General features: G+C 68.6%; 52 protein-coding genes and 1 tRNA gene. 26 read left to right on the top strand and 27 right to left on the bottom strand.

Going from position 1 to position 44,902, the window contains the following annotated elements; translation table 11 throughout:
• A partial coding sequence (locus BLW84_RS28990) for an acyl-CoA carboxylase subunit beta (RefSeq protein WP_425441768.1) occupies nucleotides 1-1,464 on the top strand: 1,464 nt, incomplete at its 5' end.
• 63 nt (nucleotides 1,465-1,527) lie between these two features.
• Here BLW84_RS28990 and BLW84_RS28985 read toward each other — a convergent pair.
• Nucleotides 1,528-2,358: a Rossmann-fold NAD(P)-binding domain-containing protein gene (locus BLW84_RS28985; RefSeq protein WP_093271560.1), complete on the bottom strand. Its 831-nt coding sequence runs from the start codon at nucleotides 2,356-2,358 to the stop codon at nucleotides 1,528-1,530.
• A gap of 80 nt (nucleotides 2,359-2,438) precedes the next feature.
• Here BLW84_RS28985 and BLW84_RS28980 point away from each other — a divergent pair, with 80 nt between their 5' ends.
• Nucleotides 2,439-3,380, top strand: coding sequence for an AraC family transcriptional regulator (locus BLW84_RS28980; protein ID WP_093271557.1), 942 nt, complete (start codon nucleotides 2,439-2,441; stop codon nucleotides 3,378-3,380).
• Nucleotides 3,381-3,396: 16 nt separating this feature from the next.
• Here BLW84_RS28980 and BLW84_RS28975 read toward each other — a convergent pair whose 3' ends face one another.
• On the bottom strand, nucleotides 3,397-3,969 hold the full coding sequence (locus BLW84_RS28975) for a hypothetical protein (protein ID WP_093271555.1): 573 nt from the start codon (nucleotides 3,967-3,969) through the stop codon (nucleotides 3,397-3,399).
• Between the two features lie 63 nt (nucleotides 3,970-4,032).
• Nucleotides 4,033-4,509 (bottom strand): DUF3145 domain-containing protein, encoded by a 477-nt coding sequence (locus BLW84_RS28970; RefSeq protein ID WP_165968583.1) that lies wholly within the window; start codon nucleotides 4,507-4,509, stop codon nucleotides 4,033-4,035.
• Nucleotides 4,510-4,920: 411 nt separating this feature from the next.
• Here BLW84_RS28970 and BLW84_RS28965 point away from each other — a divergent pair, with 411 nt between their 5' ends.
• On the top strand, nucleotides 4,921-6,174 hold the full coding sequence (locus BLW84_RS28965) for a hypothetical protein (protein ID WP_093271549.1): 1,254 nt from the start codon (nucleotides 4,921-4,923) through the stop codon (nucleotides 6,172-6,174).
• 131 nt (nucleotides 6,175-6,305) lie between these two features.
• Here BLW84_RS28965 and BLW84_RS28960 read toward each other — a convergent pair whose 3' ends face one another.
• The 3 genes from BLW84_RS28960 to BLW84_RS28950 all read right to left on the bottom strand — a co-directional run bounded on the left by BLW84_RS28960 (nucleotide 6,306) and on the right by BLW84_RS28950 (nucleotide 8,666).
• Nucleotides 6,306-6,983: a hypothetical protein gene (locus BLW84_RS28960; protein WP_245761451.1), complete on the bottom strand. Its 678-nt coding sequence runs from the start codon at nucleotides 6,981-6,983 to the stop codon at nucleotides 6,306-6,308.
• Nucleotides 6,984-7,098: 115 nt separating this feature from the next.
• Nucleotides 7,099-8,127, bottom strand: coding sequence for a hypothetical protein (locus BLW84_RS28955; RefSeq protein ID WP_093271543.1), 1,029 nt, complete (start codon nucleotides 8,125-8,127; stop codon nucleotides 7,099-7,101).
• Nucleotides 8,124-8,666, bottom strand: a complete 543-nt coding sequence (locus BLW84_RS28950) for a SigE family RNA polymerase sigma factor (protein ID WP_245761450.1) — start codon at nucleotides 8,664-8,666, stop codon at nucleotides 8,124-8,126. Before BLW84_RS28950 ends, BLW84_RS28955 begins: the two co-directional genes overlap by 4 nt.
• Before the next feature lie 321 nt (nucleotides 8,667-8,987).
• Here BLW84_RS28950 and BLW84_RS28945 point away from each other — a divergent pair, with 321 nt between their 5' ends.
• The 3 genes from BLW84_RS28945 (at nucleotide 8,988) to BLW84_RS28935 (ending at nucleotide 12,408) form a co-directional block, all read left to right on the top strand.
• Nucleotides 8,988-9,812 (top strand): LLM class F420-dependent oxidoreductase, encoded by an 825-nt coding sequence (locus tag BLW84_RS28945; protein WP_093271535.1) that lies wholly within the window; start codon nucleotides 8,988-8,990, stop codon nucleotides 9,810-9,812.
• Between the two features lie 233 nt (nucleotides 9,813-10,045).
• Nucleotides 10,046-12,205, top strand: coding sequence for a carbon starvation CstA family protein (locus tag BLW84_RS28940; RefSeq protein ID WP_093271532.1), 2,160 nt, complete (start codon nucleotides 10,046-10,048; stop codon nucleotides 12,203-12,205).
• A complete protein-coding gene (locus BLW84_RS28935) occupies nucleotides 12,202-12,408 on the top strand; it encodes a YbdD/YjiX family protein (protein WP_093271529.1) in 207 nt (68 codons plus the stop codon). Before BLW84_RS28940 ends, BLW84_RS28935 begins: the two co-directional genes overlap by 4 nt.
• 72 nt (nucleotides 12,409-12,480) lie before the next feature.
• Here the strand turns inward: BLW84_RS28935 and BLW84_RS28930 are convergent, their stop codons facing one another.
• From BLW84_RS28930 to BLW84_RS28920, 3 genes are all read right to left on the bottom strand, one after another.
• Complete coding sequence (locus BLW84_RS28930) at nucleotides 12,481-13,110, bottom strand: LysE family translocator (protein ID WP_093271526.1); 630 nt, start codon at nucleotides 13,108-13,110, stop codon at nucleotides 12,481-12,483.
• A gap of 93 nt (nucleotides 13,111-13,203) precedes the next feature.
• On the bottom strand, nucleotides 13,204-13,536 hold the full coding sequence (locus BLW84_RS28925) for an acyl-CoA dehydrogenase family protein (protein WP_281247461.1): 333 nt from the start codon (nucleotides 13,534-13,536) through the stop codon (nucleotides 13,204-13,206).
• Between the two features lie 37 nt (nucleotides 13,537-13,573).
• The gene (locus BLW84_RS28920; protein ID WP_093271521.1) at nucleotides 13,574-14,179 is read right to left on the bottom strand and encodes a TetR/AcrR family transcriptional regulator; all 606 of its coding nucleotides are present in this window, start codon (nucleotides 14,177-14,179) and stop codon (nucleotides 13,574-13,576) included.
• 129 nt (nucleotides 14,180-14,308) lie between these two features.
• Here BLW84_RS28920 and pobA point away from each other — a divergent pair, with 129 nt between their 5' ends.
• Nucleotides 14,309-15,481 carry a 4-hydroxybenzoate 3-monooxygenase gene (gene pobA / locus BLW84_RS28915; protein ID WP_093271518.1) on the top strand — a complete coding sequence of 391 codons (1,173 nt, stop codon included), beginning with the start codon at nucleotides 14,309-14,311 and terminating at the stop codon, nucleotides 15,479-15,481.
• A 4-nt stretch (nucleotides 15,482-15,485) separates the two neighbouring features.
• On the opposite strand, the gene BLW84_RS28910 is transcribed toward pobA, so the two are convergent.
• Genes BLW84_RS28910 through BLW84_RS28900 form a run of 3 tightly spaced genes read right to left on the bottom strand, consistent with a single transcriptional unit; the run spans nucleotide 15,486 to nucleotide 18,484 of the window.
• The gene (locus BLW84_RS28910; RefSeq protein ID WP_143061137.1) at nucleotides 15,486-15,800 is read right to left on the bottom strand and encodes a hypothetical protein; all 315 of its coding nucleotides are present in this window, start codon (nucleotides 15,798-15,800) and stop codon (nucleotides 15,486-15,488) included.
• Nucleotides 15,801-15,856: 56 nt separating this feature from the next.
• A complete protein-coding gene (locus BLW84_RS28905; protein ID WP_093271513.1) occupies nucleotides 15,857-16,873 on the bottom strand; it encodes a toll/interleukin-1 receptor domain-containing protein in 1,017 nt (338 codons plus the stop codon).
• Nucleotides 16,874-16,900: 27 nt separating this feature from the next.
• Nucleotides 16,901-18,484, bottom strand: coding sequence for a type 1 periplasmic-binding domain-containing protein (locus BLW84_RS28900; protein ID WP_093271511.1), 1,584 nt, complete (start codon nucleotides 18,482-18,484; stop codon nucleotides 16,901-16,903).
• Between the two features lie 175 nt (nucleotides 18,485-18,659).
• Between BLW84_RS28900 and BLW84_RS28895 the strand changes: the two genes are divergently transcribed.
• The 3 genes from BLW84_RS28895 (at nucleotide 18,660) to BLW84_RS28885 (ending at nucleotide 21,112) form a co-directional block, all read left to right on the top strand.
• Nucleotides 18,660-19,358, top strand: coding sequence for a class I SAM-dependent DNA methyltransferase (locus BLW84_RS28895; RefSeq protein ID WP_093271508.1), 699 nt, complete (start codon nucleotides 18,660-18,662; stop codon nucleotides 19,356-19,358).
• Nucleotides 19,359-19,412: 54 nt separating this feature from the next.
• Nucleotides 19,413-20,234: an LLM class F420-dependent oxidoreductase gene (locus BLW84_RS28890; RefSeq protein ID WP_093271576.1), complete on the top strand. Its 822-nt coding sequence runs from the start codon at nucleotides 19,413-19,415 to the stop codon at nucleotides 20,232-20,234.
• 89 nt (nucleotides 20,235-20,323) lie between these two features.
• Nucleotides 20,324-21,112 carry a CPBP family intramembrane glutamic endopeptidase gene (locus BLW84_RS28885; protein WP_093271505.1) on the top strand — a complete coding sequence of 263 codons (789 nt, stop codon included), beginning with the start codon at nucleotides 20,324-20,326 and terminating at the stop codon, nucleotides 21,110-21,112.
• Nucleotides 21,113-21,379: 267 nt separating this feature from the next.
• On the opposite strand, the gene BLW84_RS28880 is transcribed toward BLW84_RS28885, so the two are convergent.
• Nucleotides 21,380-22,168 carry a TetR/AcrR family transcriptional regulator gene (locus BLW84_RS28880; protein ID WP_093271503.1) on the bottom strand — a complete coding sequence of 263 codons (789 nt, stop codon included), beginning with the start codon at nucleotides 22,166-22,168 and terminating at the stop codon, nucleotides 21,380-21,382.
• 118 nt (nucleotides 22,169-22,286) lie between these two features.
• Between BLW84_RS28880 and BLW84_RS28875 the strand changes: the two genes are divergently transcribed.
• Nucleotides 22,287-22,889, top strand: a complete 603-nt coding sequence (locus BLW84_RS28875) for a GNAT family N-acetyltransferase (protein ID WP_093271500.1) — start codon at nucleotides 22,287-22,289, stop codon at nucleotides 22,887-22,889.
• 191 nt (nucleotides 22,890-23,080) lie between these two features.
• Here BLW84_RS28875 and BLW84_RS28870 read toward each other — a convergent pair whose 3' ends face one another.
• Both BLW84_RS28870 and BLW84_RS28865 read right to left on the bottom strand, forming a co-directional pair.
• Complete coding sequence (locus BLW84_RS28870) at nucleotides 23,081-23,488, bottom strand: RidA family protein (protein ID WP_093271498.1); 408 nt, start codon at nucleotides 23,486-23,488, stop codon at nucleotides 23,081-23,083.
• A 150-nt stretch (nucleotides 23,489-23,638) separates the two neighbouring features.
• A complete protein-coding gene (locus tag BLW84_RS28865; protein ID WP_093271495.1) occupies nucleotides 23,639-24,532 on the bottom strand; it encodes a LysR family transcriptional regulator in 894 nt (297 codons plus the stop codon).
• A gap of 166 nt (nucleotides 24,533-24,698) precedes the next feature.
• Here BLW84_RS28865 and BLW84_RS28860 point away from each other — a divergent pair, with 166 nt between their 5' ends.
• Complete coding sequence (locus tag BLW84_RS28860) at nucleotides 24,699-25,544, top strand: EamA family transporter (protein WP_245761453.1); 846 nt, start codon at nucleotides 24,699-24,701, stop codon at nucleotides 25,542-25,544.
• Complete coding sequence (locus BLW84_RS28855; protein ID WP_093271490.1) at nucleotides 25,541-26,173, top strand: NAD(P)-dependent oxidoreductase; 633 nt, start codon at nucleotides 25,541-25,543, stop codon at nucleotides 26,171-26,173. Before BLW84_RS28860 ends, BLW84_RS28855 begins: the two co-directional genes overlap by 4 nt.
• 94 nt (nucleotides 26,174-26,267) lie before the next feature.
• Here the strand turns inward: BLW84_RS28855 and BLW84_RS28850 are convergent, their stop codons facing one another.
• The 9 genes from BLW84_RS28850 to BLW84_RS28820 all read right to left on the bottom strand — a co-directional run bounded on the left by BLW84_RS28850 (nucleotide 26,268) and on the right by BLW84_RS28820 (nucleotide 34,426).
• The gene (locus BLW84_RS28850) at nucleotides 26,268-27,563 is read right to left on the bottom strand and encodes a toll/interleukin-1 receptor domain-containing protein (RefSeq protein WP_093271487.1); all 1,296 of its coding nucleotides are present in this window, start codon (nucleotides 27,561-27,563) and stop codon (nucleotides 26,268-26,270) included.
• A gap of 76 nt (nucleotides 27,564-27,639) precedes the next feature.
• A complete protein-coding gene (locus BLW84_RS28845) occupies nucleotides 27,640-28,431 on the bottom strand; it encodes a hypothetical protein (protein WP_093271485.1) in 792 nt (263 codons plus the stop codon).
• Nucleotides 28,432-28,513: 82 nt separating this feature from the next.
• Nucleotides 28,514-29,182, bottom strand: a complete 669-nt coding sequence (locus BLW84_RS28840) for a YdcF family protein (protein ID WP_093271482.1) — start codon at nucleotides 29,180-29,182, stop codon at nucleotides 28,514-28,516.
• A gap of 473 nt (nucleotides 29,183-29,655) precedes the next feature.
• Nucleotides 29,656-30,213: a HEPN domain-containing protein gene (locus BLW84_RS46555; protein WP_143061136.1), complete on the bottom strand. Its 558-nt coding sequence runs from the start codon at nucleotides 30,211-30,213 to the stop codon at nucleotides 29,656-29,658.
• Nucleotides 30,206-31,402 carry a DUF262 domain-containing protein gene (locus tag BLW84_RS28835; protein WP_093271479.1) on the bottom strand — a complete coding sequence of 399 codons (1,197 nt, stop codon included), beginning with the start codon at nucleotides 31,400-31,402 and terminating at the stop codon, nucleotides 30,206-30,208. Before BLW84_RS28835 ends, BLW84_RS46555 begins: the two co-directional genes overlap by 8 nt.
• A gap of 729 nt (nucleotides 31,403-32,131) precedes the next feature.
• The gene (locus tag BLW84_RS47785) at nucleotides 32,132-32,281 is read right to left on the bottom strand and encodes a hypothetical protein (RefSeq protein WP_177226747.1); all 150 of its coding nucleotides are present in this window, start codon (nucleotides 32,279-32,281) and stop codon (nucleotides 32,132-32,134) included.
• Between the two features lie 25 nt (nucleotides 32,282-32,306).
• Nucleotides 32,307-32,570, bottom strand: a complete 264-nt coding sequence (locus tag BLW84_RS28830) for a GntR family transcriptional regulator (protein ID WP_093271476.1) — start codon at nucleotides 32,568-32,570, stop codon at nucleotides 32,307-32,309.
• A 363-nt stretch (nucleotides 32,571-32,933) separates the two neighbouring features.
• Nucleotides 32,934-33,584, bottom strand: a complete 651-nt coding sequence (locus BLW84_RS28825) for an HAD family hydrolase (RefSeq protein WP_093271473.1) — start codon at nucleotides 33,582-33,584, stop codon at nucleotides 32,934-32,936.
• The gene (locus BLW84_RS28820) at nucleotides 33,581-34,426 is read right to left on the bottom strand and encodes a GntR family transcriptional regulator (RefSeq protein WP_093271470.1); all 846 of its coding nucleotides are present in this window, start codon (nucleotides 34,424-34,426) and stop codon (nucleotides 33,581-33,583) included. Before BLW84_RS28820 ends, BLW84_RS28825 begins: the two co-directional genes overlap by 4 nt.
• Nucleotides 34,427-34,567: 141 nt before the next feature.
• On the opposite strand from BLW84_RS28820, the gene BLW84_RS28815 reads away from it, so the two are divergent.
• From BLW84_RS28815 to BLW84_RS28750, 13 genes are all read left to right on the top strand, one after another.
• A complete protein-coding gene (locus tag BLW84_RS28815; RefSeq protein ID WP_093271467.1) occupies nucleotides 34,568-34,924 on the top strand; it encodes a hypothetical protein in 357 nt (118 codons plus the stop codon).
• A gap of 607 nt (nucleotides 34,925-35,531) precedes the next feature.
• Nucleotides 35,532-35,915: a hypothetical protein gene (locus tag BLW84_RS28805; RefSeq protein WP_093271462.1), complete on the top strand. Its 384-nt coding sequence runs from the start codon at nucleotides 35,532-35,534 to the stop codon at nucleotides 35,913-35,915.
• Between the two features lie 260 nt (nucleotides 35,916-36,175).
• Entirely contained in the window at nucleotides 36,176-36,352 is a 177-nt protein-coding gene (locus BLW84_RS47780) for a hypothetical protein (RefSeq protein ID WP_177226746.1), read from the top strand.
• Between the two features lie 47 nt (nucleotides 36,353-36,399).
• Nucleotides 36,400-36,549: a hypothetical protein gene (locus BLW84_RS47775; protein WP_177226745.1), complete on the top strand. Its 150-nt coding sequence runs from the start codon at nucleotides 36,400-36,402 to the stop codon at nucleotides 36,547-36,549.
• Between the two features lie 13 nt (nucleotides 36,550-36,562).
• Nucleotides 36,563-36,829, top strand: coding sequence for a hypothetical protein (locus BLW84_RS28790; RefSeq protein ID WP_093271455.1), 267 nt, complete (start codon nucleotides 36,563-36,565; stop codon nucleotides 36,827-36,829).
• 2 nt (nucleotides 36,830-36,831) lie between these two features.
• Entirely contained in the window at nucleotides 36,832-37,020 is a 189-nt protein-coding gene (locus tag BLW84_RS28785) for a hypothetical protein (RefSeq protein WP_093271452.1), read from the top strand.
• Between the two features lie 97 nt (nucleotides 37,021-37,117).
• A complete protein-coding gene (locus tag BLW84_RS28780) occupies nucleotides 37,118-38,521 on the top strand; it encodes a cell division protein FtsK (protein WP_177226744.1) in 1,404 nt (467 codons plus the stop codon).
• A gap of 46 nt (nucleotides 38,522-38,567) precedes the next feature.
• Nucleotides 38,568-38,759 carry a hypothetical protein gene (locus BLW84_RS28775; RefSeq protein WP_093271450.1) on the top strand — a complete coding sequence of 64 codons (192 nt, stop codon included), beginning with the start codon at nucleotides 38,568-38,570 and terminating at the stop codon, nucleotides 38,757-38,759.
• Between the two features lie 9 nt (nucleotides 38,760-38,768).
• Nucleotides 38,769-39,677 (top strand): hypothetical protein, encoded by a 909-nt coding sequence (locus tag BLW84_RS28770; RefSeq protein WP_093271447.1) that lies wholly within the window; start codon nucleotides 38,769-38,771, stop codon nucleotides 39,675-39,677.
• A gap of 111 nt (nucleotides 39,678-39,788) precedes the next feature.
• On the top strand, nucleotides 39,789-40,466 hold the full coding sequence (locus BLW84_RS28765) for a DNA cytosine methyltransferase (protein ID WP_093271445.1): 678 nt from the start codon (nucleotides 39,789-39,791) through the stop codon (nucleotides 40,464-40,466).
• Between the two features lie 113 nt (nucleotides 40,467-40,579).
• Nucleotides 40,580-42,118, top strand: coding sequence for a replication initiator (locus BLW84_RS28760; protein WP_093271442.1), 1,539 nt, complete (start codon nucleotides 40,580-40,582; stop codon nucleotides 42,116-42,118).
• A gap of 2 nt (nucleotides 42,119-42,120) precedes the next feature.
• Entirely contained in the window at nucleotides 42,121-42,297 is a 177-nt protein-coding gene (locus BLW84_RS28755; RefSeq protein WP_093271439.1) for a helix-turn-helix domain-containing protein, read from the top strand.
• 19 nt (nucleotides 42,298-42,316) lie between these two features.
• Nucleotides 42,317-43,477 carry a site-specific integrase gene (locus BLW84_RS28750; protein WP_245761449.1) on the top strand — a complete coding sequence of 387 codons (1,161 nt, stop codon included), beginning with the start codon at nucleotides 42,317-42,319 and terminating at the stop codon, nucleotides 43,475-43,477.
• 66 nt (nucleotides 43,478-43,543) lie between these two features.
• Here the strand turns inward: BLW84_RS28750 and BLW84_RS28745 are convergent.
• The 3 genes from BLW84_RS28745 to BLW84_RS28735 form a co-directional block, all read right to left on the bottom strand.
• A tRNA-Ile gene (locus BLW84_RS28745) sits at nucleotides 43,544-43,618 on the bottom strand.
• A 211-nt stretch (nucleotides 43,619-43,829) separates the two neighbouring features.
• Complete coding sequence (locus tag BLW84_RS28740) at nucleotides 43,830-44,036, bottom strand: hypothetical protein (RefSeq protein WP_093271437.1); 207 nt, start codon at nucleotides 44,034-44,036, stop codon at nucleotides 43,830-43,832.
• A gap of 455 nt (nucleotides 44,037-44,491) precedes the next feature.
• Nucleotides 44,492-44,785, bottom strand: a complete 294-nt coding sequence (locus BLW84_RS28735) for a hypothetical protein (RefSeq protein WP_093271434.1) — start codon at nucleotides 44,783-44,785, stop codon at nucleotides 44,492-44,494.
• Nucleotides 44,786-44,902: the final 117 nt, after the last annotated feature.

Genomic DNA, 44,902 nt, shown 5'->3' with positions numbered 1-44,902 from the left:
CTTCCGGAGGATCCGATGACCGCAGTGGCCACCCGGCCGGAAACCGAGCAGGCGCAACGGGATCCGCGCGATCCCGACGTGCGGCTGGAGCAGCTGCTCGACCCGGAGTCGATCGAACCACTGCACCCCCGCGACAACAGCGGGATGTACGCGGTGCGCGGCCGCATCGACGGCACGAAGGTGATCGTCTACTGCAGCGACGCCACCAAGATGGGCGGTGCGCTCGGCTCCGAGGGCTGCGGGCACATCGTGGACGCCATCGACATGGCGGTGCGCGAGCGCTGCCCGGTGGTCGGCGTGTGGCACTCCGGCGGCGCCCGCATCCCGGAAGGCGTGGAATCCCTGGACGGCATGGGCCAGATGTTCGCGGCGATGATCCGCGCGTCCGGCCGCGTCCCGCAGATCTCCGTCGTCGTCGGCCCGGCGGCCGGCGGCGCCGCCTACGGCCCGGCGCTGACCGACGTGGTCATCATGTCCCCCGCCGGGCGCGTGTTCGTCACCGGCCCGGACGTGGTCCGCAGCGTCACCGGCGAGCAGATCGACCAGGAGGGGCTCGGCGGGATCTCCGCGCACGGCGCCAAGTCCGGCGTGGTGCACGTGACCGCCGCGGACGAGGCCGACGCGTTCGTGCGAGCGCGCCGGCTGACCGGGCTGTTCGCCAAGCCGGGCCTGTTCGACCTGCACTCCGTGCAGGACGACGAGGACCTGCGCGCGTTGCTGCCGGACCGCCCGCAGCGTGCCTACGACGTCAAGCCGGTGATCCGCGGCATCCTGGACAAAAAGGACGACGGGGCCGGCAATATTTCTGCGGACTTCGAGGAACTGCAGGCCAAGTGGGCCCCGAACGTCGTGGTCGGCCTGGGCCGCCTCGGCGGCCGCAGCATCGGCGTGATCGCTAACAACCCGCTGCGCAAGGGCGGCTGCCTGGACTCGCTGTCGGCGGAGAAGGCCGCCCGGTTCGTGCGGATGTGCGACTCCTTCGGCGTGCCGTTGCTGGTGCTCGTCGACGTGCCGGGCTACCTGCCCGGCGTCGGCCAGGAGTGGGGCGGCGTGGTGCGCCGCGGCGCGAAGCTGCTGCACGCCTTCGGCGAGGCCGTGGTGCCGCGGGTGACGCTGGTGACCCGCAAGTCCTACGGCGGCGCGTACATCGCGATGAACTCCCGCGCGCTGGGCGCGACCACCGTGTTCGCCTGGCCGGAGGCCGAGGTCGCGGTGATGGGCGCCAAGGCCGCGGTCGGCGTCCTGCACCGCAAGGCGCTCGCCGCCGCGCCCGAGGAGGAGCGCGAGGCCCTGCAGGACAAGCTCATCGAGGAGCACGAGCGCGTGGCCGGCGGCGTCGGCCGGGCGATGTCGATCGGCGTGGTCGACGAGGTCATCGACCCCAAGACCACCCGCCGCCGCATCGCCGAGGCGCTCGCCGCAGCCCCGGCCGGCCGCGGCGCGCACGGCAACATCCCACTGTGACCTGCTGAATTCGACGAAAGCGGGCCACCTCTGCGAGGTGGCCCGCTTTCGTCCGCTGTGGGCTTACGACCACACCCCGGTGGGAGCGGTCCGCTTCGCGTAGTCCCGGAAGTCGCGGGGCTCGCGCCCCAGCGCCCGCCGGACGCCGTCGGCGAGGTGGGCGTTGCGACCGTCGAGCACCTCGGTGAACAGGTGGCCCAGCATCGCCACGACCTCGGCGGGGACGCCCTGCTCGGCCATCCCCGCGGAGAACTGCTCGACCGTCACCGGCAGGTACTCGACGTCCCGGCCGGTCGCCGCGGCGATCTCGCCGACCGCTTCGGCGAAGGTGAGCAGCCGCGGGCCGGTCACCTCGTACACCTCACCGGCGTGGCCGTCCTCGGTCAGCGCCGCGACCGCGACCTCCGCGATGTCCTCGGCGTCGACGAACGGTTCGGCCACCTCGTCGACCGGCAGGACTACCTCGCCGGCCCGCACAGACTCCACCAGGAAGTCCTCGCTGAAGTTCTGGTGGAACCAGCTCGCGCGCACCACCGTCCACTCCGCACCGGATGCCTGCACCGCTTGCTCGGCGCGCTGCGAGCCGATTTCCCCGCGGCCGGACAGCAGCACCAAGCGCCGAACGCCGTTGCGTACCGCCAGCTCGGCGAACGAGCCGACCGCCTCGGCGGCCTCTGGAATCGCCAGGTCCGGCTGGTAGCTCACGTAGGCCGATCCGACGTCGCGCAGCACCGGTTCCCAGGTACCGCGGTCCTCCCAGTCGAACCGCGGCGTCGCCGAACGCGACCCGATGCGCACCGGGATGCCCTTGGCCGCGAGCCCCGCGGCTACGCGGCGGCCGGTCCGGCCGGTGCCGCCGAGGACGAGTGCTGTTTTCTGCGTGTTGTTCGTCATGGCTCTAGCCAAGTCGCAAAATCCGAGACTTCCCATAGTTCATTGGCTCGATTCCATAATCGAGCGTCTAAGATCATCTCGTGGACGCGCTCGTGAACCTGCTGGACGGCCCGAGAGCTCGCGGGGCTTTCCTGCTCCGGGCGGTCCTGGATCCGCCGTGGTCGCTGCGAATCCAGGACCGGGCACCGCTGACCCTGATGGCCCTGGTTCGCGGATCGGCCTGGGCAGTGCCGGATGCCGGCGATCCGGTGCGGCTCGAACCCGGCGACATCGTGATCGCCAGGGGCCCGGACGCCTACACCGTCGCCGACGACCCGGGCACCCCGTGGCAGGTGGTCGTGCACCCCGGGCAGGGCTGCAGCGCACCGTCCGGCGAGCCGCTGCGAGAACTCACCGACGTCGGCGTGCGCACCTGGGGCACGGACCTGGACGCGTCGATGAACATGCTGATCGGCACCTACCAGGTCACCGGAGAGATCAGCAGCCGCCTGCTCGCCGCGCTGCCCGCGCTGGTCGTGACCCGGCGGGACTCGCTGGATTCTCCGCTCGTGGAGCTGCTGGCCGCGGAGATCGGCAAGGATTCGCCGGGCCAGGAAGCGGTGCTGGACCGACTGCTCGACCTGCTGCTCATCGCGAGCCTGCGGGCGTGGTTCGCGAGCCCCGACGCACGAGCCCCGGCCTGGTACCAGGCGCACCGCGACCCGGTCGTCGGCCGCGCCCTGCAACTGCTGCACCACGACCCGGCGTTCCCGTGGACGGTGGAATCGCTGGCCACGCGGTCCGGCGTGTCGCGGGCGGGGTTGGCCCGCCGGTTCACCGAGCTGGTCGGCGAGCCGCCGATGAAGTACCTGACCGGCTGGCGGCTCGCGATGGCGGCCGACCTGCTGCGGGAGTCCGACGCGACGATCGCCTCGGTCGCCCACCAGGTCGGCTACGGCAGCGCTTTCGCGCTCAGCAACGCTTTCAAGCGGCAGTTCGACGTCAGCCCGCAGGAACACCGCCGCGTCGAATCCGGGGTGTGATCGCGGGACGAGGTCATCATTCGCAGGGCTTGAACAGCGCGCTGTTCGGCAGCTTGCTGGTGTCGAGCCGCAGTCCCTGGCCCGTTTCGTCCAGCACCAGCGGGTAGACCACGTTCCAGGTCACGCACGTCGACTTGGCCTGCGCCGGCGCGTCCTCTATCGCCTGGTTGCTCCGGAAGGTCAGCATCACCAGCAGCGCACCGTCCGGCCCCGGATCGATCCGGTGCACCGTCAGTTCGAAGTCGCGGGCGGTGTCGTAGCTGGTCGTCCACTTGTCCTTCGGCAGCTCCAGCCACTTCGAACGGACCACTGTGGACTTCCACAGGTCGTAGTTCTTCTCGTTGATGGAGCGGAAGTGGTTGTCCAACAGGGCCTGCACGGCCGCCAGGTCGGGATGTGCCGCGGCGCCGGCGGTGTAGACGATGCCCCACGGCGACCTGCCCCCGCCGCCCGGCTCCGGCGTGACGTCGGCGCGCTGGGCTAAAGCCGTATCGCGATAGACGTACTGCGACAGCAGCACTCCACCGCCGGCCGCGCCCAACAGCACGACGATCGCCAGCGGAATACCCCATTTCAGCCAGGAACGCACGCCCCAAGCCTTTCACACCACCATCGAGGCGATCAGAGGTTCCCGGAGAAAGACCCGAGAGAGTCAGCCCACCCGGTGCAGCCAGGTCACCGGGGCACCGTCGCCGGCTCGGCGGAACGGTTCGAGAGCGTCGTCCCAGGCAGCGCCGAGCAGCTGGTCCACGCGGTGACCGAAGGCCTCCGGGCCCTTGGCGTTGGCCGCGAGCGTCCGCAGCTGGTCCTCGCTGACCATGATGTCGCCGTTGGCGCTGGTGCAGGCGCGCCACAGGCCCAGGCCGGGCGCATGGCAGAACCGCTGCCCGTCCACCCCGGGACTGGGGTCTTCGGTGACTTCGAAGCGCAGCATCGGCCACGCACGCAGCGCTGTGACCAAGCGTGCGCCGGTGCCCGGCTCGCCCGACCAGTTGCACTCCGCGCGGAGTTGCCCTGGTGCTGCCGGTTGTGCCGTCCAGCGGAGTTCTGTCCGAATGCCGAGTGCGCCAGAGATCGCCCACTCGACGTGCGGGCAGACCGCAGACGGCGACGAGTGAACGTAGACCACACCAATGGTGTGGCCACGGTCGCTGCCACGGGTGCTCACTGCTGACCTCCGCTGTTCGACGAGGGACGTCTTCCCCTACGACCTCGCGTACTTGGCGATCACCAGCTGCGGCGCCATTCTGCATTGCGGGCGGAGCGGTTCGCCACCAGAACGACCGCATCCGCCGCGGGCGCGCGGGCGCACGGCGAAGCCGGACCGGCCCGGCGGCGACTGCCCCGAATAGCGGAAATCGCAGATCCGGGGCGTTGTCCCGGGTTCCGGTGCTAGCTCGAATGCACCAACGCGATGGCGGCGGACGAGTGGCGGACACCACTCGATCGGACGAAAGTCGAAACCCTAGGACAATACTCGGACGCCCCGACTAACGTCTCAGTTCGAATGTGCGGTCCCCACCGGATCTTGGAGGTCGTCATGCGACTGGTGCGGCTCGGTGCGGAACCGGCCCAGGTCGGCGCCGACATCCGGGCGGCCATTTCCGCGTGGGGCGCCGGATGCTCGGTGCTCGGCGGGGTCGCCGTGTTCGGCTGCCGCCCGCCCGGCAGCCCCCGGCCGCTGGACGCGGTGATCGTGCTGCCGCGCGGGGTGGTCGTGGTGCTCGGGGTCGACCTCCCCGAACCCGCGCTGAAGGTCGACGCACCGTTGCAGACCCCGTGGACGATCGACGGCTGGCCGCTGGTGCGCACCGAAGGCGCGGTCAACCCCGGGCTCGAAGGGCTCGAATCGGCCGCCGCGCTGGCCCGCAGCCTGCAATCGCGCGGGCTGGAACCGCTGCCGGTGGCCGCGATCGTGGTGGTCGGCCCGTATGCCGGGCAGGTCACGCAGCCCACCACCGACCTGCACCGCGGGGTGCGGGTGGTGTCGCCGAACACGACCTCGATACTCGCCGCCGCCCGCGAGCTGGCCACCTACGAACTGCCTTGCCCGGTCGAACCCGCCCAGCGGTTGTTGCGGGTGCTCGACGAGAGCTGCGAGATCGGCCCGGCCGAGCTGATCGACGAGGGCTTCCCGGAGTCCGGGGCCACCGATCTGGCCACTGCGGACACCATGCTGATCCCGAAGTACACCGACCGGCCCGCGGCCGGCGGGACGGCGCGGCGATTCACGCCGCGCGGCAAGCTGATCGCGGCGGCCGCGGCGCTGGTGCTGGTCTTCGGCGTCCTCGGGACGTGGTTGACGCTCGGCCGGCCCGCCGCCAGCCCGCCGCCGCGGACGCCGCCGGTACAGCGGGCCGACGGAGTCGAGTTCACCCAGCGGGTGGCCGCTCGCGACACCTCCTGCGACCGGCACTCGTTCGGCGACGTGCAGCGCTGGTTCGAGCAGCGGCCGTGCCGGGGCCTGACCCGCGCGGTGTTCGACACCCAGGTGTCGGGGCGGCCTGCCGCGGTCTCGGTGGCCATCGTCGAACTCGCCGACGAGCAGTCTGCGCGCCAGCTGCGGGAAGTCGCCGACACAGCGGGCACCGGCGGCGTCACGGACCTGATCGCCGACGGTTCGGGCTGGCCCGGCGGACCCGACGGGTTCGACAACTCCGCGCAGGCCGTGCAGCAGAACGGCAACCAGGTGCGGATCGTGCAAACCGTGTGGCGGGGCCGGACTTCCACGCCGGACGACACGGGCCTTCGAGCCTTGGCCGAACGCGGCCTCCGCCTCACGCCCCAACCCTGACCCACCGGTTGCTCCGCAATTTCCATTGAGGTCTTTTCATCCTCGTGCTGCGTGGCGGTGCGGGTGCCCAACTTGATGTATGTCCGGTTCAATGGAAATCGAAGGTCCAATTTGCGGTGGACGCGGCGCGGTCACGACTGCTCCGGTTCGCGGACTTCGGCCGGTTTGGCCTGTTCCGGGATCCTGGACCAGCCGCCGCGGGCCGGGGCCCGGTCCGCGGAGAGGATCTTCGGGGTCTTGGTCAGGTACGGGTTTCCCAGGCGGGCCAGGAACAGCGCCGGCGCGTACAGCGGGACGACGGCCGACAGCGCCGCTGCGGTGACGCCCGCGCGCAGCACGTCGCGCGGCAGCAGCGTGGTCCGCCGGTCGACGAACCGGTCGCTGGTCAGCGCCGCCAGCCACAGCACGAGCACGAAGCCCACCATGGTCCCCACCGCCAGCAGGACCGCCGGCTGGTAGCCGAGCCGTTCCGCGCCGAGCATCACCGCGATCCAGCCGAGCAGCGCCGGCAGCTGGCCGCGTTCGGTCGTCGCCGCCCACAGCAGGCCGCCCAGCAGCGCGAACCCGCCGCCGCTGCGCTGCCAGGTTTCGGTGATGCGCTCGGCCCACTCGCCGCCGGTGAGGCCGAGCCGCGCCGCGAGCCTGCCCAGCACGTCCAGCGCGGTCGGGCCCTCCTCCGGCGTGACGAACTGGCCGATGATCCAGGCCAGCGTCCACAGCGACACCGCGAACGCGAGCACCTGCTGCCACCTCGGCCGGTCCAGCGCGGCCCGGTACAGCCGCAGCAGTTCCCGTGGTTGCGCCTGCACGTGCACCCCTGTCCTCGGCGTCGGAAAGCCGCTGCCGATCGTCCGACCGTTGCGATGATCAAGCCTGGCATTGATCAGATCAGGGGCGTGTCCGCACTGCGGAGCGTGATCGGATTCAGAACGTGCCGGGGTCCGGCGCGCACTCCCCGGCGCCGGAGCAGGCGGGCGGGATCGGGCGGATCACCGAACCGTCCACCAGCCACTGCCCCTGCTTCCCGGTGGACACCAGGAAGCGGCCCAGCGGATCCGCGGACAGCCGCGCCTCGCCCGCGGTCAGCCGCGGCGTCCGGAACGGCACCCCGGCGCCGATCTTCCGCCCGGTGTCCGCCGCGAAGGTGGCCACCCGGGCCTGCCCGCCGTCGCAGTCCACCGGTTCCAGCGCCGCGACGTCGGGCCCGGACCAGGCGATCGCCACCGGCCCGCACGGCGCGTCCGTCACCGCCTCGACGTGCCCGGCCAGCGAGTTCGCGTCCGGCGCGAACAGCAGCACCGCGGCCCGGCTGCTGTCCTGTTCCCCGGCCAGGACGGCGAGCCGACCGTCATCGGCCAGCGCCAGGTCGTGCACCCGCAGTCCGGGCGGGATCGCGATGGCCTGCCGGTTCTCGCCGCGCACAACCACCACGGCGTTCCCGTCCAGGTAGGCGACGCGCCCGCCGCCAGCAGCCAGCAGCCGGCCGTCGCCGGCCTCTCCGGGCAGCACCCGCTGCCCGCCCTGCGGGTTCACCTCGACGACCCGACGTCCATCCACTGTGGACGCCATGGTGTAGATCCGGTCGTTGTCGGCGGCGAGGACGCCGGGCTCGGCGCCGTTGACGTGGGCGACCTCCCGGTCCTCCCGGCCCGACAGCACGTCGAAGGCGGCGATCACGCCGGGCTCCGGCGACGCGAGGTAGCTGTCCGGCCGCACGCTGACCGGTTCCGGGGCGTGCTGGCCCGGAAGCGCGAACATGGCCACGACGAACGCGGTCGCCGCGACCGCCGCCGCGCCGACCAGCACGATCAGCGGGCGGCGCGGCGATCTCCGGCGGCGCACGCCGGCCAGCAGCCGCGGCAGCGCGTCGGGTCTGGGCTCGACGTCTTCGACCAGCTGGTGCAGCTGCATCCGCAGCAGGTCCACTTCCCGTGTGCTGTTCCCGTCCTTCACACCCGCTCCCCCAGCAGATCCGACAGTCGTGAGACGCCACGCGAGCAGTACGACTTCACCGCGCCCTGGCTGCAGCCCATGACCTCCGCGGTGCGAGCCTCGCTGAGATCGGCGTAGTAGCGCAGCACCACGGCCTCCCGCTGCCGGCGCGGCAGCTTGGCCAGCGCCGCAGCCAGCACCGCGCGATCGACCCCGCGGCCCGTGTCGTCGGGCTGGCTGTCCTCGACGGCGAGCTTCGGCTGGTACTTCTTGGCGATCAGCCGTCGCCGCAGCATCGAGCGGGCCCGGTTGAGCACCGCCTGCCGGAGGAACGCCAGCGCCTTGTCCGGATCGCGCAGCCTGGAGCGGGAGTCGAAGACCCGCACGTAGGCGTCCTGCACGATGTCCTCCGCGGTGGCGCGGTCGTCCACCAGCAGCATCGCGATGCGTAGCAGTTGCCGATAATGCTCCTGGTAGAGGTCGGTCAGCTTGCTCGTCAGTTCATCCATTGCCGCCAGCCCGTCGCCCGGCCAGGCGGTCACGGGCAATGCGATCGACACCGTCACATATCTGCACGACGCCCAAGCCCCCCTCCATGGTTGCGGCCGGGTTCCACTCGTTATCAATCGGCTGCACCCAACGGCGGCGAAGTTTACCGGCGGGTCCGCCGATGATGATCTCGTGGCGGCTTCCGCCAGCCCTGCCGCCAGATGGATCATGCCCGGTCAGCCCACTGCACTACTGCCCGGCGCGACCGGGGTAAGCACCGTTCAGGCGTTGGACAGCTCTTGCCGGTCGCCGACCGGCGCGGTAGGCCTGTGGTGCCGCGCCGAAGCCGGTCGGCCGGGCGACCCTGCCGGACCCAGCTCTAGGAGGCGCTGATGAAGTTCGGGATCACCACGTTCATCACCGATGAGGGTATCGGCCCGGCGGAGCTGGGCAGGGCCGTCGAGGAGCGCGGGTTCGACTCGCTGTTCGCACCCGAGCACACGCACATCCCGGCGAGCCGGGAGTCGCCCTATCCGGGCGGCGGCGACCTGCCCCGCGTGTACTACCGCACGCTGGATCCGTTCGTCTCGCTCACCGCGATCGCGGCGGTCACCGAGCGCCTGCTGGTGGCCACCGGGATCTCGCTGATCATCGAGCGCGATCCGATCACCACCGCCAAGGAGGTCGCCAGCCTCGACCTGGTGTCCGGCGGACGCTTCATCTTCGGCATCGGGGCGGGCTGGAACCTGGAGGAGATGCGCAACCACGGCACCGATCCGGCGACCCGCGGCGCGCTGATGGACGAGCGGATCCGGGCGATGCGGGAGATCTGGACGAAGGAGGCGGCCGAGTTCCACGGCGAGCACGTCGACTTCGACCCGATCTACGCGTGGCCGAAGCCGGTGCAGCAGCCGCATCCGCCGATCTACGTCGGCGGGGAGGGCGAGCGGGCCATGGCGCGGGTCGCCGAGTACGGCGGCGGCTGGTTGCCGCGCGGCGGCACCGAGAACCTCGGCGACCTGGTGCCGAAGGTGCGCGACCGGGCGGGTTGGCGGGTGCCGGTCTCGGTCTTCGCGGCACCGCGCGATCCGGCGGTCCTGGAGTCCTACGCGGCGGCCGACGTGGACCGCGCGTTGTTCCTGCTGCCGACCCGCCAGCGCGACGAATCGCTGCGCCGGCTCGACGCATTGGCCGAAATCGCCGAACGCCACGGCTGATCGGCGATTCCGCCGGGCCGTCCAGGAATGTTCACGGCTCCCCGTCTCGCGATTACCAGGCGTGGCTTACATCCTGGTTACTTCCATGCATCGGGCTGGACATTCGGGACATGCGCGCAGATCCTCGTGTCTGCTGTGCCCAGTCGTGTTGCACAGCGCAAACGCGGGAATGGAGTCCGGGGACGGTGGCTACGAAAATGGCGCCGAGCGGTGGGGCGGCTCGGAAACGCAGGATGAGTCCCAAGGAAATAGCCACCTGGACGTTGGTGGCTGTCGTCGGCGCGATTTCGTGGGGCGTCATCGCGCTCGTCCGCGGCGAGGAGATCTCCGCGGCCTGGTTGGTGTTCGCGGCGCTCGCCTCGTACGCCATCGGTTACCGCTTCTACGCCCGGTTCATCGCCTACCGGGTGCTGAAGGTCGATGACACCCGCGCGACGCCCGCGGAACGGCTGAACGACGGCACCGACTTCCAGCCGACCGACCGGCGCGTGCTCTTCGGCCACCACTTCGCGGCGATCGCCGGGGCCGGCCCGCTGGTCGGCCCAGTGCTGGCCGCGCAGATGGGTTATCTGCCGGGCACCATCTGGATCATCGTCGGCGTCATCTTCGCGGGCGCGGTGCAGGACATCGTGGTGCTGTTCTTCTCCACCCGCCGCAACGGACGCAGCCTCGGGCAGATGGCCCGCGAGGAGATCGGTCCGGTCGGCGGCGTCGCGGCGCTGATCGCGGTGCTGGCCATCATGATCATCCTGCTGGCCGTGCTGGCGCTGGTCGTGGTCGGCGCGCTGAAGGGTTCCCCGTGGGGCACCTTCTCGATCGGCATGACGATCCCGATCGCCCTGTTCATGGGCTTCTACCTGCGCTACCTGCGCCCGGGCAAGATCCTCGAGGTCTCGGTGATCGGCGTGGCGCTGCTGCTGCTGAGCATCGTGGCCGGCAGCTGGGTCGCCGATTCGGCGCTGGCCGGGATGTTCACGCTCACCGGCAACCAGCTGACCTTCGCGCTGATCGCGTACGGGTTCATCGCCTCGGTGTTGCCGGTGTGGATGCTGCTGGCGCCGCGCGACTACCTGAGCACCTTCATGAAGGTCGGCGTCATCGTGCTGCTCGCGGTGTCGATCCTGATCGCGATGCCGATGATGAAGACCGAAGCGATCACCGACTTCGCGCTCAACGGGCAGGGCCCGGTGTTCTCCGGCTCGCTGTTCCCGTTCGTGTTCATCACGATCGCCTGCGGTGCGCTGTCCGGCTTCCACGCGCTGGTGGCCTCGGGCACCACGCCGAAGCTGCTGGAGAAGGAGTCGCAGGTCCGGATCATCGGCTACGGCGGGATGCTCACCGAGTCGTTCGTGGCGATCATGGCGCTGGCCGCGGCCTGCGTCATCGAGCCGGGTCTGTACTTCGCGATGAACATGCCGTCCGCGGCGCTCGGTGACACGCTGCAGTCGGCTTCGCAGGCGGTCGCCGGGATCGGCTTCCAGATCTCCCCGGAGGAGCTGGCGGCGGCCGCGGCGGCGGTGGACGAGAGCACGCTGGTCGGCCGCAGCGGCGGCGCACCGACCTTGGCCGTCGGCCTTTCCGAGGTGTTCTCGCAGGTCATCGGCGGCGACGCGATGAAGGCGTTCTGGTACCACTTCGCGGTGATGTTCGAGGCGCTGTTCATCCTGACCACTGTGGACGCCGGAACCCGGGTGGGCCGGTTCATGCTGCAGGACACCGTGGGCAACGTCTGGAAGCGCTTCGGCGACGTCGGCTGGAAGCCGGGCAACTGGATCGCCAGCGCCGTGATCGTCGGCTCCTGGGGCTACTTCCTGTGGGCCGGGGTGAACGACCCGCTGGGCGGCATCAACCAGCTGTTCCCGCTGTTCGGCATCGCGAACCAGCTGCTGGCGGCGGTGGCGCTGGCGGTGGCCACCACGATCCTGATCAAGTCGGGCCGGGCGAAGTACGCGTGGGTGACGGCGATCCCGCTGGCGTGGGACGCGGCGGTCACGCTGGTCGCCAGCTGGCAGAAGATCTTCTCCGCCGATCCCAAGATCGGCTTCTTCGCGCAGCGCGCGGCGTACCAGGCGGCACTGGACGCGGGCCAGACCAGCAAGGGCTCGGCGCACACGGTCGAGCAGATGCAGAAGGTCGTGGTCAACTCCACTGTGGACGGAGTGCTGAGCATCCTGTTCGCCCTGCTGATCGTGATCGTGCTGCTGGACGCGATCCGGGTGTGGATCAAGGCGCTGCGCGCGAGCGCGCCGCTGCCGAGCACCGAAGCCCCGCACGTGGAGTCGGAGCTGTTCGCCCCGTCCGGGCTGATCCCGACGGCCGAGGAACGCCGGATCCAGAAGGAGCTGGAGATGGCGGGGACGCCGGGGGCCGAGAAGGCCGGGGCGGGCACATGACCGGCACGATCGTGGCCAGGCTGCGCGAATCCGCTCGCACGGCCTGGCAGATCGTGCGCGGCGTGGTCGGCGAGAACGCCTACGAGCGCTACCTGGAGCACCACCGCCGGAACCACCCGGAAGAACAACCGCTGCCGGAACGGGAGTTCTGGCGACGCCACGTCGACCGCCAGGACGCAACTCCCGGCTCCCGCTGCTGCTGACGGAAACAGTGAAGGGCGCCTCCGCCGAACAACCGGCGAAGGCGCCCTTCACTCATTCACCAGCCCAGCGCGTCAGGACCTCAGGTCTTCGGTCGTCAGGCGCAGGGCCAGGGCTCCGAAGACCACTGCCGCCGTTCGGTCCAGCCAGCGTTGGATCGCGCGGCGGCGGAGCAGGACGTTCGACAGCCAGCCCGAGGTGAGGCCCACCGAGGCGTCCACGCTGATGCCCACGACGACCAGCAAGCCGCCCAGGGCCAGGAGTTGCACCGGGATCGGCCAGGCGGCCTGCGTGCTGACGAACTGCGGGACGAACGCCAGGTAGAACAGGATCACCTTGGGATTCGACACGTTCGTCAGCACCGCCAGCGCGTAGATGCGCCGCAGCGACCTCGCCGGTGCCGCCTGCACTTCCGGCATCGCCGACGCCCGCCACGACTGGACCGCCAGGTACAGCAGGAAGACGACACCGGCGATCCGCACGACCTCCAGCGCCACGGGTACCGCCTGGAAGATCGCCGTCAGCCCGAGCGCGGCCACGACCGTGTGCACGACGATGCCGCTGGACATGCCCAGGGCCGCGACGACGCCGCCGCGCGGCCCCGAGGAAATGCCGTTGGCCAGGATGAACATCATGTCCGGGCCGGGCACCAGCGAGATCACCGCCGCGGCGCCGATGAACGCCAGCACGATTCCGAGATCCATCTCAGCCCCCGATCCGAGTGCTGCGCGACCGGGGCCGGGGAAGTGGAATTCGAGTCAGTTGGGAAGTCCTCTCGCGCATGATCGCGACCGCGATCAGCCTGATTTGGGAATCTCCCGGAAGGGTACGTCCTTGAACCCGTCCGGTTCCTCGGGCAGGCGGAGGATCCGTTCGCCGATGATGTTGCGCTGGATCTGGTTCGTGCCGCCGCCGATCGAGGTGAAGTAGGCGTTCATCGCGGCGAAGTTCGCGTCGTCGCCGTCGGGGTGGTCGGCGCCCTCCAGCATCGACTCCGCGCCGACGATCGCCGTCTGCACCCGGCCGGTCTCGTGCAGCAGCCGCGACATCAGCAGCTTCCCCAGCGATGCCAGCGACGACGAGTGCCCAGTCCGCTGGTTTCGCGCTGAGTCCGACGCACCCGAACATATTTCCGACGGCTATCGTCCGCAATAGCCCTTCGGGGGCTCAGGACCGGGCGTGCACCCCGGCCAGGACGGTGTCGACCAGCTCGGCCAGGTAGCCCGCGGACTCCGCCCAGACCTGCCCGCGCAGGTGCAGCGGCGTGGCGCTGACGTGGTTGGACACCGCGCCGGCGATCAGGTCGGCGATCAGCGCCACCGACGCGCCGGGCGGTAGTTCGCCGCGCTCGATGCCCCGCCGCACGATCGCGCGGGTCGCCCGGATGTGCTCGGGGTACGGGTCGTCGGCCAGCGACTCGGCGAGCTCCGGCGAGAACTGCGCGTCCACGCCCAGCCGGGAGGTCAGCGCGCCCTCGTCGGCGCCCAGGTACTCCATCCAGCCGCGGGCGAACTCGACCAGGTCGGCGCGCAGCTCGCCGGTGTCGATCTCGGCGATGAACCGGGTGCGCTCCCGCACCGCGGCGACCAGCAGAGCGGCCTTGTTCGGCCAGCGCAGGTAGAGCGAGCCCTTCCCGATCCCGGAGCGCCGGGCGACCTCGTCGAGCGAAAAGCCGCTCCAGCCGCGCTCGGCGTACACCGCCCGCGCCGCTTCCAGGGCTCGCGTCTCCACCGCTGGATCCCGGGGCCGTCCGACGCGCTGTGCCTTCGCCACCACGCCATCCTGGCACCCGAGCCGCGAGCGCAACGCTTCCAGGCTTGTTTTGCGCGGCGCGGCCCGCACGGCTTGCGGACTCCGGGAACCGGCAGTGGAGTGGTGCCAGCCCCGACGGGAGGAGCCGCTATGCGCACCCAGGTCGCGATCGTCGGCGGCGGCCCCGCCGGGCTGCTGCTGTCCCACCTGCTGCACCTGCACGGCATCGACTCCGTCGTGCTGGAGCGGCGCAGCCAGGAATACGTCCAGCACCGCGTGCGCGCCGGCGTGCTCGAACAGGGCACCGCTGACCTGCTGCGCGAGGCCGGGGTCGGCGACCGGATGCAGCGCGAGGGCGACGTGCACGACGGCGTGCACCTGCAGTTCGACGAGGAACGCCTGCGCATCCCGTTCCGGGAGCTCACCGGCCGCGGGATCACCGTGTACGGCCAGCAGGAGGTGGTGCGCGACCTCGCCGAGCGCCGCCGGCGCGACGGCGGGCAGGTGCTGTTCGAGGTCGCCGACGTCGGCGTGCACGACGTGACGACCGACCGGCCGTTCGTCCGCTTCACCCACGAGGGCGTCGAGCGCGAACTGCACGCCGACTTCGTCGCAGGTTGCGACGGCTTCCACGGCATCTGCCGGGACACCATCCCGGCCGGGACGCGGACCGTCTACGAGCGCGTTTACCCGTTCGGCTGGCTGGGCGTCCTGGCCTCCGTCGCGCCGTCCTGCGGCGAGCTGATCTACGCCAACCACGCCAACGGATTCGCGCTGCACAGCATGCGGTCGGCCGAGGTGAGCCGCTTCTACCTGCAATGCGCCCCGGACGAGTCGCTCGACGAGTGGCCGGACGAGCGCATCTGGGCGGAGCTGCAGACCCGGCTGGGCACGCCGGGCTGGACGCTGCACGAGGGCCCGATCATCGACAAGACCGTCACCGCGATGCGCAGCTTCGTGGCCGAACCGCTGCGCCACGGCCGCCTCTTCCTGGCCGGCGATTCCGCCCACATCGTCCCGCCGACCGGCGCGAAGGGCCTCAACCTCGCGGTGTCCGATGTGGACAGGCTCGCCGACGCGGTGGCCACCTACCACCGGACCGGCAGCACCACCGGCCTGGACGGCTATTCCGCGGCCTGCCTGCAACGGGTCTGGCGGGTGCAGAACTTCTCGTGGTGGATGACCTCGCTGACGCACCACTTCGGCGGACCGGACGCGGCCTTCGAACGCCGCCTGCAACGCGCCCAGTTCGACTACCTGCGCACCTCCACCGCGGCGGCCACCACGCTGGCGGAGAACTACGTCGGCCTGCCCCTGCGCTGACGCTTCACAGATCGACCGGCAGCCACTCGGAGCCCCGGTTCTCCTGCCACTCCGCCAGGGTCGGCAGGTCGACGGCCTCCGGGGCGTCCAGCGGCGGCTGCCACTGCCGACCCGCCGCGACGACCACGAGCGGATCGGGCGGGAGCCCTCGCCGGAGGTCGAGCAGCAGGTCCAGGAACCGCTCGCCGAGCGGCGCATCCGCGTTGTCCAGCAGCGCGACGCAGTTCATCGCGTGCCCCGCCCGCCGGCCCACGTAGGCCTGGCGCAGGTCGGCGAGGAAGGCCGCCATGAGCACCTCGTCGAACTCGCGCGAACCCACCGCATTCGGCTCCGCCCACGGATCCGGTGCCACACCGGCGGAATCCCGGAACCCGGTCAACGTCCGCAGCCGCCTGCGCCACTGCGCCCGCTCGCCGCGCTGAGCAGCGCGTCCGCGAGGACGCCGGACCAGTTCAGCAGGGCTCCCGACGCCTGCAACGCGCCGACCACGGCGTCGAACGTCACCCGGGAGAAGTCCGGCTGCTCCGCGCCGAGCACCGCGTTGCGTAGCTTGGACAACGCCGTCCCGGCGCCGAAGCCCGAACTAGCTGCCACGATGCACAACATCAGATGGCGGAACTGCGGCGAGCCCCGGCCGCCGAACCGCACGGCCAGCTCGACCACCGCCCGGCGCAACGACGTCAGGCCCTCCGCGTCGAAGTCGAGCCGGGTGTGCGGCACGGACGTCCCGCAGTCCTCGGCCAGGTACGCCAGCATCTCGGTGCCGCTGCCGAGCAGCCGGATCACCGGCAGCTCGCGGCGCCGGCCGTCCGGCGGCGTGATGCACTCCTGCACGAGGTCGTGGAGCAGGTCGTACCGGCTCCGGGGCTCCGGTTCCGGTTCGGGCTCGGGATCCGGCGGCGCGCTCGGGCTCGCCAGGAGCTTGTCGAGGGCGACGAGGAGTCTGCCGAGTTCGGAGTCGGAGGTGCCGGGGTTGAGCACCACGCCGTTGTGCTGCGTCAGCGCCCGCAGGCCGGTCGGCAGATCTGCCGACTTCGGCATCGCCGCGTCGTCGATCAGCACCGGGATCACCCGCACGCCGTTGTGCAGCGCCGTCGAGATCTCCCGCACCACGACGTCGTTCGGGTTCTCCAGGCGCGGGTGCCCGAGCTCGTCGGCGATGGCCATCCATTGCGGACCGATCACCGCGAGCAGCACCGCGCAGGACTCCAGCTCGCGCTCGATCTCCTGGACGTAGTTGACGCCCGGGTCCATTCCCGTGTCGAAGAAAACCCGCTCGGCGCCGAACCGCTCGCGCAGCACGACGTTCAGCCAACGCGCCGCGTAGGCGTTGTCGCCGTGGCGGTAGCTGATGAAGATGCGTTCGCGCGCGGGCGCTTCGAACGGCTGCATCGACCACTCCCCATCGTCGACCGGTCGCTACGGCAGGTACGGGATCCCCGTCTCCGAGATCACGACCGGCACCGACGAGACGGGCCGGCCGATCTCCTTGGTCACCCGGAACACCAGCAGGGCCTTGCTGTCCGGGCGCCCGGTCTCGGTGTCGAAGGAGAGCCAGCCGCTGGCGCCGTCCACGGCCCCCGTGTCGCTCATCCGGTCGAACTCCGCGGCGACCCCGTCCGCGCTGGGCAGCTTCTCGCCGAACTTGTTGTTGTGCACGGCGCGGCGGGCCGCGGTGATGGCCACGCCCAGCGCGTCGAAGGTGACGATGGCCAGGCCGTCGTCGATCGACTCGCCGGGGAATTCCTGCTGGAAGACGGCGGTCGCGGTGGAACCGGGGGTGAAGTACTCGGTCGATCGCCGCGAGAAGTACTGCGGCGCGGCGCGCCACGCCTCCGGCGCCGCCAGTTGCGAGTACTCCAGCGTGATCCCGGATTCCAGGCTGCGCTGGATTTCCGGGTCGCCGCCGACGTCGACGACGCTGTCGGTGATCAGCACGCGCATCTTCAGCTCCGTGCAGGAGCGGGAGGACAGCGCGTTGAGGAACGGCTTCAGCTCGCGCAGCCGGCCCGCGAACAGGATCACGTCCGGCCGCTTCAGGCAGATGTTCGGCACCATCGCCGGGAAGGTGTTGGCGGTGGCGAGCTGCGCGGAGTCGAACGGTTCGCCGCGCACCAGCTTCCCGCCGCGCTGCTGGTACGCCGCCTCGTACGCGTTCGCCAGGTCCCGGGCGAAGACCTCGTCCTCGTTCCGGTCCCAGACGACCAGCGCGAGCTGAGTTTCCTCCAGGCGCTTGACCAGCGCGCCGGCCTGCGCCGAGTTCGGCGGCGCCACCCGCAGCAGCCCCTTCGCCTCGGCCGCCGCCGGATCGGTCGCGAACTTGTCGGCGGTGATGATCGCACCGACCATCGGAATCCCGTGCTGGGACAGGCGGTTTATCGCGTCCCGGGTGCCCGCGAGGCTCTGCCCGAGCCCGGTCACCGCCACCAGGCGGCCGTTCTCCTCGGGCTCCGCGAGCTGCCGCAGCTGCTCGACCACCGGCTCCCACTGCGCGCTCCGGCTGCCGGGGTTGGCCAGCAGCACCTGGATCAGCGGCAGGTTGCCGCCCCATTCCTCCCGGCCGTCGGCGTTCGCGCGCAGCTGTGAGACGTAGGTGCCCTCCAGGCCGCGCCGGACCGCCTCGATCGTGGTGGTGTCGGGCTTGGCGACGGTGAACGGGCTGAAGTAGGCGATGCTGACGTAGGGCTTGTTCTGCTCGCGGCTGATCCGCCGCACCCGGGCGTTCTCCGCCGCGATCTTGTCCTGCACGACCCGCAGGCTGCTGTCGAAGCCGCCCTGCCCGTCGCTGAGCCCGAACTCGCCCGGCCCGTCGGTGACCCCGACGCACTCGTCCAGCGGCCCCGCCCGGTGCAGCCCGGAAGCGCAGCCGTTCGTCGTCGTGACGACGAAGTAGGCGGCGACCACCAGCACCGCCGCGCAGGCCGCGGCGATGCCCAGCTGCGGCCAGCGCCGCCTGACCACCGGAACGCGGAACGGTCGCCGCTCCCTGCCGTCCTCCCCCATGCCGACCTCCCCGTCCGCACAAACAGGCAGTCCGCAACCATGTCGTCGCGGAACGTGAGCAGTCAAGCCGTTCCGCGAATCCGGGGCGGACCTGTGATCCCGCACGGAGCAACACTGGGCCGGGCGGTCGAAAAATCGTTTCGCGGCAGGAGCACCGGGCTGAATAATCGGCCCAATGGAGTTCAGCGATTTCGACGCGCGGGGATATCGCACCGTGGACGTCCGCACCGGGTACGGCGAGTGGGTCGCGCACTACGAGCAGACCGTCGAGGACGCGATGGACATCGCGCTGCTCGACCGGCTCCAGGAGCCGTCCTGGGCGGCCGTCGCCCGGGCCGCCGACCTCGGCTGCGGCACCGGCCGGACCGGGCAGTGGTTGCGGGACAGGGGAATCCCGTCGATCGACGGGGTGGACCTGACGCCGGAGATGCTCGCCGTCGCGCAGCGCCGCGGCGCCCACGACCGGCTCGTGGAGGCCGACGTCGCGGCCACCGGTCTCCCCGATGCGGCCTACGACCTGGTGATCTCGTCGCTGATCGACGAGCACCTGGACGACCTGAACCCGCTGTACCGGGAGGCGTGGCGGCTGGCCGCGCCGAAGGCGGCGTTCGTGCTGGTGACGTTCCACCCGCACTTCATCATGACTTCGGGCATGCCGACGCACTACACCAACGACGCGGGCGAATCGGTGGCCATCACCACCAACGTGCACCTCATCAGCGACCACGCTGCGGCGGCGCTCGCGGCGGGCTGGCGGCTGGCGGAGCTGCGCGAGGGCGTGATCGACGACGAGTGGCTCGCGCTGAAGCCGAAGTGGGCGCGCTTCCGCAACCACCCGATCTCCGCCGCCTACGTCTGGCGCAAGGACGGCTGACACGGTCGGGCGATGCCGGGAATGCCGCGTGCGCTCGTCGTGTTGGCCATGGCCATGACCGCAGAACTCGGCAAACTCGGCATCTGGCGGCTGTCCACCGGGCTCGACCCCGAACTGGCGATCGAGGTGGAGAGGCTCGGCTACGGCACGATCTGGATCGGCGGCTCGCCGCCGGCGGACCTGACGCTGGCGGAGCGGCTGCTGGACGCCACCGACGGGATCACCGTCGCCACCGGGATCGTGAACATCTGGAACTCCGATGCCCGCACCGTGGCCGAGTCCTACCACCGGATCGCCGCGAAGCACCCGGACCGGTTCGTCCTCGGCATCGGCGCCGGGCACCGCGAGATGACCGACACCTACACCAAGCCGTACCAGGCGCTGGTCGACTACCTCGACCGGCTGGACGCCGCCGGGGTTCCCGCGTCCGGCCGCGTGCTCGCCGCGCTCGGCCCGAAGGTGCTCCAGCTGGCCGGCGACCGGGCCGCGGGAGCCCACCCGTACCTGACCGTTCCCGCGCACACCAGGCACGCCAGGGAGATCCTCGGCGACGCGCCGCTGCTCGCCCCGGAGCAGAAGGTCGTGCTCGACACCGACCCGGAGCGTGCCCGCGCCACCGGCCGCGCGGCGGCGGAGATGTACCTGAACCTGAGCAACTACACCAAGAACCTGCGCCGGTACGACTTCACCGCCGAGGACGTCGCGGTGCCCGGCAGCGACCGGCTGATCGACGCCCTGGCCCTGCACGGCAGCGCGGCGGAGATCGCCGAAGGCATCAACGCTCACCTGGAAGCGGGCGCGAACCACGTGAGCATCCAGGCCCTCGGCGGCGACCCGCTGCCGACCTACCGCGCGCTCGCCGAAGCGCTGCGCTGACGTCAGGGGCCGGTCGGGGTTCTCCCCGATGCGCGGCCGTCGGCGCGGCGGGAGGATTCCCTGGTCCGAAGTGGAGGATCGGGGGTTTCGTGGCGACGCGTGGGGCTTGGTCGAGGTCGCCGTGGACGTTCTTCGCGCTGGTCTTCGTCCTGGCCGCCCCGTTCGTACTCCTCGGCGAGTTCTCCGGCGTGCGGCTGCCGGCGAACCTGCCGTTGAGCGCCCTGCAGTTCGTCGTCCCGCTGGTGGCCGCTGCCATCCTCGTCGGCATCAACGACGGTGCCGGCGAGGTGCGCAGGCTTCTCCGCGCCGCCGTTGACGTTTCGAGCATCAGGCGGCGGATCTGGTATGCGCCGATCCTGCTGATCATGCCCGCGGTCACGCTGGCGTCGTACTGGCTGATGCGGCTCGCCGGGCAACCGCTGCCCGAACCGCGCATCTCGTGGACGGCGGTGCTGATCTACTGCGTCATCTACTTCATCGCGGGCGTCGCCGAAGAGGTGGGCTGGACCGGCTACGCCACCAGCCCGATGCAGCAGCGGTGGGGAGCGCTCGGCGGCGGCGCCATCGTCGGAACCGTGTGGGCGGCCTGGCACCTGGTGCCGTACCTGCAGCTCCACGAGCCCGCGTGGGCGTTCTGGCAGTGCGCCTTCACCGTCGCGGCCAGGGTGATCATCGTGTGGCTGCACAACAACACGGGGCACAGCGTGTTCGCCGCGGTCCTGTTCCACATGACCATGAACGTGACGTACTCGGCGTCGGAGGACGGCTGGTCCTACGACCCGGCGTTCGCGGCGCCCGTCATGCTGGTCGCGGCGGCCCTGGTCGTGGCGCTGTGGGGACCGAAAACCCTCGCCCGATATCGGTTCTCGTCCCGCTGAGCGTTTTTCATCCTGGTCAGCCCGCAGCCGTGGTCCGCAAAGCTGCACGTCGATGGGGTGCCGCATGCGCCGCAGGCGCATAACCCACCTACGACACCTGCACCGCCGCGGGTTCACGGTGCCCACCCCTTCAGGGTTCCCTCGGCGAGGACGGCCCCTCCGCCGTGTATCGGACATACATCAGGACGGGCACCCACAGACCAGGAAGCCTCTGAGGTTCCGCTACCCGCACCGCCACGCAAACTGAGGTTGGAAAAACCTCACTGATCACCGGCGAGCACCGATGCCGTCCAGCACGCGTTGCAAGCCGAACTCGAACCAGTCGTCGAGGCGCGCCTCCGAGGACACCTCGGCCAGCCACGGGTAGCGGACGCCTGCGGTGCCGGCCAGGTGGTCCCGCCGCGCCGACCACCACCGCTCGTAGCCGACCCCGGAGTCCCGGCGCGCTTCCTCCTCGGCGGTCAGCAGCAGAGCCATGCCCTGCACGTACCCGCTGACCAGCAGGTACACCGAGAGGCTCGTGTCGGCGTCGAAGTGCCCGGCGAGCGCGGTCATCGACCGGTCGACCATCGCGAGCACGGAGCTCCCCAGCGGTGGGCGCGTCGAGGCGAGCACCGCCAGCACCCACGGATGTCGTTGGTACAGCGCCCATTCCTGGCGCGCCTGGTGCTCCAGCACCGCACGCCAATCACCGGAATCGCGATCCGGTGACCGGGATTCCGCTACGACGGCATCCACCATCGCGCGGACCAGCTCGTCCTTTCCGGACACGTGCCGGTACAACGCCATCGCGGCAACGCCATTGCTCGCCGCGACGGCGCGCATGGAGACCGCGGCAAGCCCTTCGGCGCCGGCGATCCGGATCGCGCTCCGCACGATCGCCGCGCGGTCCAGCTCCCCACGCGCGCGTTCGGTCCTGGGCGCGGAACGGCGGTTCAGCCCGCCGCCGTCCTTCCTGGCCCGGTACGCGCGCGCCTGGCAGGACCGGCTGCAGTAGCGGCGCGGCCTGCCCCGCTCGGCGGCCGCGAGCTCGTCACCGCATTGCGCACACCGCATGGGATCTTCCTTTTCATCACACGACTTCCCGTGACGAAAAGGCTCGCCACCACCCGATACTGCCCGAAGGATGGCGGAAAAGCAGGCACGACGTTTACGCCGTACTGGAAGGACCGCGATGGATCTGATCGTCCGCCGGGCCACGCCCGCCGAACTGGACCGCATCGTCCCGGCCTACGCCGCGGCCTGCGCCGACGAAGCGGTCAGCAGCTGGGTCACATCCGGCCGGGAGCTCCCCGGCGCGCTGTACCGGGACTCCGTCCGCGAAGCGCTGGGCGCGGACGAAGTCCTGGTCGCGCAGCGCGCGGACGGAACGATCGAGGGCCTGTCGGTCTGGCTGACCCTGCGGTCGGCGGAGCGGGTCCGCCGGGAGGCGGCGGTGCTGGCCGAATCGGCCGGTGCCGATCCCGTGCTGCGCCGCATGGCCACCGTGCTGACGCTGGTCGCGCAACGGCATCCGGACGAGCCGCACGTTTTCCTGTCCTCCATGGGTGTGCTCGCCGCGAGCCGCGGAAGTGGCGTCGGAAGCGCGATCCTGCGGCACCGGCTGCACCGAGCCGACGCCGATGCCCAGCCGACGTACCTGGAGGCGAGCACGCCGCGCAACCAGGCCCTCTACGCGCGGCACGGCTTCGAGCCGCTGGGCCAGCCGATCGCGCTTCCCGACGACGGCCCCCGGCTGCAACCCATGTGGCGCGAACCGCGCGTCACGGGCGGCTGACCCGGCCCTGCCCACCGGGACCAAGAGTGCCGAGGCCACTTGGCGAGCACGCGATGTTGCGTTTTCGCGCGAAAGCCTCACCCGACAGGCGTGGGAACGCCGTTTTCGCGCGAAAACGGCGCCGCCGCAAGGACGCGACACGCACCGGGGCGAGCACTCCAACGGCCGAGCGATTTCCCGCCCGCCTCAGGTCAGTCGATGATCGCGGTGGCCTCGACCTCGACCAGGTGCTCGGGCACGTGCAGCGCCGCCACGCCCAGCAGAGTCGCCGGCGGCACCGGGGTGACGCCCAGCTTCGCCGCCGCCCGCGCGACGCCTTCCATGAACAGGGGCAGCTTGTCGGGCGTCCAGTCGGCGACGTAGACGGTCAGCTTCGCCACGTCGTCGAAGGACGCGCCGACCTCGGCCAGCGCGGTACCGACGTTGAGGTAGCACTGCTCGACCTGAGCGGTGAGATCGCCTTCGCCGATCGTGACCCCGTCGGCGTCCCACGCGACCTGCCCGGCGATGAAGACCAGCTTCGAACCGGTCGCGATCGACACCTGCCGGTAGGCGTCGATTTCCGGCAATCCGCTGGGGTTCACCAGGGTGATGGCCATGCTGCCTGCTTCCTCCTCGTGCGAGCCAGGGGGCTCGTCTCCTCGATTCCTCGAGAACCGTAGGAAAGCGGCCGCCGACATGGAAGAACGCACTTTTCAGTGACTCGGGAACCTCGCGGTGACCGAGCAGTTCAGCGCGCTGACGGCGGATCAGGTCCGCTCGGCGAGGTCGTGCGCGGGGACGCCGGCGATCTCCAGGAAGGCCTTCGCCGCCGGCGTCGGGCCGACGTCGTTCCACACCAGGTACTCGATGCGGGCCGGCGCGTCGGACACCTCGATGGTGTGCACGCCCGTCAGCTGCGGCACGTAGGTGGAGGCGAGCATGGCGATGCCGAGGCCCTGCCGGACGATCCGCACCATCAGGTCCGGGGCGGGCACTTCGAAGGCGATGTCGCGGTCGAGGCCCGCCGCGGCGAAGGCCTGATCGGATTGGGCGCGACCGGCCGACCCGAGGGGGAAGTCCACGAACACCTCGGCGGAAAGCCTGCGGAGGTCGACCTCCGGTTCCGCGGCGAGCGGGTGCCCTGGCGCGACGACGGCGACGAGCCGATCCCGGGCGGTCACCCGAGTGCGGACCCCGCGCGGCTGGATCGTGGCCGGCAGCCCCAGGCAAGCGACGTCGATGACGCCATCCCTGACCTGCTCGACGAGCTCCTCGCTGGCGCCGACGCGCAGGCCGATGCGCACGTTCGGGTACCGGCCGCGGAATTCGTGCAGCGCGGCCGGGATGTCCACCGCGGCGACGGTGGGAATCACGCCGACGGTCAGCCGCCCGCGCACCTCGCCGAGGGCCGCGGCGACCTCGGCCGCGGCGCGCTCGGCGGCGTCGAGGCATTGGCGGGCGGCGGGCAGGAACGCCTCGCCGGCCGGCGTCAGCCGCACCCGGCGGCTGGTGCGCTCGAAGAGCTTGCCGCCGAGTTCCCGTTCCAGGCGCGCCACCTGGTGGCTGAGCGCGGACTGGACGACCAGGCACCGCTCGGCGGCGCGGGTGAAGCTGTTCGTCTCGGCGACCGCGACGACGTAGCGCATCTGCTGGAGTTCCATGGATCTATCGTGCATCGAGATAGATCCGGTGACAAACATGTGTTGGACTCATCGATGCTGGTCGATCGAGACTTGCCGGGTGACGAACCAGACGATCTCCGCGACCGCCGACAGCGGCGCGGCAAGCGGGATCGCATCCCGCACCGCGCTGACGGCGCTCGCGCCCATGGTGTGGGGCACGACCTACGTGGTCACCACCGAACTCCTCCCGCCAGGACATCCCTTCTTCGCGGGGATCCTGCGCGCGCTGCCCGCGGGCCTGATCGCGTTGGCGCTCACGCGGACGCTGCCGCGCGGGACGTGGTGGGCAAAGGCCGCGGTGCTCGGCGTGCTGAACATCGGGATGCTCTTCGCGATGTTGTTCGTGGCGGCCGAACGACTGCCGGGCGGCGTCGCCGCCACGCTCGGCGCGTCGCAACCGCTCATCGTGGCGGTCCTGGCGGTCGCGGTCCTCGGTGAGCGCCCCTCCGCCTGGCGGTTCACCTGGGGTGTCGTCGGCGTCGTGGGCGTCGGCCTGGTGGTGATCGGCCCGGACGCGGCGTTCGACGGCCCCGGGATCCTGGCAGGCCTCGCCGCCGCGGCATCGATGGCGTTGGGCGTGACGCTCACCAAGCGGTGGGGGCGTCCCGACGGTGTCGGACCCACCGCGTTCGCGGGGTGGCAGCTCACCGCCGGCGGCCTGTTCCTCATGCCCGTCACGGTCCTCTTCGAGGGACCACCGCCGGCGATCGACCTGCCGGGCGCCCTCGGCTACCTCTGGCTGGGCCTGGTCGGCGGGCTGGCCGCCTACGTCCTGTGGTTCCGCGGCATCAAGACGTTGCCGGTCACCTCGGTCGCCGTCCTCGGCCTGTTCTCCCCGATCGTCGCCGCGCTCCTCGGCGCCGTCCTGCTCGGCCAGACGCTGGGCCCGATCCAGCTGCTCGGCTTCGCGCTCTCGCTCGCCGCGATCGTCGCGGGCCAGTTCTCCCCGCGACTCACGCCGAACCTCGCCACGGAAAGGACCGCACGATGAAGATCGCCGTCATCGGAGCCGCCGGAATGGCCGGCTCCCGAGTCACCTCGGAAGCCACCGACCGAGGACACGACGTCACCGCCGTGTTCCGCGGAGAAGTACCCGCATCGCTGCCCGGAGGCGTGAACGCCGTTCGAGGCGACGCCACCGAGCGGGACCAGATGAGCAAGCTGTTCACCGAAGCCGACGCGATCGTGGCGGCGACCCGCCCCCGCCCGGGGCAGGAAGGCACGGTTACCGCGACGATCACGGCGTTGCTCGACGCGGCCGTGGAAACCCGAACCCGCATCGTCGTCATCGGCGGCGCCGGACCGCTGCAGACCCCGGGACGCCCCGAGCAGCTCGTGGTCGACAACCCCGACTACGTGGCCCCGGAATGGCGCATCATCGCCGCGGCCAGCGTCGCGCAACTGGACGCCTGCCGCGAACACCCGGCCGACTGGGTGTACCTGTCACCGCCCGCGGTCCTCGAACCGGGCCACCGCACCGGGACCTACCGGCGCGGCGGAACCACGCTCCTCACCGACGCGGAAGGCACGTCCCGGATCTCGGCGGAAGACCTCGCGGTGGCGGTCCTCGACGAACTGGAGAACCCGCGCGAGGAAAAGCACTTCACCGTCGGCTACTGATCGGCTCAGCCGGCCGGGGTGGGTGAACGGCCCGTCCCCTCGATAGATGAGGCGAACGGGCCGTTCACCTCACCAGCGGCAGACGGCGAGCCGCTCACTCGGGCTGGAGCAGGGCCGTCCCGCCGGTCTGCTCCAGCCGGTAAGCGGGCAGGTCGCCGCGCGGCACCACGTGGAACCGCTTGCCGTCCGCCGGAAGTGCGACCGGCTCGGTCTCCACGCCGCCCTGCCGCCAGCGCAGAACCACCCGGAACCGGCATTCGCAGCCACGGCTGCTGAACCGCAGCCGGAAGGTCTCCGGGTTCGTGCGGCCGATGGGGAACGGCAAGGCGATCCGGTCCGCGGAATCCCCTGCGGTTTCCGGCGGCGACAGCGTCGGCGGGTCGCTGTCCAGATCGGCGTTCAGCTCGAACCGGGCGGTGCCCTGCGCGCATCCTCCCGAAGCGGGCCGGACCAGGAACCCGGTCTGCGGCGCGCTGTCCCGGCCGACCTCCTCGATCTGGATGTCGTCGAGCAGCAACTCGGTGGGAGCGGTGTTCCGCACCGAGATGTCCAGCCACACGTCGTCGGCCAGCACGGCGTCGTCGTCCTTCGGCGCGGTGGCCAGGGCGGCGGGATCGGCCTGCGCCACCGGTTGGTCGAGGTAGCGCCGACCGCACCCGGCCTGCCACACGTGGTCGACGACCGGCGAGGCGGCTTTCGGCGAGGCGGCTTTCGGAGGGCCGGACTCCTCGCCGGTGGGCCAGGACAAGACCGCGATCAGGGAGGTCAGCACCAACGCGATGATCATCAAGCCCAGGTAGAGACCGGCGCTCATGCCTCGTCGCCTTGCGCTCGCGCCTTCGCCGGGCGAGGAAGCCGGCTCGACCGGATCGGGCACTGGCCACCAATCGGCTTCCGGCGCGTGCGCGACGATCGCACCGATCAGCTTGTCGGCATCGGCGGAGAAGCTCTCGTGCGCCAACCGCGTCGCGTTCCGCGAAACCAGCGGCCGCAGCCTTTCCGGCAATTCGTCGCGGCCGGGCAGCCGGGCGCCGTCGACCAGCACCGGGATGACCAGGAGACCGCGGTCCAGCGCCGTCGCGATCTCGTGCGCGACCAGGTCGCGCGGGTCGTCCAGCCGCCGATGCCCGTGCTCGTTGGCGATGTCGATCCACCGCTCGCCGATCAGCGCCAGCAGCACCTTGGTCGTCCGCAGCGCATCGTCGATCGCCTCCACGTACCTGACGCCCGGCCCGGTGGTGAGGTCGTAGAAGACCCGGTCCGGGCCGAACCGCTGGCCGAGGAGATCGTTCAACCCCCCGGCCGGGTACTTGGTGTCCTCGCGCCGGTAGCTGATGAAGATCCACTTCTCGGTGCGAGACGCAGAACTCCCGGAAGACGACACCGACACCCCCGATCCGCGACCAGATCAACACCGTGCCACAACGTTCGGGAGACCGTCACGGCAATGCGGACTTCCCTCCGAGTCAGACGGTCGGGCGTTCGTCCTGGCGCGTCCAGGTCCAGGGGACGCAGGGGTCCATCTCGCCGGAGAGCGCGACGGTGATCAGGCACCGGCGCACGTCGTCGATGGGGATCACGTCGCCGGGCAGGAACGTGGCGTTGTGCTCCTGGTTGACGGTGATGGCGGGCAGGTCGTCGCCGCCGGCGCCGCGGGTGGTGAAGCACAGCGCTGCGGTGTGATCGGTTTCGGGGAACTCGGCCATGACCGCGCCCCATCCGTCGCGGTAGCCGAAGGTGACGAAGATGTGCTGGTCGAGCACTTCCTCGGACGGGGCGATGCGCCACGCCTCCGGCGGCTCGACGAGCAGGTAGACCTGGCCCTCGTCGGGCACCGCCAAGATCTTGTCGATCATCGCGATCTTGTCCTCGTCGGTGGCCACGACGACGTAGTCGTCATCGGCGGCGGCCGCCCGGTCGATGCGCACCCGCCCGGTGCGCTGGCTCCGGCCGCCGGTGACGCGCTCATGAACGCAGGGCAACCCGCTGGGCACCGGAATCACGGTCAGCGCGGCATCGTCGACCACCGCGGTGGTGATCCCCCCGTCACGGGCATTGGAGACCCACTGGGCGTGGTCACCGGACAGGTCGGTGCCGTCGTCGAGTACGTGCCCGATGAGCTCGGCCAGCCAGTCAGCGGCCTCGACAGGCGTGTTCAGGATCCGGTCCGGAACGAGCGTCTTGACCCGCTCGTCATCGGGCAAAGCATCGTTCGCCTCGGCCTCCTCGATGTAACCGTGGAAGTGATAACCGCCCATGGAGCCGGAATTCCCCTCTGTTGATCTTCCAGCGAAGGCTAGTCCACCAACAAGACACCAACGCCCGTTATCCGCAGGGGGACTAGTCGGTTACGAGTCTGGTGGTGTAGCCCGCTTCGACGAGGTGGGCGTACGCCTCTTTCACCTCGGACGGGACTTCTTGGGCGATCGCGAAGCCCCTCCGGGCGTACACCTCCACTCGCTGCGTGTCTCCCACGAGCATGTTGATCACTCGGTTCACGTCGCCGATCGACTGCACGTACTCGTCCAGGGGCAGGCGCTGCGAACTGCACACGAGCTCCACCTCCGGCCAGATCTTCTTGGCCGTCGCGAACGCTCGTCGCTGCTGGTACGGGCGCGACACCAGCAGCATGGATGCGCACCGGATTCCCTTGGCCGCCAAGAGTTCTCGCGTGTACTCGATGTTCTCGGCCGTGTTGGTCGATCGCGGTTCCACCGCGATCGCCGAGTCCGGCACTCCGCGATCCAGCGCGCGTTCGCGGTAGTGCACGGCCTCTCCCCTCGGGAAGCGCTCCACCGTGGTCGGCGCGTTCGCGCCGGTGAACACGATCAGCGGGAAGAACCCGCCTCGGTAGAGGTCGACGACGTGGTCCGCCACGCCGAGGTCGTGGCCGCCGAGACCGACGCCCACGTCGCAGGGCCGGAGCTCGTGGCGGAGGTCGTGGTAGTCCCAGAGCCGCTGGACGTGCGCTCGGATGCGTTCCGGGATGGCCGGCGTCGGTGCGTTCATAGCCGCCTTTCGCGCCTTCGGCTCGGTCAGGGATCTCGCCATCAGGATGCTCGCTGCTGGTCGGCGATCTCGCACGGCGCTGCCCGACGCGGCATGGCCGACCGGCTCGATGGCCTGGGAGCGCAAGAGCGCGGATCAGCAGGCGCGCAGCGGTTCGAAAAGGTGCGGAGATGATCTCCCCGCCTGTCCCCCACACGTGTTCCACCAGGTGTTTTGTGGGGCAGGTGGGACTTGAACCCACGACCTGACGGGTCATGAGACCAATTCATGGTTGTTTGCCATCACCGTTTACAGCCAGCAGTTTTTGCAAATGCACACGTCGCTGGCTGCGATCGTTTGACACCGATTGACGTCGTTTCCTGTGGGTAAAGTGTGGAGGTGATCAAGCTCGTCGGTCGGCCGTGGGTCTCAATCGCACCGACAGCCGACCGCAGGCATGGGGCTTACACAGTAGGCCGCACTCCGGCTATGCCTCACGAAGCGCCGTCGCCATCGAGGGAGATAGTGCTATTTTTCAGCAGACCCGGAAGGCTGTCTACGAATTTATTAGCTTCGCCATATAGCCTATAGACGTCATCGATAGTTTTTTCGAAAGAATATGTCGCGTAATTATTGTGAACCACTTCGTTGCGAGATCGACCTATCTCCAGGAATGCATCAATCGCACCGGAGAGCTCCCTGTTTTCCCGGCAGTACTTTTTCATCTCCTCGCCGAACTCGGCGCCGAACAATTTCCAGAACGTGTTCGCGTTTCGCGCCTTCCAGTCGAATAGAGTGTGGTACTGCCTTTCAATCGCCTTGTTATTAACAAGTTCCAGGATCTTAGGGTCGCTCGTGTGCCCCCTTACGTAAGCCCTTAAGCTATCGCATACTCGTTCCTCGAATTCACTCGCGGCTGCTAACAGCAAGACTTTGGGCAGTGTCGCTTGCAAAATAGTATGGTGAGAAATCTGCCGTTGAGTGCTCAGGTAATCTAAAACACGAATATGTTCCTCATACATGCGCTTTAGAGTTTCCATGGCTTCACCCATCGACCAAGCTGGAGAGGATCCTCCGGGCCTCACTGAGCCTCTTCAGCATATTGGAGGTCTTGGTTGAGCCCTCATGCATACTTCCTGTAAATTCGCCACTACGGGTAATATGTTCAACCCACTCCGGCCGGATCTCAGATACAACCCTCCCCTCCTCCTTCAATTGCATAACTGCCACGTAGACAGCTTCGAATAGGAGCGGACTGAATCTTGCGCTCTTTGTTGCCCCCGTGCGATATGTTGCTTCATCGCAAGACTCATTCAAGCGCGCAAACCATCGCCACTCCGAGCGAATCCGCTCAATAGTTTCTTGCCCGAAGTTTTTAGCCCGTTCGCAAAACCTATTCACGAAAGAATTCATCGACCCAGCATAGCCTTCCACTCCCTCCCGAAGAGCGAGGCTGCGAAGGACCATCTCGATATCTTTCATTCTCGAGTCGGGAGTTTGCGCTCCCAGCAGCGTACGCCACTGCGGTTCTTCGTTAAGGGTGTAAAGCTCTTCGAAAAATCGAGAATGGTAAAGGCTCGCTCGAATTTCCTGAGGGTTGAGATTGACACCACCTGTGTTCAGTCGGTTGAACATCTCAAACATCGACGAATGCCCGTCTTCCGGGCTGACTTGCTTCACGATGACGTTTCGAATAGTCCGCAAGTCGAACTGCCGTTTGTGGTCACCCAAAGTCGCGTAGGTGAGACCATGGAATTTGCTCGTCTTTTCGTTCTGCTGCCCCGGCTTCGCCAAGAAGAGCTTGAAAGGCTCGAAAAAGTCGTCATCGGCGAGTAGGTCATCAGAAAATCCGCCTCTTTCCGAGAAGAGCTCACGAAGAATGCTTCGCTTGTCTTTTCTCGGGAAGCGCTCTTTCATGAAGAAGAAAACTGTCAGCAGGCGTTGCTGGCCATCAATAATGAGGAATTCGTTGCTGTCTTGTTCGTATAGAAACACTTGCGGGATAGGCAAGCCGAGGATAAGAGACTCGATCAGCTTGGACGCCCGCCGACGATCCCAAACATAGTTTCTTTGGAAGCGCGGAATCCGAACCGCACCTTCCTCGATGAAACTTGTCATTGTACGGGTATTGAAGTCGTTCGGGGAAGACACGATCGAATATTCATCTACGCTCCCCGAGGCGTCTTCTGCGTCCAGCTCTTCGATATTTACCTTGACAAGGTCGGTCTCTGCTTCCTGCATCTACGGCTTCCTTCCGTGGGTGATCACGTCAGAGACACTCTATCGATGTGCAAGGGTTCTTCCAGCTGTTTCGCACGTGCGTCTACCCGGAATTTCGTGCGGGCCGCTCGGACCTCGGGCGATCCTCTCTCCACCTACAAGGGAGGGCTTCTGCCCTCACCCCGTCGACCTGTCGAAGACCGATCAGGTCGTGTCAAGGGGGCAACCGCCGATGCCAACGGGAAGCGTCGGCGCGAGCTTGCCCCCCTTGACGCGGCCTGATAGCCCTGTGGGAGGTCGATGGGGTGAGGGCAGAGCAGCCACGACCGAACCGCAGCGTTCGATCTTGAACCCTCACCCTGTTGGCCTGCCCGTCCGGCGAGGACATCTCTTTGCGGTGAAGCGTGCCCCTCTGGTGGCGCGGGGCCGCCTGCCTTCCGATCTGGCCGGCGCGCGGGGTGCCGGGGTGCCGGAGGCGGGCCCCCGGCGGGGCCCCGCTGCGCCGGGCTCGGAAACCGCAGGCAGGCGGCCCCGCAGGGGCCGCCCTTGATGAAGAAAAGAAACTCTGAACACCAAGGTATCGACGCGAAGGGTGGCTAGGGTTCAGTGTCGCCGACGAGAACGGCGTAGAGGGTTGTGTTCTAGAGGCCACCGGGTAGATGTGCGGGCCGCGTCGCCTCGGGTGTGGCAACCGGCCCGCGTGATCGGCGCAGCCTTCCCCGTTGCACCGGCAAGACTCACGATAGAACGCTAGTTCGAGTGATCGCCAGTCGGGGGCCACAGCTCCTCGGCGAGGAACTCCTCACGCCGCTCCTCGCGGGTGGGGCCGAGCTTGATCGAGGCGATCGGGTCCCACCAGTAGCCTCGCTCGCGGTCCTGGTATTCCCACACGACGTGCACCGCGGGGATCTCCCAGGAAACGCGGCTAGGTGCGTTGTTCGCCGGTCGCGACAAAGGTACCGCGGCCGTGCACGACGACGATCACGCCGCGGTCGGCGAGGTCTGCGACGGCGCGCCGCACGGTGCCGCGAGCAACGCCGTAGATCTCGGCAAGTTCGAGCTCGGTCGGCAGGCGTGAGCCTCCGGTCAAGTCGCCGGCGGCGATATCGGCTTCGACGTCTGCCGCCACCTGCGCCCACAGCGTCGCGGGGCCGTCGTGGTCGATCCGGTCACGCCTGTCCTCCCACATGGCATCACGATGGATACCCGGTGACCTGCACGGATGAACCTCTACGTTCAGATAGGTACAGAGAGGTCCATATAGGTTTATCCTCTCGGCATGGCGAAGTCGACGGAGGCGGCCGCGCTCGACGTATGGAAGCGTCGGGCCTGGAAGACGCACATGGAACGTCGCCCCGGTGAAACCGTGGCTGACTGGCACGCGCGGTTGGCATGGTCGTGCTACGCGTGCGGAAGACGGTTCCCGACTGGTCAGCGTCGGGCGCTCAACGATCACGAAGACTCACACGCCGGCCGCTGATCGCGAGGCGGAGAGACGAAAACGGCGCCGCCTGGCGTGGCCAGACAACGCCGTTCAGGCAACGGGCAGCGGCTAAATCAGCTCGGTCATCTGGCCAATGATGCCCGCTGGCTGGTACTTCATGAACTGCTCGCGCTTGCCGGGCTTGTTCGCGTACGCGATGCACTTGGCCCCAGCATGTTGTGCGGCTTCGACGTCGCTGATCGAGTCGCCGATCATGACGCAGCACTCGGGCACGACGCCGAGAAAACTCGCCGCCTGCAGTAGAAGATATGGCTGCGGTTTGAGTTCGCCGACATCCGCATTCGTGCGAGCGGAAACGCCGACGACCATGCTGGTCAGGCCGTGCGCTCCGAGGTAGGCCCGGACTGCGGCCTCGGAGTTGTTCGACACGATGACGACCGGGATCTGCCGGCGCGAAAGGGATTCCAGAACAGCGAACGCGCCTGGAGTCGGTGGGGCGACCTCGACTGCGCGCGTTTCCAACTCCCGGAGCCGATGTTCAACGGTGGCGGCGAAACCGCCAGCTGAAGCGGCGTACTTCAGGACGTCGAACGGGTCACGACTCCGATCAACCGCGTCTGGTAGCCGACCTTCGAATAGTTCCCGCAGCTCGGCGGCCACCTGGTGATCCGCCAGGCCGCCGAAGACGGCGCAGACGGGTCCGTCGAAGTCGAGCAGGACTGCGTCACTGCTGGAGATGATCTCCGGCGGCCCGGTCATCGGCGCACTTCCCGGGCGACGGTTGACCAGATGCTGTCGAACCACATCTGGGACTGCTCGATAAACAGCGCGCTCAACGATTCGTCGTTCGGCTCGGCGGCGTGATGGAACAGGGTTGCGTCTTTGCCCATGAGGTCCCAGATCGGCGTGTCCTCGCCATCGAGCTGCACGACGTGTTCCCGCACCGGGTAGTAGCCGAAGAACGCTTCGGACTTGTTGATCAAGTAGAGCTTGAACAGCGGAACCGCGGGATACACCCGGAGTTCCGCCTTGGCGTCGGCCACGAGCCCGAGGCGGCCCATTTCGTTGACGGTATCGACGATCGCCAAGGTGTGACGCTGCATGATCCCGCTGGCCCGCTTCCGAAACGCTGGGCTGTCCTTCATGTCTCCGACGCGGGCCGGCAGGGTCCAGGGCACTTCGGTGTCAGGCACGAGCAGACGAACCCGGATCGACTCGGGGCGCACGCGACCGCTGCGGATCTTGTCGAGCGGCTCGGTGAGCGCGCCGTGCAGGGTCTCGCCGGAGAACCCAGCAAAGTCGATCGTGACGTCCGCCTGCTCGAAGGCCCGTTCAAGGTGAGGCCGGAGACCAACCGGGCGCTCCGTGCGCTCCCGAACGAAGACGCCACTGCCCTGACGGGAGACGACAAGCCCTTCATCGCGAAGGATGCGCAGCGCTTGCTGAATGGTCATACGCGCGACGCCGTAGCGCTTCGCTAGCTCCGCCTGCGAGGCCAGTTTGTCGCCCGGCATGAGCTTCTTCGTGAGGATCGTCGCCCGGAGCGCGTTCGCTACCTGTTGATACGGCGGACGCGGGTCGTCGGGGTCCAGTTCAGTCATTTGCCCAGGTTATCGCAGCACGAAGCAATCTGACTAGCCATGTTGGCCAACCTGTTGACATGGCTAGCCAAGCTGGTTTAATCTGTACATGGCTAGCCAAGCTGGCCAACTCGAAACTTCGAACCTCAAGCGGAGGCAGAGATGACGCTGAAGAACATCCCGGCGAACATGAACGGCTACAAGCTGATGATCACCGAGGCTCCGGCGATGAAGATGCGGGAGAACGAGAACGGTGTGGCCGAGCCGGTCACGGACCGCCAGGGCGTGAACCAGTTCGTGGTGTCGCTGTTCGCGAAGCGCCGCCCGGGTCCGGGCGAGTTCGCCGAGAAGGGCGAGGAGATCAAGGTGACCCTGACCGCGGACCCCGGCGAGGGTTTCGAGGAGGGCACCTACGTGCAGCTGGTCGACGCGACGATGAGCCACTGGCAGAACGAGCGCAACGGCCGGTTCTCCTCGGGGATCAGCTTCCGCGCGAACGGCCTGACGCCGGCGGCCTGATCGCCGCCAATTCGTTCGACTTTCTCTGATTTGCATTTCTGAGCCTTCCGGCTGTTTGCCCTTTGGCAATTACATAGTGGGCCGAGCCATGCCTTTTTCGGCGCGAAATTGTGCGCCGGGGAAGTCATGTTGACCCCCGGAATCGGGACGGCAAGGAATATTCCTGCTCATGCCGGGGGTCTTCATGGTTTCCCAACAAAGAAGAGGTGATGTGTTGTGCTGTGCTACTGCCCGGCGTGCGATATCCCGGCGAGCCACCGTTTCTACCGGCACTCGCATGACGAGTTTTGCCGCGAGAACACCGGCGGCGATGTGCTCGGCGATGACTGAGCCGAGTGGACCCAAGGCGTCGGATGAGCTCTGGTCAATGGCTCAGGGTGTCAGGTCGGTTCGCGAGGACCTGGAGGAATTTCGTCGCAGGACCGCGAGTCGCGCGGGTTCGCGGAATTGGCGGGTTCAGTTCGCCATCTCCGCATTGGAGACCGCGGCGGACGAGTTGGAGTCGATTCGAAGCGAATGGGAGTGAGTCAGGATGAACGGTTTCGGGTTCCACGGTTCCGGCTGCCTGGGTTCGGGGCGGTGATCGGCTGTGGTCGAGGAAACGGATTTGTTCGGTAATCCGATCGCGCCGTTGAAGCCGCGGGAGGCTCCGCGTCCGCCGGTCAACGACATGGAGTTGGTGGAGCGGATTCTCCGGGAGGCTTCCTCGGTCGGTTTCGTGGTGGTCGGCGTCCGTGAGGACGTGTACCGGCGGGTCACCGACGACCTGGTGGAAAAGGCGTCGTCCGATGTGGACGCCGCCGTGCACCAGTTGATCGACGCGAAGTGGCTGGAGGTCGGCGGCACGCACACCGTGCGTTACGACCGCTACTCGGGTCCGGCGCGGTCGGTGCTGGTGCCGCGGAAGTCCAAGCAGACCGCCTACCGGTGGCAGTCGCTGTCCAAGCCGGAGGCGTGGGGTTCCCGCGGCCGGGGAAAGTCGGCGGCATGAGCGGCCAGGGGTGTCAGCACTGGTTTTACCGGGTCGAACCGGATGGGACCGCGCAGTGCCAGGACTGCCCGCACAGCTGGCAGGTGAGGTGAGCACCGAACGAGCACCGCCCCACACGAGGGGTCCAGGCAAGGGAAAGGAGAGAAAGGGTGAAGGGGTGCTCCGAGCTTTGTAATCCAAGATCCGACGACCCTGCGTGCCGCAACTGCCGGCTTGCCCCGGTGAAGAATTTCGATTCCCGGGACGAGAAGCTCCGCCGGGTGTTGTCCGATCTGGACCACGGACTGAAGTTCTATCTCGGCTGCCTCGAACAGGCCCGGGGTTTGCCGTGGTCGTGGCGGATCGAAGAATCGCTCGATGACCTTTTCGACGAAATCGACAAGGTGGCGAGCTGGACGACACGGCATCTCGAAGAAGTGGAGAAGCGGCTGCGATGACGTATGAGGAAGCTCGCGACTCCATCCGGGAATCGATGCGGCGCCTGATGGACATCGAGAACGTGATCGTCACATCGGCGACCGAGCTGGATTTCCCGGACCGGAACGAGCTGATGCCGCTGATGGACGGGCTTCAGCGGGCGCACTACCAGCTCGACCGGGTTTTGCAGGTTGAGGAAATCGGTGAAAACGAATGAAGGGAAGTGAGTAATGCAGATCCAGGCGCTGAACAACCGCGCGAAGGACAAGTACCAGGAGCTGCACAACGCCCTGGAAGCGGTCCGGATCATCTTGGAGGAGGCGAAGAAGCTCCACGAGAAGATCACCGAGCCGCCGCGCGAAGAGGTCGGGTGGCAGGTGCCGGACAAGGACGACGTGGAGGGCGCTCACTACAAGGCGGTGGAGCAGCTGAACACGCTGCACGCCTCCACGGTGAAGTGGGAAAAGCAGCTGGTCGCCAACGGATGGAGGGTCTGAGCATGCGGAAGTTTCGGGTGGATGCCGTGATCGGCGACATCGACAAGGCGATGAGCAAGCTCCGGGACGCCATGTCCGGCCTTCAGGTCCGCACGGCGGGTTTCCGCAAGGAACACGACGAGCTGGCACGCCAGGTGGCCAACTACAAGGTCGACCTGGAAGACGTCGCCCCCTACATCAAGAACGACTAGGGCGCGACCGCACGAACCCCGGGGCTCGGCTGCCAATGACGGTAGCCGAGCCCCCCTTTTTTTGTTTGTCCCGCAAGGTGTTTGGAGTTGATCAGTGATGGGCAAGGAGTCTCGCCGCAAGGGAATCGAGTGGCGCGCGGCCGGCTGGATGGCACGCCACCCCGGCATCAGCGCCACGCCGCCGCTGCTGGGCGCGAGCCTGGCCGAACTGGGCCCGGTGACCACCGCGGGCGTTCTGGCCGGCGTGGGTGCGGCGGGCCTGTCCTGGTACCGCGGGCACCCGGCCACCTTCGACCGCCACGCCGCCCCGTGGCTGCGGGCGTTCCGGCAACGCTGGCTGCGCTACATCGGCAGACGCTGGCGTGGGGTGATGATCGATTGCGAGTTCGGCAGGGAGAACCGCAGGACCGGGCATGTGGAGGTGCCGCGGCTGATCCGGGTCCGCTCGGCGTCCCCGTCGATCGACACCCTGTATGTCAAGATCCTCCGCGGCCAGTCGCTGAAGCGGTTCCAGGACGCTCAGGACGAGCTGGCGATGGCGCTGCGGGCCGACGCGCTGGGGGTCACGAAGGTCAAGCCCGGCGTGATCGCGCTGACCGTGGTCCGCGGGAACCCCTTCGAGCACATCGTCGACCCGGCCGAGATCCCCGCCGACACCGCCGACGTGGACTTTGAGGCGCTGTACATGGGCGAGGACGAGCACGGCAACGACTGGACCGAGCCCTTCATCGGCGGCAACCACCTACTCGGGTGCGGCGCGACCGGCTCGGGTAAGGCGGGGCTGTTCTGGAACCCGCTGCGGGCGATGGGGCCGGCGATCCGGGACGGTCTGGTGCAGGTGGATTTCCTGGACCTCAAGGGCGGCATGGAGGCCGGGGTTCACCGCGAGTTCTTCCACCGCTACGCCGACGAACCCAAGCCCGGTCTGGAGGTCATCGAAGCTTTCCGCGACGACATGAAGGCCACCCAGCGCTACCTCGCCTCGGAAGGGCTGCGGAAGGCCACGCCGAGCCGGGAAACGCCGCTGCGGCTGCTGATGATCGACGAGCTGGCCATGATGACCGCGCTCGGCGAGTCGGGCATCACCCGCGCCGCGATCAAGCTCATGGCCGAGGTCATGACCCAGGGCCGTGGCCCGTTGTTCGGGGTCTGCGCCTACGTGCAGGAACCGACCAAGGACATCGTCCCGGTCCGGGACCTGTTCACCCGCCGCGTGTGCCTGCGCACCACCGCCGAGAACCACCCCGACATGGTCCTCGGCGATGGCATGCGGCAACGCGGTGCCTTGGCCGATGAGATCCCCGCCGACGACGAGCACGCCGGCATCGGGTTCCGCGTGGACAAGTACTCCCGCCGCCCCGTGCGCGTGCGCGCCGGCTACGTCTCCGATGCCGACATCACCGAACTCGTCCGCACCTGCACCCCCGGCCCGGTCGATGAGTCCAACGTGGTCCACCTCCACCGCGGCCACGACGAAGACGACGAAACCGAAGCCGCCTGAAAACCGAGCAATACAACCCGAAAACCGACTAGGAAGGAACGAACCGATGAAGCCCGTTGTCCACGTTGAACTGACCGGTGCCGCGATCAAGACCGTCCTCATCCTGCTACTGCTGACCATCGGTGTTCTGGCGCTGGTGTGGCTGCTGGCCGGGCCCGGTTACGCCATCGCCGGCGGCATCGCGGTGATCGTGATCGTGCGGGGCCTGTACGCCCTGTTCACCCCCAGCAGCGAATAGGAGCCGATCATGCGCTTGCGCCGACGCCCGAAGGGTGCGCCAGAGGGCGAGACGCGGCGGGTCGGCAAACTCCGCGCCCAGATCGCGGAAGCGACCCGCCTCCGCGGCCTGGTCCGAAACCCCGACCTCACGGCGGTGGAGATCGAGCGCCACCGCCGCCGCACCCTGATCGGGCTGTGGTTCTTCCTCGCCCTCGGGCTGGTGTTCACCACTGCCGGCGTCCAGCGCTTCCTCGCCGGCAATGCGACCCCAGCCGATCCGATCTGGTGGGCAGCCTGGACCGTAGAACCGATGTTCGCGGGGCTGCTGATCGTGCTGCTGAACTTCGAAGCCCTGATCCTCTCCCACGGCATCGACCTCGAACACGCCTGGTGGACCCGGCTCAAGCAGGTCTTGCTGGCGGCCACGTTGTTCATGAACGTGATCCCGCAACTCGTCCCGCTGGTCACCAACTGGACGGAGTTCAACCCCGGATCGGCGCTGGTACACGCGATCATCCCGGTGATCGTCTACGGGCTGGCCGAGGTCATCCCGGTCATCCAGGCCCGCGCCCGGCAAGCCATCCTCAACGGCTACGCCGAAGCCGACCGCCACCAACCCGACCCCGAACCCGCACCACCGGCCACACCGGAGGCCACCCCGAAACCAGACTCGGAACCGACCCCGGCACCGAAGCCCGAACCGCTGGCCACAGCGGAACAGCCCGTGGCCCCGGAGCCGCCCGCGGTAGTGAAGACAGTCCAGCGGGGCCCGAAGCTGCCGCCGCAAATGATCCAGGCGATCGACAACGCCCGCACCCAGGCACTCCGTGAGGGCCGGGAATTCACCGCAGCCGACGTGCAAGCCGTTGTCCGGCTCCCGGACGACATCGCCGCACAAGTCGCCGGCAGCACCACCAACGGCCACGCCGTGACGTGAAAACCGTTACCACACAACCGAATCACTGATCCGTACCGGCTCGGCGGGGCGTACCGCGGGGCACGGGCTCACGGGAACACCCCGCCGGGCCCACACCCAGGAGGTGCCACCGTGACCAGCCTCGCCCGCCCCCTCCCTCGTCGCCGTCCGCGTCTGCTGGACCTGTACTCGTGTGCTGGCGGCGCCGGAATGGGCTACCACCGCGCCGGGTTCGACGTCGTCGGCGTCGACATCGCCCCGCAGCCCCGCTACCCGTTCGAGTTCCACCAGGCCGACGCCCTGGAATTCCTCGCCGCGCACGGTCACGAGTTCGACGCGATCCACGCCAGCCCGCCGTGCCAGGCGTTCACCAACGCGCAGCGCATCCGCGGCAACGATCACCCCGACCTCATCGCGCCCACCCGCGACCTGCTCATTGCGACCGGTCGGCCGTGGGTCATCGAGAACGTCGAAGGCGCGCCCCTGCACAACCCCGTCATGCTCTGCGGCGCCATGTTCCCGCAGCTCAAGGTGTACCGGCACCGGTTGTTCGAAACAAACTTCCCCCTCTCCGCACCCGCGCACCCCGAGCACGTGGCGCGACTGACGAAGATGGGCCGCCCGCCCCGGCCGGGGGAGTTCATGCACGTTGTCGGCAACTTCTCCGGCGTGCAGGCCGCCCGGGACGCGATGGGCATCGACTGGATGACCCGCGACACCCTCCGCGAAGCCATCCCGCCGGTCTTCACCGAGTACATCGGCGCCGCCCTCCTGGCCGAGGCCACCACCCCGGCCACCGCGGCCGCCTGAAAGTTCTTGCTCCACAACCGAATACCGCATACCGATCCAGCTCGGCGGGACACCACCGGGCCGATCGATCCGGACTGGTGTCCCGCCGCTTTCTTGTGTGGAGGTGGACACCATTGCCCCCGAGAGCCCTGATCAACCCGACCGACTACCGGCGCCTGACCACTGATGGCGTGCAGCGCCGCGCCCGCGCCGCCGGCTTCCAGCAGTGGCGCACCAGCATCGAGCGGCTTGGCGGCTGCACCCACCCGATCCGGCTCTCCGGCTCCTGGGCTGTCCAGGACACCGCCACCGGTAAGGTGCTCGCCGACCGCACCGGACAGGTCATGGTCCCCTGCGGCAACCGCCGCGAAAGCGTCTGCGTCGCCTGCTCCGACCGCTACGCCGCCGACGCCTACCACCTGCTCCACGCCGGGCTCGCCGGCGGCACCAAAGGCATCCCCGTGACGGTCGCGGACAAGCCGCGGCTGTTCGTGACCCTCACCGCCCCATCCTTCGGTCCGGTCCACAACCGCCCCACCCCGAACGGGAAGGTCATCCCGTGCCGGTGCGGCGAGTACCACCACCCCGACGACCCCCGCCTCGGGCAGCCGATCGACCCCGGCACCTACGACTACCGCGGGCACGTGCTGTGGCAGGCCCACGCCGGCGCGCTCTGGCACCGCTTCACCACCTACCTCAAGCGCCACCTCGCCGAAGCCGCCGGCCTCCGCCAAAGCGCCTTCAGCGAGGTCGCGCGGTTGTCGTTCGCGAAGGTCGCCGAATACCAGCGCCGCGGCGTGATCCACTTCCACGCCGTCATCCGCCTCGACGGCCCCGATGGACCGAACGACCCGACCCCGCGATGGGGCACGGTCGGCGTGCTCACCGACGCGGTCCGGCTCGCGCGCGCCAACACCGTGATCACCTCCCCGAAGGTTGACGGCCGCGTCTGGGAGCTGGCATTCGGGGACCAGCTCGACATCCGCCCGATCCGCCCCCTCGACGCCTCCGCAGTGGAGGATGACCGCGGTGTGATCAGCGATGACCGGATCGCCTCCTACATCGCCAAGTACGCCACCAAAGGCACCAGCACCGCCCAGGCCGCGGACCGCCGGATCCGCTGCCAGGCCGACATCGACCGCCTGCAGGTCAGCGCGCACCACCGGCGGATCATCCAGACCGCATGGGACCTCGGGGCCCTGGTGACGTGCCCGGACTGCCACCCCGACGGCCCCCACCAGGCCGAGGGCTGCGCCTGCCAGCAACGCCAGCGGGCCCGCTACTGCGACACCTGCGACAACGGCGGCGAGATCACCCGCACCACCCGCCTCCACCGCCTCCACCCCGGGCGCACCGACAAGCCCGACCCCCTGGATGCGCTCCGGCTCCGCCGCTGGGCACACATGCTCGGCTTCCGCGGCCACTTCCTCACCAAATCCCGGCAGTACTCGGTGCCGTTCCGGCAGATCCGCGACGACCGCCGCCAGTACCAGCACGAACACACCTTCGCCCAACTCGGCATCACCGACGACGAAACGATCACAGTGATCAACGACTGGGCCATGACCAGCGTCGGCCACCACACCCCCGCCGAACGCGAACTCGCCGCCGCCATCGCCGAACGCCGGCGAGAACAACGCAAACACCGCCACGCCAAAGAAAGGAAGGACTGACCATGATCCGCAACCTGTGGGGCATCGGCGAGGTCTCGGCCTACCTGGGCGTCCCCGCCGGCACGCTCTACCAGTGGCGCACCCGCGGCTACGGACCGCCCGGCCGCCGGGTCGGCAAGTACGTCCGATACAAGCCCGACGACGTCGAGCGGTGGTTCGAGTCCCTGGATGAGGGGTGATCTAATGCCGCGGCCGCCGTTGGACGTCGGTACGTACGGGAAAATCCGTTTCTACGAGACCGCCACGGGCTGGCGTGCGATGACGAAGTATCGCGACTACGACGGCGTGACACGCCCGGTGGAGCGATCAGGCCGTACGCAGAGTCTGGCGGAGAAGAAGCTCAAGAAAGAGCTGCGGGACCGCTTGACCCCGGCGCAGCACGCCGGACTGTCTCCTGATTCGAAGTTCCGCGAAGCGGCCGAGCTGTGGATCAAGGAGTTTGAGGAGGCAGTGGAGGAGGGCGTACGGTCTCCGACCTCGTTGGACACCTACCGAGGACGGCTCAACACATACGTTCTCCCAGCCCTGGGTGAGCTTCGCCTTCGGGAGATCACAGTGTTCCGCATCGACCAGACGTGTCAGTCGGTGCGAAAGAACAAGAGCGTGGACTCAGCGCGGACTGTCCGGAACATCATCTCGGGAATCTGCGGTCTGGCGGTCCGCTACAAGGCGATGCAGCGCAACCCGGTGCGTGACATGGGGCAGCTCGAAGGTCGTCGCAAGGCGTCGCGCGCACTCGAGTCGGACGAGATGCGAGACCTTCTGACGAAGCTTGACGAGAGCGAGTCGGCGATCAAGTACGACCTTCCTGACCTCGTACGTTGGTATGCAGGCACCGGCTTCCGCACCGGTGAGGCCCTTGCAGTGCACTGGCACCATCTGGACCTTGAGGCTGGAACCGTGGATTGGGCTGGCAACCTGATCAGAGCCACGGGGAGAGGCCAGATGATCAACGACGGCAAGACCGAGGTCTCGGGCCGGGCTGTTGCGCTCCCGACCTGGTTGGTTGCCATGCTCCGTGAGCGTCGGGCCAGACTGGCGGAGCGGTTCGGCATCGAGCCGGATGAGATCTCGGGGCCGCTCTTTCCGAACAGCAAGGGCGGCCATCGGGACAAGCACAACACCCTGGCCCGCTGGCGGGACTTCCGGAGCGACGCCGGATATCCCTGGGTGACGTTCAGGACGTTCCGGCGCTCGGTGGCGACCGTGCTCGATGAGGCTGGGCTGACCGCGCGAGAGGTCGCCGACCAGCTGGGGCACTCTAAGGTCTCGACAACCCAGGACGTCTACATGGGCCGCCGGGTCAAGAGCCGCAAGGCGGCCGACGCCCTGAGCCGGGTTGAGTGGTTCGGTGAATAAGGTGTGGGGAAAGTGTGGAGATGATCTCTCTGCCCTTTCCCCGCACCTGTTCCACCAGGTGTTTTGTGGGGCAGGTGGGACTTGAACCCACGACCTGACGGATTATGAGTCCGCTGCTCTGACCTGCTGAGCTACTGCCCCAGGATTGCTTTCGCAATACCGGCGATCGTAGCGAGGTCGCGGGGGGTTCGAGCTGGCGGGTGGACCCGCCGACCGGCCTACGGATCGATTGGTCGAACCGGTCGAATGCGCTGCGCACGGCGTTACGCCGAGTGGACTACCGGGGGTTTCGGACGAATGAAAACGGGGCCGGCGCACCCGTGCGATGCGCCGGCCCCGGTCGGTCTGCTGCTCAGCCGAAGAAGCTGAACACGTCGAACGCTCCGGTCAACTGGCCGATGACCGCGATCGTGGCCATCAGCGCGCCGATCCCGGCCACTGTCAACACCGACAGCATGATCAAGTAGACGAGCGCCTTGATCGGCTTCGGCAGCTTGGCCACCGAGCCGAAATCCGGCAGCGAGATGTGCGATTCCTTGCCGATACCTGGTGCGGACATCCTGACTTCCCCCGTCCTCTGTCAGTCCCCTTGGACGAACGACCACTGCTCAAGAGACGAAGCGCAACGGGATTCCGTTGCGCGCAACGCATCACGAGTTCATTTCGGTCAGCAATCGAGCGGATCAACCAGCACAGTCGGTCTTTCCGGCCCGCGGCTCACGGGCTCGGACAAATCATCCGTGCTCCAACCGACCGCCGCGAGCCGGGCATGGACGAGATCGTGCGGCGATCCCGGATCGTTATCCGACCCGCCGTCCAATTCGCTCGGACAGGTGACACGAACGCGGAACCGCCCCACTACCGGAAGATCCGGGCGCGGGACTCTCCCCGGCTCATGCGCTGCTCGCACCCGTCACCGGCCGAATACCTGCCGTCGCGGTTGCGCTCCTGCTCAAAGCTTACCTTGTCGGGTGAACTCCGGTGCCACCGACCGCGTGCGTCCACAGAGGCCGGTCACGGGCAGAGGCGCCGGTAGGGCAAACCGGGCGCGCGCACGTTCCACTCCTGCTCGGTGAAGCCGGGACCGGCTGCGGCGCAGGCCAGCTCGGTGGCGCGGGCCACGACATCCGGCAGGTCTCCCACGTTCCACAGCATCGCCGTCGTGATCGTGGTCTCGCTGCTCGCGGTCAGCCGGATCTCGCCGTCGGTGAGCACGATCAGCAGCGACTTCGCCCTGCCCTGCTCCTTCCAGAACTGGACCTCGTGCTGGACCCACGCGGATTCCGCGGACTTCGGGTTGGCCGGCACGACCTGCGGCGCGAGCGCCGCAGGTCGTGCCGCGGAAGATGCGGAGCTTGCCGCGGACCCTCCACCACGGTCTTTCGATCCGCAGCATCGCGCCCCGCACGTCGGCGGCCAGCTTGC

It is taken from the genome of Saccharopolyspora shandongensis (assembly GCF_900106995.1).
In the GTDB taxonomy this organism is placed as follows: Bacteria; Actinomycetota; Actinomycetes; order Mycobacteriales; family Pseudonocardiaceae; genus Saccharopolyspora; species Saccharopolyspora shandongensis.
The sequence above is the reverse complement of the archived record's forward strand: the minus strand, read 5'-3'. Positions and strand labels throughout refer to the sequence as shown.

Excerpts from the sequence above, each read along its gene's own strand:
- BLW84_RS28985 (WP_093271560.1), bottom strand. The coding sequence starts at position 2,358 with ATGACGAACAACACGCAGAAAACAGCACTCGTCCTCGGCGGCACCGGC.
- BLW84_RS28965 (WP_093271549.1), top strand. The coding sequence starts at position 4,921 with ATGCGACTGGTGCGGCTCGGTGCGGAACCGGCCCAGGTCGGCGCCGAC.
- BLW84_RS28945 (WP_093271535.1), top strand. The coding sequence starts at position 8,988 with ATGAAGTTCGGGATCACCACGTTCATCACCGATGAGGGTATCGGCCCG.
- BLW84_RS28940 (WP_093271532.1), top strand. The coding sequence starts at position 10,046 with ATGAGTCCCAAGGAAATAGCCACCTGGACGTTGGTGGCTGTCGTCGGC.
- BLW84_RS28935 (WP_093271529.1), top strand. The coding sequence starts at position 12,202 with ATGACCGGCACGATCGTGGCCAGGCTGCGCGAATCCGCTCGCACGGCC.
- BLW84_RS28930 (WP_093271526.1), bottom strand. The coding sequence starts at position 13,110 with ATGGATCTCGGAATCGTGCTGGCGTTCATCGGCGCCGCGGCGGTGATC.
- pobA (WP_093271518.1), top strand. The coding sequence starts at position 14,309 with ATGCGCACCCAGGTCGCGATCGTCGGCGGCGGCCCCGCCGGGCTGCTG.
- BLW84_RS28905 (WP_093271513.1), bottom strand. The coding sequence starts at position 16,873 with ATGCAGCCGTTCGAAGCGCCCGCGCGCGAACGCATCTTCATCAGCTAC.
- BLW84_RS28900 (WP_093271511.1), bottom strand. The coding sequence starts at position 18,484 with ATGGGGGAGGACGGCAGGGAGCGGCGACCGTTCCGCGTTCCGGTGGTC.
- BLW84_RS28895 (WP_093271508.1), top strand. The coding sequence starts at position 18,660 with ATGGAGTTCAGCGATTTCGACGCGCGGGGATATCGCACCGTGGACGTC.
- BLW84_RS28890 (WP_093271576.1), top strand. The coding sequence starts at position 19,413 with ATGACCGCAGAACTCGGCAAACTCGGCATCTGGCGGCTGTCCACCGGG.
- BLW84_RS28880 (WP_093271503.1), bottom strand. The coding sequence starts at position 22,168 with ATGCGGTGTGCGCAATGCGGTGACGAGCTCGCGGCCGCCGAGCGGGGC.
- BLW84_RS28875 (WP_093271500.1), top strand. The coding sequence starts at position 22,287 with ATGGATCTGATCGTCCGCCGGGCCACGCCCGCCGAACTGGACCGCATC.
- BLW84_RS28870 (WP_093271498.1), bottom strand. The coding sequence starts at position 23,488 with ATGGCCATCACCCTGGTGAACCCCAGCGGATTGCCGGAAATCGACGCC.
- BLW84_RS28865 (WP_093271495.1), bottom strand. The coding sequence starts at position 24,532 with ATGGAACTCCAGCAGATGCGCTACGTCGTCGCGGTCGCCGAGACGAAC.
- BLW84_RS28860 (WP_245761453.1), top strand. The coding sequence starts at position 24,699 with ATGGTGTGGGGCACGACCTACGTGGTCACCACCGAACTCCTCCCGCCA.
- BLW84_RS28855 (WP_093271490.1), top strand. The coding sequence starts at position 25,541 with ATGAAGATCGCCGTCATCGGAGCCGCCGGAATGGCCGGCTCCCGAGTC.
- BLW84_RS28845 (WP_093271485.1), bottom strand. The coding sequence starts at position 28,431 with ATGGGCGGTTATCACTTCCACGGTTACATCGAGGAGGCCGAGGCGAAC.
- BLW84_RS28840 (WP_093271482.1), bottom strand. The coding sequence starts at position 29,182 with ATGAACGCACCGACGCCGGCCATCCCGGAACGCATCCGAGCGCACGTC.
- BLW84_RS46555 (WP_143061136.1), bottom strand. The coding sequence starts at position 30,213 with ATGGGTGAAGCCATGGAAACTCTAAAGCGCATGTATGAGGAACATATT.
- BLW84_RS28835 (WP_093271479.1), bottom strand. The coding sequence starts at position 31,402 with ATGCAGGAAGCAGAGACCGACCTTGTCAAGGTAAATATCGAAGAGCTG.
- BLW84_RS28830 (WP_093271476.1), bottom strand. The coding sequence starts at position 32,570 with ATGTGGGAGGACAGGCGTGACCGGATCGACCACGACGGCCCCGCGACG.
- BLW84_RS28825 (WP_093271473.1), bottom strand. The coding sequence starts at position 33,584 with ATGACCGGGCCGCCGGAGATCATCTCCAGCAGTGACGCAGTCCTGCTC.
- BLW84_RS28820 (WP_093271470.1), bottom strand. The coding sequence starts at position 34,426 with ATGACTGAACTGGACCCCGACGACCCGCGTCCGCCGTATCAACAGGTA.
- BLW84_RS28815 (WP_093271467.1), top strand. The coding sequence starts at position 34,568 with ATGACGCTGAAGAACATCCCGGCGAACATGAACGGCTACAAGCTGATG.
- BLW84_RS47775 (WP_177226745.1), top strand. The coding sequence starts at position 36,400 with ATGGACATCGAGAACGTGATCGTCACATCGGCGACCGAGCTGGATTTC.
- BLW84_RS28790 (WP_093271455.1), top strand. The coding sequence starts at position 36,563 with ATGCAGATCCAGGCGCTGAACAACCGCGCGAAGGACAAGTACCAGGAG.
- BLW84_RS28785 (WP_093271452.1), top strand. The coding sequence starts at position 36,832 with ATGCGGAAGTTTCGGGTGGATGCCGTGATCGGCGACATCGACAAGGCG.
- BLW84_RS28780 (WP_177226744.1), top strand. The coding sequence starts at position 37,118 with ATGGGCAAGGAGTCTCGCCGCAAGGGAATCGAGTGGCGCGCGGCCGGC.
- BLW84_RS28775 (WP_093271450.1), top strand. The coding sequence starts at position 38,568 with ATGAAGCCCGTTGTCCACGTTGAACTGACCGGTGCCGCGATCAAGACC.
- BLW84_RS28770 (WP_093271447.1), top strand. The coding sequence starts at position 38,769 with ATGCGCTTGCGCCGACGCCCGAAGGGTGCGCCAGAGGGCGAGACGCGG.
- BLW84_RS28755 (WP_093271439.1), top strand. The coding sequence starts at position 42,121 with ATGATCCGCAACCTGTGGGGCATCGGCGAGGTCTCGGCCTACCTGGGC.
- BLW84_RS28740 (WP_093271437.1), bottom strand. The coding sequence starts at position 44,036 with ATGTCCGCACCAGGTATCGGCAAGGAATCGCACATCTCGCTGCCGGAT.